This window comes from Microbacterium sp. 1S1 (assembly GCF_008271365.1).
In the GTDB taxonomy this organism is placed as follows: Bacteria; Actinomycetota; Actinomycetes; order Actinomycetales; family Microbacteriaceae; genus Microbacterium.
The window spans coordinates 3044801-3101546 of the sequence record NZ_CP043430.1; the positions used below are offsets into that span (position 1 = coordinate 3044801).

Annotated in this window: 52 protein-coding genes and 1 pseudogene (2 of these 53 cut by a window edge); 16 read left to right on the plus strand and 37 right to left on the minus strand. The window is 68.6% G+C overall.

Annotation, left to right across the window (positions count from 1 at the left end; genetic code table 11):
• The 5 genes from FY549_RS14735 to FY549_RS14755 all read right to left on the minus strand — a co-directional run.
• Positions 1 to 289, minus strand: the 5' portion of a protein-coding gene (locus tag FY549_RS14735; RefSeq protein WP_149085681.1) for a methyltransferase domain-containing protein. Its footprint begins 437 nt before the window's first position; the window shows 289 of its 726 coding nt (coding positions 1-289); its start codon is at positions 287 to 289; the stop codon falls past the left edge of the window.
• Positions 286 to 1443 (minus strand): type III polyketide synthase, encoded by a 1158-nt coding sequence (locus tag FY549_RS14740; protein ID WP_262380985.1) that lies wholly within the window; start codon positions 1441 to 1443, stop codon positions 286 to 288. The genes FY549_RS14735 and FY549_RS14740 overlap by 4 nt, the downstream gene beginning before the upstream one ends.
• Positions 1444 to 1505: 62 nt before the next feature.
• Complete coding sequence (locus tag FY549_RS14745; protein ID WP_149085682.1) at positions 1506 to 2120, minus strand: CYTH domain-containing protein; 615 nt, start codon at positions 2118 to 2120, stop codon at positions 1506 to 1508.
• Positions 2113 to 2325: a response regulator gene (locus FY549_RS14750; protein ID WP_149085683.1), complete on the minus strand. Its 213-nt coding sequence runs from the start codon at positions 2323 to 2325 to the stop codon at positions 2113 to 2115. Before FY549_RS14750 ends, FY549_RS14745 begins: the two co-directional genes overlap by 8 nt.
• A gap of 47 nt (positions 2326 to 2372) precedes the next feature.
• Positions 2373 to 2843, minus strand: coding sequence for a prepilin peptidase (locus FY549_RS14755; RefSeq protein ID WP_149085684.1), 471 nt, complete (start codon positions 2841 to 2843; stop codon positions 2373 to 2375).
• A 130-nt stretch (positions 2844 to 2973) separates the two neighbouring features.
• On the opposite strand from FY549_RS14755, the gene FY549_RS14760 reads away from it, so the two are divergent.
• The 4 genes and pseudogenes from FY549_RS14760 to FY549_RS14770 all read left to right on the plus strand — a co-directional run bounded on the left by FY549_RS14760 (position 2974) and on the right by FY549_RS14770 (position 8750).
• Positions 2974 to 3759: a hypothetical protein gene (locus tag FY549_RS14760; RefSeq protein ID WP_149085685.1), complete on the plus strand. Its 786-nt coding sequence runs from the start codon at positions 2974 to 2976 to the stop codon at positions 3757 to 3759.
• Positions 3756 to 4145 (plus strand): annotated as a pseudogene (locus tag FY549_RS16870) (DNA polymerase Y family protein); the annotation flags it as partial. The gene FY549_RS14760 and the pseudogene FY549_RS16870, both read left to right, overlap by 4 nt.
• Before the next feature lie 244 nt (positions 4146 to 4389).
• The gene (locus FY549_RS16875) at positions 4390 to 5295 is read left to right on the plus strand and encodes a hypothetical protein (protein ID WP_316247133.1); all 906 of its coding nucleotides are present in this window, start codon (positions 4390 to 4392) and stop codon (positions 5293 to 5295) included.
• Positions 5295 to 8750 (plus strand): error-prone DNA polymerase, encoded by a 3456-nt coding sequence (locus FY549_RS14770; protein ID WP_149085686.1) that lies wholly within the window; start codon positions 5295 to 5297, stop codon positions 8748 to 8750. Before FY549_RS16875 ends, FY549_RS14770 begins: the two co-directional genes overlap by 1 nt.
• A 9-nt stretch (positions 8751 to 8759) precedes the next feature.
• Here the strand turns inward: FY549_RS14770 and FY549_RS14775 are convergent, their stop codons facing one another.
• A complete protein-coding gene (locus FY549_RS14775; protein ID WP_149085687.1) occupies positions 8760 to 9140 on the minus strand; it encodes a hypothetical protein in 381 nt (126 codons plus the stop codon).
• A gap of 386 nt (positions 9141 to 9526) precedes the next feature.
• Positions 9527 to 9742 carry a hypothetical protein gene (locus tag FY549_RS14780; protein ID WP_149085688.1) on the minus strand — a complete coding sequence of 72 codons (216 nt, stop codon included), beginning with the start codon at positions 9740 to 9742 and terminating at the stop codon, positions 9527 to 9529.
• Between the two features lie 84 nt (positions 9743 to 9826).
• On the opposite strand from FY549_RS14780, the gene FY549_RS14785 reads away from it, so the two are divergent.
• Positions 9827 to 10690 (plus strand): DUF72 domain-containing protein, encoded by an 864-nt coding sequence (locus tag FY549_RS14785; RefSeq protein ID WP_149085689.1) that lies wholly within the window; start codon positions 9827 to 9829, stop codon positions 10688 to 10690.
• Between the two features lie 21 nt (positions 10691 to 10711).
• On the opposite strand, the gene FY549_RS14790 is transcribed toward FY549_RS14785, so the two are convergent.
• Positions 10712 to 11293, minus strand: coding sequence for an NADPH-dependent FMN reductase (locus tag FY549_RS14790; protein WP_187614882.1), 582 nt, complete (start codon positions 11291 to 11293; stop codon positions 10712 to 10714).
• 129 nt (positions 11294 to 11422) lie between these two features.
• Here FY549_RS14790 and helR point away from each other — a divergent pair, with 129 nt between their 5' ends.
• Positions 11423 to 13552, plus strand: coding sequence for an RNA polymerase recycling motor ATPase HelR (gene helR / locus FY549_RS14795; RefSeq protein WP_200838771.1), 2130 nt, complete (start codon positions 11423 to 11425; stop codon positions 13550 to 13552).
• 46 nt (positions 13553 to 13598) lie between these two features.
• Positions 13599 to 13751: a hypothetical protein gene (locus FY549_RS16580; RefSeq protein WP_187614883.1), complete on the plus strand. Its 153-nt coding sequence runs from the start codon at positions 13599 to 13601 to the stop codon at positions 13749 to 13751.
• Between the two features lie 3 nt (positions 13752 to 13754).
• Here the strand turns inward: FY549_RS16580 and FY549_RS14800 are convergent, their stop codons facing one another.
• The 13 genes from FY549_RS14800 to FY549_RS14860 form a co-directional block, all read right to left on the minus strand.
• On the minus strand, positions 13755 to 13967 hold the full coding sequence (locus FY549_RS14800) for a DUF2188 domain-containing protein (RefSeq protein ID WP_149085690.1): 213 nt from the start codon (positions 13965 to 13967) through the stop codon (positions 13755 to 13757).
• Positions 13967 to 14284: a sugar ABC transporter ATPase gene (locus FY549_RS14805; protein WP_149085691.1), complete on the minus strand. Its 318-nt coding sequence runs from the start codon at positions 14282 to 14284 to the stop codon at positions 13967 to 13969. Before FY549_RS14805 ends, FY549_RS14800 begins: the two co-directional genes overlap by 1 nt.
• Before the next feature lie 172 nt (positions 14285 to 14456).
• Complete coding sequence (locus tag FY549_RS14810; protein WP_149085692.1) at positions 14457 to 17513, minus strand: hypothetical protein; 3057 nt, start codon at positions 17511 to 17513, stop codon at positions 14457 to 14459.
• A 37-nt stretch (positions 17514 to 17550) separates the two neighbouring features.
• Complete coding sequence (locus tag FY549_RS14815; RefSeq protein WP_149085693.1) at positions 17551 to 17901, minus strand: hypothetical protein; 351 nt, start codon at positions 17899 to 17901, stop codon at positions 17551 to 17553.
• Between the two features lie 137 nt (positions 17902 to 18038).
• Entirely contained in the window at positions 18039 to 18824 is a 786-nt protein-coding gene (locus tag FY549_RS14820) for an SDR family NAD(P)-dependent oxidoreductase (protein WP_149085694.1), read from the minus strand.
• On the minus strand, positions 18821 to 19495 hold the full coding sequence (locus tag FY549_RS14825; RefSeq protein ID WP_149085695.1) for a GntR family transcriptional regulator: 675 nt from the start codon (positions 19493 to 19495) through the stop codon (positions 18821 to 18823). Before FY549_RS14825 ends, FY549_RS14820 begins: the two co-directional genes overlap by 4 nt.
• A 4-nt stretch (positions 19496 to 19499) precedes the next feature.
• On the minus strand, positions 19500 to 20387 hold the full coding sequence (locus FY549_RS14830; protein ID WP_149085696.1) for a hypothetical protein: 888 nt from the start codon (positions 20385 to 20387) through the stop codon (positions 19500 to 19502).
• Complete coding sequence (locus FY549_RS14835; RefSeq protein ID WP_149085697.1) at positions 20384 to 21898, minus strand: sugar porter family MFS transporter; 1515 nt, start codon at positions 21896 to 21898, stop codon at positions 20384 to 20386. Before FY549_RS14835 ends, FY549_RS14830 begins: the two co-directional genes overlap by 4 nt.
• Complete coding sequence (locus FY549_RS14840; protein ID WP_149085698.1) at positions 21888 to 23483, minus strand: N-acyl-D-amino-acid deacylase family protein; 1596 nt, start codon at positions 23481 to 23483, stop codon at positions 21888 to 21890. The genes FY549_RS14835 and FY549_RS14840 overlap by 11 nt, the downstream gene beginning before the upstream one ends.
• Before the next feature lie 4 nt (positions 23484 to 23487).
• Positions 23488 to 24216: an amino acid ABC transporter ATP-binding protein gene (locus FY549_RS14845; RefSeq protein ID WP_149085699.1), complete on the minus strand. Its 729-nt coding sequence runs from the start codon at positions 24214 to 24216 to the stop codon at positions 23488 to 23490.
• Entirely contained in the window at positions 24213 to 24920 is a 708-nt protein-coding gene (locus FY549_RS14850; RefSeq protein ID WP_149085700.1) for an amino acid ABC transporter permease, read from the minus strand. Before FY549_RS14850 ends, FY549_RS14845 begins: the two co-directional genes overlap by 4 nt.
• Complete coding sequence (locus FY549_RS14855; RefSeq protein ID WP_149085701.1) at positions 24920 to 25582, minus strand: amino acid ABC transporter permease; 663 nt, start codon at positions 25580 to 25582, stop codon at positions 24920 to 24922. The genes FY549_RS14850 and FY549_RS14855 overlap by 1 nt, the downstream gene beginning before the upstream one ends.
• Positions 25583 to 25634: 52 nt before the next feature.
• The gene (locus tag FY549_RS14860; protein WP_149085702.1) at positions 25635 to 26453 is read right to left on the minus strand and encodes a transporter substrate-binding domain-containing protein; all 819 of its coding nucleotides are present in this window, start codon (positions 26451 to 26453) and stop codon (positions 25635 to 25637) included.
• Positions 26454 to 26632: 179 nt separating this feature from the next.
• Between FY549_RS14860 and FY549_RS14865 the strand changes: the two genes are divergently transcribed.
• From FY549_RS14865 to FY549_RS14875, 3 genes are read left to right on the plus strand one after another with little or no spacing between them, the layout of a single operon-like run.
• Positions 26633 to 27772 (plus strand): mandelate racemase/muconate lactonizing enzyme family protein, encoded by a 1140-nt coding sequence (locus tag FY549_RS14865; RefSeq protein ID WP_149085703.1) that lies wholly within the window; start codon positions 26633 to 26635, stop codon positions 27770 to 27772.
• Positions 27773 to 27802: 30 nt separating this feature from the next.
• Positions 27803 to 28441: a bifunctional 4-hydroxy-2-oxoglutarate aldolase/2-dehydro-3-deoxy-phosphogluconate aldolase gene (locus FY549_RS14870; RefSeq protein ID WP_149085704.1), complete on the plus strand. Its 639-nt coding sequence runs from the start codon at positions 27803 to 27805 to the stop codon at positions 28439 to 28441.
• Positions 28356 to 29390, plus strand: a complete 1035-nt coding sequence (locus FY549_RS14875) for a sugar kinase (RefSeq protein WP_262380988.1) — start codon at positions 28356 to 28358, stop codon at positions 29388 to 29390. Before FY549_RS14870 ends, FY549_RS14875 begins: the two co-directional genes overlap by 86 nt.
• A gap of 122 nt (positions 29391 to 29512) precedes the next feature.
• On the opposite strand, the gene FY549_RS14880 is transcribed toward FY549_RS14875, so the two are convergent.
• The 5 genes from FY549_RS14880 to FY549_RS14900 all read right to left on the minus strand — a co-directional run bounded on the left by FY549_RS14880 (position 29513) and on the right by FY549_RS14900 (position 36572).
• Positions 29513 to 30976, minus strand: coding sequence for a purine-cytosine permease family protein (locus FY549_RS14880; protein ID WP_149085705.1), 1464 nt, complete (start codon positions 30974 to 30976; stop codon positions 29513 to 29515).
• A gap of 69 nt (positions 30977 to 31045) precedes the next feature.
• Positions 31046 to 32689, minus strand: a complete 1644-nt coding sequence (locus tag FY549_RS14885; RefSeq protein ID WP_149085706.1) for an amidohydrolase — start codon at positions 32687 to 32689, stop codon at positions 31046 to 31048.
• Positions 32690 to 32710: 21 nt separating this feature from the next.
• Entirely contained in the window at positions 32711 to 33814 is a 1104-nt protein-coding gene (locus tag FY549_RS14890; protein ID WP_149085707.1) for a C45 family autoproteolytic acyltransferase/hydolase, read from the minus strand.
• A complete protein-coding gene (locus tag FY549_RS14895) occupies positions 33811 to 35532 on the minus strand; it encodes an amidase (protein WP_149085708.1) in 1722 nt (573 codons plus the stop codon). Before FY549_RS14895 ends, FY549_RS14890 begins: the two co-directional genes overlap by 4 nt.
• Complete coding sequence (locus tag FY549_RS14900; protein ID WP_149085709.1) at positions 35529 to 36572, minus strand: agmatine/peptidylarginine deiminase; 1044 nt, start codon at positions 36570 to 36572, stop codon at positions 35529 to 35531. Before FY549_RS14900 ends, FY549_RS14895 begins: the two co-directional genes overlap by 4 nt.
• A gap of 72 nt (positions 36573 to 36644) precedes the next feature.
• Between FY549_RS14900 and FY549_RS14905 the strand changes: the two genes are divergently transcribed.
• A complete protein-coding gene (locus tag FY549_RS14905; RefSeq protein ID WP_149085710.1) occupies positions 36645 to 37283 on the plus strand; it encodes a TetR/AcrR family transcriptional regulator in 639 nt (212 codons plus the stop codon).
• Between the two features lie 271 nt (positions 37284 to 37554).
• Here FY549_RS14905 and FY549_RS14910 read toward each other — a convergent pair whose 3' ends face one another.
• The 5 genes from FY549_RS14910 to FY549_RS14930 form a co-directional block, all read right to left on the minus strand.
• Entirely contained in the window at positions 37555 to 38103 is a 549-nt protein-coding gene (locus tag FY549_RS14910) for a hypothetical protein (protein ID WP_149085711.1), read from the minus strand.
• Complete coding sequence (locus FY549_RS14915) at positions 38097 to 38678, minus strand: hypothetical protein (RefSeq protein ID WP_200838938.1); 582 nt, start codon at positions 38676 to 38678, stop codon at positions 38097 to 38099. The genes FY549_RS14910 and FY549_RS14915 overlap by 7 nt, the downstream gene beginning before the upstream one ends.
• An 817-nt stretch (positions 38679 to 39495) precedes the next feature.
• Positions 39496 to 40140, minus strand: coding sequence for a hypothetical protein (locus FY549_RS14920; protein ID WP_149085713.1), 645 nt, complete (start codon positions 40138 to 40140; stop codon positions 39496 to 39498).
• 2 nt (positions 40141 to 40142) lie between these two features.
• Positions 40143 to 41144 carry a CFI-box-CTERM domain-containing protein gene (locus FY549_RS14925; protein WP_126892908.1) on the minus strand — a complete coding sequence of 334 codons (1002 nt, stop codon included), beginning with the start codon at positions 41142 to 41144 and terminating at the stop codon, positions 40143 to 40145.
• A gap of 86 nt (positions 41145 to 41230) precedes the next feature.
• The gene (locus tag FY549_RS14930; protein ID WP_126892907.1) at positions 41231 to 46618 is read right to left on the minus strand and encodes a DUF3320 domain-containing protein; all 5388 of its coding nucleotides are present in this window, start codon (positions 46616 to 46618) and stop codon (positions 41231 to 41233) included.
• A gap of 281 nt (positions 46619 to 46899) precedes the next feature.
• On the opposite strand from FY549_RS14930, the gene FY549_RS14935 reads away from it, so the two are divergent.
• From FY549_RS14935 to FY549_RS14945, 3 genes are all read left to right on the plus strand, one after another.
• Positions 46900 to 47409: a hypothetical protein gene (locus FY549_RS14935; protein WP_105950077.1), complete on the plus strand. Its 510-nt coding sequence runs from the start codon at positions 46900 to 46902 to the stop codon at positions 47407 to 47409.
• A gap of 17 nt (positions 47410 to 47426) precedes the next feature.
• Positions 47427 to 47891 (plus strand): hypothetical protein, encoded by a 465-nt coding sequence (locus FY549_RS14940; RefSeq protein WP_149085714.1) that lies wholly within the window; start codon positions 47427 to 47429, stop codon positions 47889 to 47891.
• A 163-nt stretch (positions 47892 to 48054) separates the two neighbouring features.
• Complete coding sequence (locus tag FY549_RS14945) at positions 48055 to 48624, plus strand: hypothetical protein (RefSeq protein ID WP_105950079.1); 570 nt, start codon at positions 48055 to 48057, stop codon at positions 48622 to 48624.
• 267 nt (positions 48625 to 48891) lie between these two features.
• On the opposite strand, the gene FY549_RS14950 is transcribed toward FY549_RS14945, so the two are convergent.
• The gene (locus FY549_RS14950) at positions 48892 to 50070 is read right to left on the minus strand and encodes a protein kinase family protein (RefSeq protein ID WP_158698549.1); all 1179 of its coding nucleotides are present in this window, start codon (positions 50068 to 50070) and stop codon (positions 48892 to 48894) included.
• Positions 50071 to 50164: 94 nt separating this feature from the next.
• Between FY549_RS14950 and FY549_RS14955 the strand changes: the two genes are divergently transcribed.
• Complete coding sequence (locus FY549_RS14955) at positions 50165 to 50737, plus strand: hypothetical protein (protein WP_199787649.1); 573 nt, start codon at positions 50165 to 50167, stop codon at positions 50735 to 50737.
• A 79-nt stretch (positions 50738 to 50816) separates the two neighbouring features.
• On the plus strand, positions 50817 to 51965 hold the full coding sequence (locus FY549_RS14960) for a TRAFAC clade GTPase domain-containing protein (protein ID WP_126892906.1): 1149 nt from the start codon (positions 50817 to 50819) through the stop codon (positions 51963 to 51965).
• 354 nt (positions 51966 to 52319) lie between these two features.
• On the opposite strand, the gene FY549_RS16880 is transcribed toward FY549_RS14960, so the two are convergent.
• The 5 genes from FY549_RS16880 to FY549_RS14990 all read right to left on the minus strand — a co-directional run.
• The gene (locus FY549_RS16880) at positions 52320 to 52835 is read right to left on the minus strand and encodes a DUF2510 domain-containing protein (protein WP_316247132.1); all 516 of its coding nucleotides are present in this window, start codon (positions 52833 to 52835) and stop codon (positions 52320 to 52322) included.
• A gap of 392 nt (positions 52836 to 53227) precedes the next feature.
• Positions 53228 to 54124 carry a hypothetical protein gene (locus FY549_RS14970; RefSeq protein WP_105950083.1) on the minus strand — a complete coding sequence of 299 codons (897 nt, stop codon included), beginning with the start codon at positions 54122 to 54124 and terminating at the stop codon, positions 53228 to 53230.
• A gap of 565 nt (positions 54125 to 54689) precedes the next feature.
• The gene (locus tag FY549_RS14980) at positions 54690 to 55820 is read right to left on the minus strand and encodes an NAD(P)/FAD-dependent oxidoreductase (protein WP_174235357.1); all 1131 of its coding nucleotides are present in this window, start codon (positions 55818 to 55820) and stop codon (positions 54690 to 54692) included.
• 138 nt (positions 55821 to 55958) lie between these two features.
• A complete protein-coding gene (locus tag FY549_RS14985) occupies positions 55959 to 56261 on the minus strand; it encodes a putative quinol monooxygenase (RefSeq protein ID WP_105950085.1) in 303 nt (100 codons plus the stop codon).
• Positions 56258 to 56746, minus strand: the 3' portion of a protein-coding gene (locus tag FY549_RS14990; RefSeq protein WP_126892905.1) for a type 1 glutamine amidotransferase domain-containing protein. 81 nt of this gene lie beyond the right edge of the window; 489 of the gene's 570 nt are visible here — the last part of the coding sequence; the start codon falls outside the window, past its right edge — the gene reads right to left on this strand; the stop codon is at positions 56258 to 56260. The genes FY549_RS14985 and FY549_RS14990 overlap by 4 nt, the downstream gene beginning before the upstream one ends.

Here is a 56746-nt window from a genome sequence, read left to right on the forward strand (position 1 = left end):
CGTCGGCGTCGAGAGCCGTGATGTCCGCCTCGAGGCCGTCGCGACGCAACCGCCGCACCAGGTCGCGGCACAGATCTCCCCCGCCGGCGCCGATGTCCAGGACCCGCAGTCGGCCGCCCTCGGACGCGCGGGGACGGATGTCGTGACGGTAGAGGCGTCCCGGCCGGGAGACGACCGCGTTGACCATGCCGAAGCGCCGATACGTGCGGCCGAGCGCTTCTTCGTCCGCGGCCGGGTCGTCCATGAGCTCGACGACATCCAGCGCGCGCGCCGAGAGGTCGACGCTCACGAGGCGGCGGCGACCACGGTCAGCAGCGCGCTCTCGGCGGTGAGCCCCGGTCCGAAGGCCATCGCCGCCACGCGGTCGCCAGGGGCCGCGTTCTCCTGTTCCAGGATGCGCTTGAGCACGAACAGCACCGTCGCGCTGGACATGTTCCCGTTCTCCCGCAGCGTCTCCCGCGCGGGTCGCAGCTGGGCGTCACTCAGCGCCAGCCGCTCCTGCACGCGGTCGAGGATGCTCCGCCCGCCGGGGTGGATGGCCCAGTGGCGCACCCGGTCGCCCACCCGCCCCGCGGCGAAGGCCTCCGCCAGGCCGTCTTCCCGACCGTAGAGCGGCGCGAGGGCGCCGATGATCGACTCGCCGATGATCTGCGGCACGGCGGTCGAGAGGATCATCTCGAACCCGGAGTCGCCGATCGTCCACGCCATGTCGTCCACGCCCTCCGGAACGATCGCGGTGTGGAAGCCGTCGAGCCGGAGCGCGGGGACGGTCGTGGGAAGATCGCGCGCCGTGACGATCCCGGCGGCCGCTCCGTCCGCGAAGAGGGAGGACGCCACGATGGTGTCCGGGTCCTCCGACGAGCGCAGATGCAGGGTACACAGCTCCACGCTCACGACCAGGACGACCGCATTCTCATCGGCCGCACAGAACTGCCCGGCGGCGCGGAGCGCCGGCATGGAGGCGTAGCAGCCCATGAAGCCCAGGTGGTAGCGCTGCACGGCATCGGACAGCCCGAGCCCTCGCACGATCTCATATTCGGGGCCCGGGGCGTGGAAACCCGTGCAGGAGACGGTGATCACGTGCGTCACATCCGCCGGTGTCAGATCGGGATCGGCATCGAGGGCCCGCCGCGCCACTTCGACGAAGAGGCGGGAGGCCTCACGTGTGTAGATGTCGTTGCGCGCTTTGGTGCCGGGCGCGAGCAGCCGTCCGGAACCGCGGTCGAAGAAGACGGGGTCCGTCGTCTCCGAGTCGAGAGACAGCTCGCCGATCACGGTGTGCCGGGAGTCGATGCCAGACACGTTGAACGACGTCGCCACAATGCGTTGCGCGAGCCGTCCGAGTTCCGGCTGGGAAGCGAACACATCGCGCACCTGCTCCTGCACGAGGACGGTCTCGGGGACGATCGTCTGCAGCGATCGGAGCACGGGTGTTCGACTCATGTGGTCACTCAATCACCCCGGAAGAGCGTGCGGAAAGGGGTTGCGTCGGGACCTGTCGCCGCCTAGAAGCCGAGAGCCCTCGCGAGCTTCGAATCGGAACCGGCGTCGCGGCCGCCCGCCGCGCGCACCGCACGCTCGACCGCGGCGAAGAACACCGCGCGACCGGTCTCGTCCGACGGTGCCGCCGGTCCGAGTTCGATCTCCCACTCACGCCATGTGCGGCGCGTGCCGCCGCGCAGGTCGGTGGCACGCACTTGATCGTCGACGAACTCCGCCACGACGCCTCCCGGTCCGGTGAGCAGGTAGGCCGTCCGGTCGTTCTCGATGCGTGCGAGAGGCTCCAGGGGTGCGGTCGTCCACGCGGCGATGGCCTCGAGCACCGCGGCCGGAATCCGCTCGTCGGCGTCGAGGGGCCAGCCCAGTTCGAGGCGCCCGTCGCCCTGCCGAGGGCCCTTGACGTGCCAGCCCTCGTCGGGGCCGCCGGAGCGACGACGCAGCGCGACACCGGCACGGGCCAGCGTCCCGTCCGCAGTGTCCAGATAGCGGGCGTCGAGGGCTCGGTGCTCTCCGGGCGAGACGGTATCCACGCCAGGGACCGCCGTCCAGTCCGGCAGCGGGGTGCCGTCGTCGACGTCGTACTTGCGCTCGACCTCGACGGTGCGGGAGGGCTCAGTCATCCTCGAGCGTGAGGTCCTCGAGGGACTCCTCGAACCAGTAGTCGATCTCGGTGGGGCCGTCGCCCTCGCCGGTGTTCAGCGGCTCGCCGCGGCGGTTGTAGACCACCTGCGTCTCGCTGTAGGGGACGATCAGCTTGTCGTCCGCGTCGTCGAGGGGGATGATCTGCCCGTCCAGCGGGCCGCCGTGAAGTCGTGCGAGTGCCATGTGCTCAGGGTAGCGCCGGCCTCCCTCTTTCGTCGCGACCCGCGCGGTCAGCCGCCGAGGACGCCGAGGATCGCTCCGGCGATCATCCACGGGCCGAAGGCGATGCGGGTCTTCCGGTCGGCTCGTCCGCCGGCGAGGAGCACGAGCGCATAGAGCGCTCCGAGCACGAAGGCGGACGAGGCGCCGAGAACGAAGGCGTTCCAGCCGTGCCACCCCAGGAGCAGGCCGATCACGAGGGCGAGCTTCACGTCTCCTCCCCCCATGCCCGCGTGGCTGAGGGACCGCAGCACCGCATAGAAGCCGCCGAGTCCGAGGGAGCAGAGCAGGCCTCGACCGAAGGGGGCCGCATCCCCGGTGACGACCGCGTCCACCGCGGTGACGACGAGCAGCAGGGCCAGGGTGGGCAGCACGATGCGGTTCGGGAGCCGGTGGGTGCGGGCGTCGATCACGGTCAGCAGGACGCCGACCGCGAGGAGCCCGCCATGCACCAGCCCCAGGAGGGCGAGGCGGATGTCCATCACGGCAGGTTAGGGAGATTCCGGGGCGGCGATGAGGGGCCTGTGGACAACCGCCTCCCGATGTCCGATGTACGAACTAGCGTCAGTCTCGTCACTTGATTTATTCGTACATATCTTCGAGGATGGATGCATGGGGATCGGGCTCGATGCGATGACCGCGCTCTCTCCGACCAGCGACACCCGCGCCGGAGAGGTGCTGCGGCTGCGTCGCGAGATCAGCCGGATGCAGCGCCGGCGCAGCGAACACACGCTCCTCCCCCTCGACCCCGCCTTCGCCGCACTGCTACCGGAGGAGGGACTGCAGACGGGCACCTCGTACACCGTCACCCCTTCGCCCGCTCTCGTGCTCGCGCTGCTCAGCGCCGCCTCGGGTCGAGGACACTGGTGCGCGGTGATCGGCATGCCCACCCTCGGGGTGGAAGCCGCTGCCGCCTACGGCATCGATCTGAGCCGGCTGATCCTCGTCCCCGATCCCGGAGACCGCTGGCTCGCGGCCACCTCCGCCCTGGCGGAGGTGGTGCCCCTCATCGTCGTGCAGCCCACGACGAGAGCTCGTGACGCCGATGTCTCCCGACTGAGCGCCCGTCTGCGCGACCGCGGATCCACCCTGTTGGTGGCAGAGGAGCCGGGTGCTGGACGATGGGCGCAGAGCGAGGGGACCATCCGCCTCCATGATCCCGACTGGCACGGACTCGGTGAAGGGTGGGGACTCCTCTCGGACTGCACGGTGACGGTCACCGCGCGGACCAGGCACAGCCCTCGCGCGTCGAGCGTACGCGTGCGGCTGCCCGGCGGTCAGGGAGCAGTGGAGACCACGGCCGCAGAGCTGACCGCCCTGCCCTCCCTCGCCCCCTCGGTGACGGATTCCGCTACGACCGGACCGTCCGAGCTTCTCTACTGGGCGGAGGCGGGATGAACGCCCCTCTCCGCGTCCTCGTCCTCTGGTTCCCCGACTGGCCGCTGCGCGCGGTGCTGGGCGGCGAGCAGCCACACCCGCCGACGGCTCTGGTGCAGGCGAACACGGTCGTCGCCTGCAGCGCCTCGGCCCGCGCGCACGGCGTCCGCATCGGTCAGCGCCGCCGAGTCGCCCAGGGCCTCCTCTCGTCCTTGCAGGTCCTCCCGCACGACGCCGAGAGGGACGAGCGTGCCTTCGGCCCCGTGCTGCAGCTCATCGAGAAGCACGCACCGGGGGTCACGCTGCTGCGCCCCGGTCTCGCGATCCTCCGCGCCCGCGGCATCGCCCGCTATCACGGCGGAGAGGCCCAGGCGGCGGCGGCGCTGGCCTCCGTCCTCGCCGCGGCCGGCTTCCCCGAAGTGCGGGTGGGCGTCGCCGACGGCCCCTTCACCGCCGAGATCGCGGCCCGCGGCACGGCGTCCTGCACCGTCGTCCCACCCGGCGCATCCCGAGAGTTCCTGGCCCCCTATCCCGTGCAGGTGCTCCGCGACGAGCGGATCAGCGATCTCCTCCTCCGGCTCGGCGTGCGGACTCTCGGCGAGTTCACCGCGCTGGCCCCTCTCGACGTCCGCGATCGCTTCGGCGAGCACGGTGCCCGCCTGCAAGCCCTCGCGGCCGGCGCCGACTCCCGCCCTCTGGCTCCCCCGCCCGCCGGATCCCGAGCTGGCCAGGACCATCGAATTCGAATCCCCTCTCGGCGGCGCCGACCAGGTGGCCTTCGCCGTGCGGCAGACGGCCGATGCCGTGATGCTCGCTCTGGCGGACGCCTCCCTGGTGTGCACGGAAGTGCGGATCGACCTGACCGACGACGACGGCGTTGTCCACTCCCGCACCTGGCTGCACCCGACGAGCTTCGACGCCGCCGACCTCGTGGACCGCGTGCGCTGGCAATTGGAGGCCTTGGCCGCCGTGACCGCCCGAGAGCCCGTTGACGAGGCGAGGGCGTTCGGGGGCATCGTGGCCGCACGCCTTCTCCCCGTCGCCGTGGATGACGCAGCCCACCACCAACCGGGGCTCTTCGGCTCGGGCACCGATGAGCGCCTGCATCACGCGGTCTCGCGGGTGCAGACCATGCTGGGGCATCAGGGCGTCGTCACCGCCGCCCTCTCCGGCGGACGCTGGCTCGCCGATCGTCAGGTGCTCACGCCGTGGGGCGAGCGCGCGGTGCCACCTCGTGATCCGCGCTCCCCCTGGCCGGGGAGCCTCCCCGACCCTCTGCCCTCCGAGGTGTTCCGACCACCGCGCCCCATCGGCGTGGTCGCTGCGGACGGCAGCCCGATCGACATCGACGATCGGGGCACTCTCACACACGACCCCGCCCGCATCGACGGCGCCGGCGTGCAAGCCTGGGCCGGCCCGTGGCCCGTGCACGAGCGGCGCTGGAGCGCGGGCGGCGGCAAACGAGGACACCGGCTCCAGATCGTCGACGACCGGGATCGCGCCTGGCTGGTCTTCCTGGCCGGAGAACGTTGGTGGGCCGAAGGGAGGTACCGCTGATGGGCTGGCACAACCCGCCGTTGACCTGGGATCAGCTCGAACGCACCCTCAGCGGAGAGCCCGCTCCGGGATCCGCACCCGCGCCGCCCGGGCTTCGACCTGACCCCGGTCCGGTGAGCCGGCCACGGAAGCGCGTCCCCCCTGTCCTCCCCGAGCGTCCTGAGGAGGCGGTGCCCTATGCCGAGCTGCACGCACATTCCTCCTACTCGTTCCTCGACGGGGCGTCCTCCCCCGAAGACCTCCTCGCGGAGGCCGAGCGTCTCGGTCTGAGCGCTCTCGCCCTCACCGACCACGACGGGTTCTACGGCGCCGCCCGCTTCGCGGAGCTGGCGGAGCTCATGGAACTGCGGCTGCAGACCGTGTACGGCGCCGAGCTCTCGCTCGACCTCCCCTCCTCCCCGCAGGGGGCTGCCGATCCCGCGGGCTCGCATCTGCTCGTGCTCGCTCGGGGCCTCGAGGGATACCACCGGCTGTCGGGCGCGATCACGGCGGCCCAGCTGCGCGGCGGGGAGAAGGGACGCCCGGTCTACGACCTCGACGACCTCGCCGCGACCGCCGACGGGCACTGGACCATCCTGACCGGCTGTCGCAAAGGCGCGGTACGGCGAGGGCTCGAGGCCGGAGACGCCGCCGCACCGCTGCGCCGTCTCGTCGACCTCTTCGGGAACGACAACGTCGCCGTCGAGCTCTTCGACCACGGCGATCCGCTGGACACGCGGCGCAATGACGCCCTCGCGGACCTCGCCGACCGGATGCGACTCCCCGTCGTGGCGACCAACAACGTGCACTACGCCCGGCCGGACCAGGCGCCGCTCGCCGAGGCGGTGGCCGCGGTCCGAGCGGTCCGGAGTATGGACGAGCTCGACGGCTGGCTGCCGGCCCACGGCGGAGCGCACCTGCGCAGCGGAGCGGAGATGACGGCACGCTTCCGGCGATATCCCGGCGCGATCTCCCACGGACTGGAGCTGGCGGCGGCTTCCGCTTTCCCGTTGCGGATGGCGCGCCCCGCTCTCCCCCGACAGGACGTACCGGCGGGGCACACACCGATGAGCTGGCTGCGGAAGCTGGTCTGGGATGCGGTCCCCACGAAGTATCCGCGACTGGATGAGGATGGTCATCGGCGCATCGAGCGCGAGCTCGACGTGATCGAGGAGAAGGACTTCCCCGGATACTTCCTCATCGTGCACGGCATCGTGGCGGAGGCCCGGCGCCGCGGCATCCTCTGCCAGGGGCGAGGATCCGCGGCCGCAAGCGCGGTCTGCTACCTGCTGGGCATCACCGCGGTCGACCCGATCCTCTACCGTCTCCCCTTCGAGCGCTTCCTCGCCACCACCCGTACGGAGGAACCGGACATCGACGTGGACTTCGACTCGCGGCGACGGGAGGAGATCATCCAGTGGGTCTATCGGGAGTACGGCAGGGAGCGAGCGGCTCAGGTGGCGAACGTCATCCAGTACCGGCCGAAGAACGCGGTCCGCGACATGGCCAGGGCGCTCGGGCATTCGCCGGGACAACAGGACTCCTGGTCGCGGCAGGTGGACGGCTGGGGCTCGGGGCTCGAACCCGTCGAGGGGCACGACATCCCCGACACCGTGCTCGACTATGCGGGCGAGCTGCTGAAGGCGCCGCGGCACCTGGGGATCCACTCGGGCGGCATGGTGCTCACGGCCCGCCCGGTCGGCGAGGTGGTTCCGGTGGAGCACGCGCGCATGGAGGACCGCACCGTGATCCAGTGGGACAAGGACGACGCCGCCTTCATGGGATTGGTGAAGTTCGATCTGCTGGGTCTGGGCATGCTGGCGGCACTGCAGCACTGCTTCGATCTGGTCAGGGAAGCGACGGGCGAAGAGTGGACGCTGGAGACCCTGCCGAAGGAGGAGGCGGGTGTCTACGACATGCTCTGCCGGGCCGACTCGATCGGCGTCTTCCAAGTGGAGTCCCGCGCACAGATCGGGCTGCTCCCCCGGCTGCAGCCGCGGCGCTTCTACGACCTCGCGATCCAGATCGCCCTCATCCGCCCCGGGCCCATCCAGGGGGGAGCCGTCCACCCGTTCGTCCGGCGGAAGATGGCGAAGGACAAGGTGGACGAGGCGAACAGGGTGCGGGAGGCCAAGGGCGAGCCCCTCGAGGAGTTCCCCATCCCGTACCCGCACCACGACCTCGAGGACATCCTCGCGCGGACCCTGGGCATCCCCATCTTCCAGGAGCAGCTCATCCAGATGGCCACGGCTGTCGGCGACTGCACGGCCGATGAGGCGGACCTGCTGCGCAGGGCGATGGGATCGAAGCGGGGTCTGGAGAAGATCGAGAAGGTCAGGGACAAGCTGTACGCGGGGATGGCCCGTCGCGGTCTCGTCGACGAGGCCGCGGACCGCATCTACGCACAGATCCAGGCGTTCTCGAACTTCGGCTTCGCTGAGTCGCATTCGTTGTCCTTCGCCCTGCTCGTCTACGCGAGCTCGTGGCTCAAGCTGCACTACCCGGCCGCCTTCCTGGCGGGTCTGCTGCGGTCGCAGCCGATGGGCTTCTATTCCCCAGCGACCCTCACGGCGGATGCCCGTCGGCACGGCGTGGAGGTCCGCCGCCCCGATCTCCACCGCTCCGCTGCCACCGAGACTCTCGAGCCGCTCACCCCGGACGCCGCCGGAGCCACCGGGCGGCCCGACTGCCTGGTCGATCCTCAGCCACCCGTCCACCGTTTCGATCGGAGCGCACCGGATGAATCCGCCGCGCACCGCCGGGACGGACGATTCGCGGTGCGCCTGGGGCTCAGCGGCATCCGTGGGATCGGGGTGCCGCTGGCGGAGCGCATCGTCGCCGAGCGCGAGGCGAACGGCCCCTACCGCGACCTGCACGATCTCGTTCGCCGGACCGACGCCACGGCTGCTCAACTGGAGGCCCTCGCCACCGCCGGGGCCTTCGCCTGCCTCGGGTTAGAGCGCCGGGAGGCGATCTGGCTCGCCGGCGCGGCGGCGGAGGATCGCTCCCGGTTCCTCCCGGGAACCACGGTGGCGGTGCAGCCGCCGCTGTTCGCCGATCAGACCAGCTACGAGCGGCTCTCGGCGGATCTCTGGGCCACGGGCATCTCCACCGACGACCACCCGATGACGCACTTCCGCGCGGAGCTGAGGGCGCGGGGCGTCCTGACGGCTGCGGATCTGCAGCGGCACGAATCCGGTAGACGCGTGGAGGTGGCAGGTCTCGTCACCCACCGGCAACGACCCGCTACCGCCGCCGGGGTCACCTTCATCAACCTCGAGGACGAGAGCGGCCTCGTGAACGTGATCTGCTCCACCGGAGTGTGGGGCCGCTTCGGCCGCATCGCGCGGGAGTCTCCGGCACTCATCATCCGCGGAATCCTCGAGCGTTCTCCGGAGGGCGTGGTCAACGTGCTCGCCGACGCCTTCGAGGATCTCCGCACCGGGGTCACGCACCGCTCACGGGACTTCCGATGATGCCGGAGGTCACCAGAAACGTTCGGGCGCCTCCGGCACTGGGCGATCGGTGCCACCCCAGCGGTCGGCCTCGGCCTTCGCCGCGTTGACAGCTGCATCGGCTCCACGCAGAGCGATCCCGGCACCGCTGTTCGACGGCCCGATCGGGTCGATGAGCAGTGACGTCCGCGGCGCACCCCCCACCGCCACCGTGCACTCCAGAACGCGACCGATCCAGTGCGTCACCTCGGCGGCCTGGTGCTCGCCGCGACGGTAACGGATGCCCGTGTCGAGATCGACGAGGGACAGGACGACGGGCTCCTCCGTCCGCGGATCGAGGTGCTCGGACACCTCGACGCGGTGCCCGACGGGAAGAGCGACCTGACCGGCGAAGACGAGCAACCTGTCCATTCCTCCACCCTACGGAACACCCACCGCCGAGAACAGAGACCCGGTTGGCGAGAATTTTCGAAGAAATCTTTGTCCCCCAAATGGCGGACACGAGGATTAAGGGATATCCTGCTCTCGTAGCGGGGGCTACCGGCCGACGACTGGGGATTCGGCCGCTGAGACAGCGAGACTTTCGCCGCCTCCCCAACCGTCCGGGAAGGACGGTGAGCCCTCTCGGCAGCACCGGGTTGGGGCGGTCCCGTCGAGAGGGCATACCCCGCGGCTAGCCGCCGCTCCGACGAGCGTCAACCCCCGGGGCAGACACCATCCGCGGGACTACGGTCCTTGCCCATGACGCCCCTTCGCTGTCTCCGACGCCCCTCCGGCGAGCGCGTCGCCGGAAGCGGTCAGTCCTCGGACTCTACGTCGAGGTCGTCGTCGTCGAGCGGCACTTCGATGCGCTGCTCCGCCGCATCCGCAGGGTCCGCCTCGATCGGATACGGTTCCGGCGACGAAGGAGCCGGGACCTCCGGGTCCTCGGGCGTCTCCTCCGCGAGCCGCTCCTGCTCCTGCAGGTCCGCCTCGGGCTTCACATCGTCGATCGGATGGTCAGTGAAGGACATGGCTTCTCCTCCTTCGGTGTGGGTGTCTCCAGCCTGCCGACGTCGAGACGCAGCGGCAAGGGGCTTGACCCCACGGGAGCGTCCATGACGCGGAGAGGTGGTCGAGGTCGGGTTCGCATCGGTGTCTCGGGGTGGCGCTACGCCCGGTGGCGCGGCGACTTCTACCCCCGCGGGCTGCCGCAGCGACGAGAGCTCGAGCACATCGGCTCGCTGTTCCCCACCGTGGAGCTCAACGGATCGTTCTACTCGCTGCAGCGGCCCGACAGCTACCGCCGGTGGGCGGACAGCGTCCCCGAGGACTTCGTGTTCGCGGTCAAGGGCTCGCGCTACGTCAGTCACATGCTGCGGCTGCGGAACGTCGAGCAGGCCCTGGCGAACTTCTTCGCCTCCGGGGTCCTCGCGCTCGGCCCCCGCCTGGGTCCGATCCTCTGGCAGCTCCCCGAGCGTCAGCGCTTCGATGCCGAGCTCCTGGGGACCTTCCTCGACACGCTCCCTCGGACGACCGCAGAGGCCCTCGAGCTCGCACGCCGTCACGACGAGAGGCTCCAGGACAGGGCGTGGCTCGAGATCGACGCCGACCGTCCCCTCCGGTACGCCCTCGAACCGCGTTCCGACTCCTTCGCCGAAGAGCCGAGTCTGCGTCTCCTGCACGACCATGGCACCTCACTCGTGATCGCCGACACCGCCGGGAAGTGGCCCCGGTTCGACGCGCTCACCTCCGGCATCGTCTACATTCGGCTCCACGGCGCGCAGATGCTCTACCACAGCGCATACACCGAGGCTGAGCTGCGGGACTGGGCGACCCTCATCCGCGGCTGGGCCGACGGGACCGGGGCCGGCGATGGGAAGCCGCGAGATGTCTACGTCTACTTCGACAACGACGCGCGGGGACACGCGCCCCACGACGCGTTGGCTCTGGTCAGGCTCGTCGCGGAGGCCTCCCTGTGACGCGGCCTCCGCGAGCGCGGGCTACCGGTCGCCGACGTGGCCCGGAGCGGTGAGCGACAGCACTCGTTCGACGAAGGCCGCGTACTCCTCCATGTAATGCGCGAGGAACTTCTCCGTGTCGGCGTCATGCACCTGGCCGTCCGCGCCGAACACCTCGGGTCGGAACGTGATGTAGGCCTCGGGTGCGTTGAGTTGCGGCGCGTTGAGGAAGCTCAGCACGCTCCGCATCGAGGACTGCATGACCGCCGTGCCGATCGCGCCGGTGGAGGCCCCGATGATCCCGGTGGGTTTGCGGGCGAAGGAGTTGTGCCCCCACGGGCGCGAGCCCCAGTCGATGGCGTTCTTCAGCGCACCGGGGATGGACCGGTTGTACTCCGGTGAGACGAGGAGCAGACCGTCCGAGCCCTCGACCGCGCGTTTGAACGCGGTGACGGCGGACACGGGTTCGAGTTCGTCGTCGCGGTTGTACAGCGGGAGGTCTCGGATGGGGATCTCCACGAGCTCGAGCTCCGGCGGCGCCAGCCGTACGAGGGCCGTGGCGAGGACGCGGTTGATCGAGTCCGATGCGAGGCTGCCGATGAGATAGCCGATCCGGTGGGTCATGATGAGGTCCCCTCGTCTCCCTGCATTTCCAGGATATCGCCGGGATGGGGGCTTGCCACAAGGCCCCCATCGCCGGGCAGAATCGACGGCTCGCGTGCCATCGTGCGCGTTTCCGCGAAGGAGATTCCGGTGCTCGACCCCTTTCACCTTTCCGATCGACATGCCGCGAAGTCGGCGGACCGCCTCATCGCCGCCGACCGCGCTCACCTCCGGCGGCTCGATGCTGCGTTGTCGCGCGAACGGGACGCGCTATCCGCCCGCCTCGCGCTCCTGCGACGGCAGACCGCCGAAGCCGGCGTCACGGCGGTGGAGCGCGACCTCGAGATCCGGCGACTCAGCGCGACGCTGCGGCTCAGGGACCGGTTCGGGATCGACATGTGCCTCGGCCGCATGACGCCGGCCGACGGGCCACCCGTCTACATCGGTCGCAGCGGCGTCTCCGACGCGGACGGCACGCGGCTGCTCGTCGACTGGCGGGCCCCGGCCGCGGAGCCGTACTTCGCCGCCACTTGGGAGGACCCGAAGGGCCTCGTCGCGCGGCGCCGGTATCGCTGGACGGACGGGCGGATCACGGACTACTGGGACGAGGCCCTGTGCCCGGCGGGGCTCACGGACACGGTATCCCTCGACGACCAATCCGCCTTCCTCGCCAGTCTGGACACCGACCGCACGGGGCGGATGCGCGACGTGCTGGCGACGATCCAGGCGGATCAGGACGCGATCGTCCGGGCACCCTCGCCGGGCACCCTCGTCGTGGACGGGGGGCCGGGCACCGGGAAGACCGTCGTCGCGCTGCACCGTGCGGCGCAGCTCCTGTACGCGGAGCCCCGACTCACGAACGGCGCGGGCGGCATGCTCTTCGTGGGGCCGAATGCCCAATACCTCGGGTACGTCGAGGACGTGCTGCCGAGCCTCGGAGAGGACACGGTGCGGCTGTGCACCCTGCGGGACCTCACTCCGGAAGGTGCGACCGCCATCGCCGAGACGGACCCTCGCGTCGCGGCGGCGAAGGAGCGACTGGATCCGGACCGGGTGATCGCGGCGGCGGTCGCGGCCCTGACGAGTCCTCCCCCGCATGCGCTCCGCATCGAGTCGCCGTGGGCCGACCTCTGGGTGGGCAGGGACGACTGGGCCGACCTCTTCGCGACAGCGGATCCGGCAACGCCGCGCAACGAGGCGCGGGATGAGGTCTGGGAGGAGCTCCTGGAGATGCTCGTCGATCAGCTCCCCGACGAGGAGGTCCCCGAGTCCGCGGTTCGCCGATGGCTGCGGCAGGACGACGAGCTCACCGGGACGTTCGTCCGGGCCTGGCCACTCCTCTCGCCTGCGGCTGTGGTCGCGACGCTCTGGGCTTCGCCGGGGCTTCTCGCGCGATGCGCCCCCGGTCTCTCGCCGGAGGATCTGGAAGCCCTGCGTCGCAGCGACGGCGGACCGTGGACGGACGCGGATCTCCCCCTGCTCGACGCGGCGCACCGACGGATCGGGAGTCCCGAGGCCGTGCGAGAGCAGCATCGACGCCAGGCGGCGTCCGCGGCGGTGCAGGACCAGATGTCCGCGGTGGTCCAGCACCTGGTGGCGAGCGACGACAGCGAGATGAAGGTGATGTCCATCCTGCGCGGCCAGGACGCCAGGAACGTGCTCGCCGGAGTGGATGCCCCGGCCCCGCTGCCGCCGGATGAGCTGGCGGGTCCCTTCGGGCACATCGTCGTGGACGAAGCGCAGGAACTGACCGACGCGCAATGGCGCACGCTTCTCGCGCGCTGTCCATCCCGGAGCTTCACGGTCGTGGGCGACCGGGCGCAGGCGCGACGGGAGTTCACGGAGTCCTGGGGCGAGCGCCTGGAGCGCCTCGGGCTGCGGGACGTGCGCGTCGCCTCGCTGCGGGTGAACTACCGCACGCCCGCCGAGGTGATGGCGGTGGCCGGCCCCGCGATCCGCGAAGCCCTGCCGGATGCGAACGTCCCCTCGTCGGTGCGAGAGAGCGGTATCCCGATCCGCCACGGTGGGCTCGGCGAGGTGGACGACGTGCTGGATGCCTGGCTGGCCTCGCACCCGGACGGGGTGGCCGCGGTCATCGGCGACTCGGCGTTCGCACCGCGGCCTCGCGTCCGCGCATTGACGCCGGAAAGTGCCAAGGGGCTGGAGTTCGATCTCGTGGTACTCGTACGGCCGGAAGCGTTCGGCGACGGGCGCATCGGCGCGGTCGACCGCTACGTCGCGATGACCAGGACGACCAGGGAACTCGTCGTGCTGCGGTGACGGTGGGCCTCTGGTCTCGGCCCGCCCGCCGCTCTACCCTGAGGCGATGACGAACCGCGAGGGGGCGGCACCCCACTGCCCGGAAGACGACGTCGTGATGCTCGCCGTCGCGGGCGGCTGGAGGTGCCCGGAGTGCGGACACCTCCAGCAGCCGCAGGATGCCGAGGACCCGGAAGCCTTCCGGAATCCGGGCTGGTGATCATCAGGCGTCGTCCGGGTCACCCCCGTCGGTGATGACGCCGGTCGGCTCGCTGTGCTCGATCTCGTGGCGGACGCCGTGCTCGGACGCGAGTGCCTCCCCCTCTTCGATCGCCTCGTCGCGGCTGGTGTAGCTGCGGGAGAGTTCGGGGGCACCGTCCACCTCGTTCACCCACTGGCCGTTCTTGGATCGGGTCACGATCGATGCGATGGCCATCAGACGTCTCCGGGGCCCAGGTCGCCCTGCCCGTCGTCGCCGAGGTCGGCGAGCACCGGGTCATCCCCCTGGCTCTCGGGCTGCGGAGCGGAACCAGGCAGGTCCGTCGCCGGCACCTGGTCGTCGGGGTCGGGGATCTCGTCGGGATCACGGCCCGTCGCGGTGGTCGCGTCCAGCTCCTCCGGCGTCGCGCCGTCGTCGAGGGCTTCCGTGCGCTCCCATTCCGCCTGCGCGGGATCGTTGCTGGGGTCGGCCTCGGTTGTCGCGTCGCCGTCACGCAGCGGCTGACCGCCGACGTCGTCGGGTGTCGATTCCATGTCTCCTCCTTCGATCGGACTGTCCCCAGTCTCCCCGCCGCAACCGGAGTCGCCGAGGGGCTTGAGGAGTCCTCGCTGAGCAGCTAGGTTCCGGCGCCACCGCGCCTCTCCGTCCCGTAGCTCTCCGACGTCATCTCCTTCCTGCGAACAGCACGACCGTCGGAAGCCCTCATCACAGGGGACGCACCGCCGTGTCGAGAGGTTCCTCCTCGCAGAGCTCGCGGATCGCAGCCGCGAGGGCATCGCGAGAACGCCCGTGCGGGAAGGGACCGGCTGCGACGTCGGCCAGACTCCGTCCGTCGGGTAGAGCCGGAGTCGCCGGATTGACACCCCCGTGCACGAGAAGCGTGCGAGCGAGCGGCGCCACCTCCGTCTCCGCGAGGTCTCGATGCAGGAGCTGCACGAACGGATGGCCGTCCGGGAGCGTGGCGGCGGGCGTCGGCGCGGCGGTCGCGCCGGCTTCGAGCAGCCGCCGCAGCACCGGTTCGTCCCCGGCGTCGAGCGTCGGGTTCGCGAACAGCACGTTGACGGGGCTGAGGAACGAGAGAAGGGGCGAGGCGTCGAGCCGCTGCGCCAGGAGCCAGAGCGCGATCTCGCGCCGACGGGCGGAGTCCGGGTTGCTGAGTGCCGCGTCGAGGAGGAAACGATACGCCGGCGCGTCGACGACGACGTCGAGCAGGTCGTTCAGCGTGCCGGTGAGCGCGAGATCGGGGAACACGCCCAGTCCGGCGTAAACCTGCTCGATCTCCTCGCGCTCGGGCACGCGGTCGAACACGAAGCTCGCGTACGGCGCATCGAGGAGGGTCGGTGGCCCCATCCGCTCGCCCACACGCAGCGCCCACTGAAGCTGCGGCACGCCGATGGCTTCGGCGTAGATCGTCTCGAGCGGGTTCGTCGTGTCCACCTCCTCCCCCGGGAGCGTGGCGCGGACCCGCTGCAGCATGCCGTCGGACGCCCGCCAGTCGACGTCGTCTCGCCAGAACACCGCGTGAACGGCCGGCAGAGTCGTCGCGCCGCCGAGGAGCCCGCCGGCCGTCTCGGTCTGCTCGTTCACACCGCGCCGGACGACGGGGAAGAAGCCTCCAGGATCACGATCGACCACCAGCGACAGCAGGTCGTCGGGCACCCCGGCGAGAAGCGCCACCTGGTCCTCGAAGGAGGGTAGAGGCCGAGCTGCGGCGTCCGGACCGGTCGGGTGGGACAGGAGAAGCCCGCGACCGTCGTGGGTGAAGTGCCACGTCCAGAAGTGGTCTCCCGTGCGGAAGCCGCCGCGCATCGCGTCGGGGACGATCGACGTGCCCTCGAGTGGCGGACCGTCCCACGCCAGGGGTCCGGACGCCGGGGAGTCGCCGACCAGAGCCGACACGTCGGAGAGGATACGGGCCCGGATTCGGAGTTCCCAGGGGCTGCTCCCCCGCGCCAGGTCGAGCACGGCGTCCGGCCTCGCGATGACGATGATGACCTCGGGATCGTCGCCGTACGAATGATCGGGCGTGCCGGCGACCACGGCGACGGCGTGGCCGTTGACCCACCAGAGCGGCGCGGTGAGGAGTCCCGTGGCCCGCATGACGCGAGTCAGTGGACTGCGGCGGTCCGTCCCCGTCTTCTCGTTCCGGGCGTGGATCTCTCCGGCCGCTCCCCATCGCTCGCTCATGACGCGGATGAGGTCCTCCGCCCAGGCCTGCAGGGCGTCGACGGTCCATCGCTCCCCCGACGCGAGCACGACGCGGAGCGCTCGACCGTGGTCGTCGCGAAGGCCGCGTCCGCCGATCTCGAACGTGCGGTCGGCCCAGTCGACGTCCTCCGGCGAGCGCTCCCACCAGGCTGCCGTCACCCGCTCGATGTCGGCCACGAGGTCGCGGTGATCGCCACTCGTGGGCACCGCGTAGCCGAGGCGTTCGGAGTCGGACGGGCGGTCCTGTTCCGGATACGGGCACGCGGCGAAGACCTGCTCGAACCAGGCGCGCCGTTCGTCACCCTCCCGGGACATCTCGTCGACGGTGAGGGCACCGCCCAGGCGGTAGGGCTGGCGCACCGCCGCACCGAAGCCGAAGTCGTCCATGCCGAAGTCGTTGCGACGGCCGATCTCCATGAGCGACGGCGAGACGCACCAGTGTGCTCCGTCGAACCACACCGCCCCGGTGATGACGGGTACAGGTTCGTCCCCGAGCATGCGGAATTCCAGGTCGTGCTCCGCCACCGCGCCCCGGGCGTCCTCGCCACGGGCGGGGATGAGGGCGCGGAGGTCGTCCGGCACTCTGTCCAGCATCCGCGCGGCGAGGATCAGCCAGGCTTCCGCGAGGTCCGCCTCGCGCTCGGACCGGTCCGGGGCATCCGGATCGCCGCCACCATGCTGCTGCTGCACCTCGGCGAGGAACTGCGCCGGTGCCTCTTCCGCGAACGTCGACGTCGGGTCCTGGATGAGTACGAGGATGCGGCCGTCGTCCGTGAACGTCCAGACCGTCGTCACCCCGCTGCGCGACTGCAGGCTGAAGCGGGATGCCGGGACGTCGACGTCGCGCAGCCGCACCTCGCCCGCGCCGAACAGAGTGCTCAGCAGCCAGGCGCGGCGTCGCAGCTCGATCGGATGCTCGCCGTTCATGAGAAGGTCGTTGTGCATGTCCTCTTCCGGCAGGAGCGCGCTGAGGCTGCCGACGGCGTACTCGCGAGGCAGCACGACCATCGCCTGGCGCAGCATGCTCTGCCGGGGTTCGGCGTCCCAGTTCGTGACGAGCACGCAGTACAGGTCACCGCGGTCCCACATCTCCGCCTCGGGAATACCCACCGAGACGAGGACCACGTCGAGGATGCCCTCCGGATCCTGGTTCTCCCCGACGAGCGACGGCGTGCGCACCATCGGCTCACCCCACGCTTCGCGCAGCGACCGGCGCACCGTCTCCGTCCACTCCTCCGCGTAGGCGGCGAACCCGCCGGCGGGAACCTCCAGCTCTGCGGGTGGATTCGGCTTCAGCGACTCGTCCGCGTCGGGGTCGTAGCCTCCGAGCGGGAGCAGCCACACCCCCTGGGACTCCTCCACCTCGACCCCCTCGAACGTGAAGGCGTCGCGCGTCTCCCCGGCGAGCAGGTGCGCGACGAGGCGGTCGAGGAAGCCGGGAACCTCGTCCTCGCCGAACGGCGGCTTGTAGTACGGGAGATCCTCCTCCGTCTCGTCGTTCGCGTCCGCGTCGTCCCTGCCGGTGTCCTCGACCATGCCCCACCCCGTCGTCATCGAAACAGCCTTGGGACGAGCATACGGACGGGCGGCGTCACTCCGCAGAGTCGATGAGCTCGAGGAGCTTCCGCAGCTCGTCCCGGATCTCCTCGTGGTCGTACTGTCCGGCGCGACTCTCCCCCGAGATCACGCCGGAGCGACGCACTTTTCGGAAATCACCGAAGGGAAAGCTGTACGCCTTCTTCGTCTCGGCGTTCTCGCTCTTGTCGATGCCGAGGTGCCAGTGGGAGAACTCCGTCCACCCATGCTCCTCGATGAAGCGGTTCTCGTCTTCTGCGGTGGGCGCCGCCTCGGACCAGTCGTCACGTTCGTCCCGCACGACCTTGCCGTCGCGGACGAGGGAACGCGCGAGCTTCAGCGCCGGTCGGTTCAGTTCGATAGCCATGGCGGAAACGCTAGGACGCGGGACGGCGGAGCCGTAGCCCCTTGACGGGGCATGCAGAAGACCCGGAGACTCTCGCGAGCGTCCTGGCCGGTCTCGTTCGGGCCCTCCGCCGCGGCGCCAGAGATCATCCCCCGCACCTAGAAGGTGTTGGCACTCTTCGCGAGGAGCCCGCCGTCGCACACGAGGTGACTGCCGGTGACGTACGCGCTCTCCGGGCCGAGAAGCCACAGGACGGCGTCGGCGATCTCCTCTGGACGCGCCATTCGCCCCAGCGGGATCTGCTGGCGCGCCGCCTCCCCCAGCTCGGTGCGGCGGGCGGCCAACGCCTCTCCCTCCAAGCCGAAATAGAGGATGTCGGTGTCGGTGGCGCCAGGGACGACGGCGTTGACCCGCACCCCGTCCGGGGCGGCGTCCAATGCGGCGGCCCGCACGAACGCGGAGACGCCACCCTTCGATGCCCCGTAGGCCGTGTTCGCTCCCCCGGCGAAGCCCACGAAGGCCGACGGCGACGAGACGCACACCAGGGAACCGCCCGTGCCCTCGGCTCGCCAGCGGTGGAGGGCCGCGCGTGCCGTCAGGAAGGTCCCGCGGAGGTTGACCGCCATCACGCGGTCCCACGACTCGACGCTCGCCGACGCGAGCGGCTCGCTCACCTCGATGCCCGCGTTCGCGACGACCCCGGTGATCGTTGGCAGACGCTCGGCGGCGGTCGCGAAGGCCGCGTCGACCTCGCTCTCGACGCTCACGTCGCAGCGGAGCGCGAGGGCAGAGGCAGCCCCCGCTGCGAGCGCCGCCGCCGCGGTGTCCGCCAGCGCGCGCTCATCGATGTCGAGGAGGGCGATGTGCTGGCCCCGCGCGGCGGCGCGGAGCACGATACCGCGGCCGATCCCGGCGGCCGCACCGGTGACGACGACCGTGCTCACCGGTCGGCCTCCGCAGCGGTGGCCGCGGAGAAGTGGGTGCGGATGTGCTCCGTGATGGCGGCGAGGCCGTGATCGCGGTCGCCGCTCTGCAACGCGCCGATCAGCTCGCGATGCTGGTCCGCGACGGCATGCGAGTCGCCGTAGTAGTTCGCGTCGCGACGGAAGTAGGCGCGGACCCGCGGCTGGATGGTGCGCCAGATCTGCAGGCAGTGCTGCTGCCCCGACAGGAGCACGATGGCCTCGTGGAAGCGGATGTCGTCGTCCGCGAGCCGGGCGAGGTCGCCCGCGGACGCCGCCTCGTCCATGCTGTCGATGATCGCGGTCAGGGCGGCGACGTCCTCATCGGTGACGACGGCCATCGCCTTCTCGAACGCGAAGCGCTCGAGCGCGATGCGGATGGGCACGAGCACGTTCTCGATCTCCTCCTGCGAGACGCCGAGCACCTCGGTGCCGCGGTAGGGGTACGAGACGACGAGGCCTTCCTGCTCGAGCTGGCGCAGGGCTTCACGCACCGGCGCCCGGCTGGTCCCCAGCTGGGCGGCCAGTTCGAGCTCGGTCAGCTTCTGACCGGGCTCCAGGTCGCCGGTGGTGATGGCCTCGCGGAGGATCTCGGCGACGCGCTCGCGGCGCGACGCCGCAGGGACCGCGGGGAGGGAGGAGAGAGCGCTCATCATGTCATCGTACCGATGCGTGGGAGATTGTCGACAAAGTCCATTCACAACGCACGACGGCGTGGAACGCGTCGCCCGCGGCCAGGCGCTCCACCGACCCGGCCGCGAGCGCATCGCCCACCCCCAGTCCCGCCGCCGTGGACGGCTCCCACGCGATCGTGTCCGCGCGGGGAAGGTCGACGGCGGCGTGGTTGAACCACAGCAACCAGTGCGGCAGCGTCCCGGCGACGTCTCTCAGCGTGATTGAGCCGGCGGGCCCGAGGAGCGCGGCGGCGGCATGCGCCCCGTGACGCGTGACATGGCCCGTCGCGCCGTCCGGGTGCGCCGGCACGGCCGCGACCGGCTCTCCGGCGAACAGCACTTGCCCCGGAGCGAAGAACGCGCGCGAGAAGCAGGGGTGCTCGCCCCACGTGAACGACCGGACCCCCGAACCCGAGTTCCGCACCACGGTCGAGACCGTGAGGGCGCCGTCCTCGAGAACGATCGTGCGCGTCAGCTCCGCCGCCCCGCCGTCGAGGAACGGCCCGTCGGCGACGCACACCACCCGGTCGGCGGCGTGCGCGACGGTCGTCCACGGTACCCGGGGCGCCCACCCGTGCTGCGCCGTGGACGCGGTCGGCAGTCCCGCGCCGGGGAACATGGGGAACCAGCCGCCGACCAGCACCTCCTCGTCGAACTCCTGCGCCGACTCCTCCCCCGTCAGCCCCGAGGGCACGAGCACGCGCGGGGGACGACCATCGGACCACAGCACGTCTCCGCCGCCCGGATCGAGCTCATGGATCAGGCAGCCGTGCGCGGGCACGACCGTGGCCCGTGCACGGCCCGCCCACAGGACGTGGACGGTCGCCCGGTCCGACGCGGGCTCCCCGCCACCCGGGCGCGACGTCGTCATCGTGACGGGCCCTCCGTCCCGCCGCGCCCCACGCTCGCCTCCATCTCCTCGAGCGAGCGGCCGTTGGTCTCCCGGACCCCGAAGTACACGAGCAGGAACGACAGCGCCGCCATCATCGCGTACAGGGCGTAGCTACCGGGCAGCGACACATCCCGCAGGCTGGGGAACGAGAAGTTGAGCGCCACGCCCGCGAGCCAGTTCGCCGCGGCGCACACGGACAGGGCGACGCCGCGGATCCGGTTGGGGAACATCTCCCCCAGCAGCACCCAGACGACCGGCCCCCAGGACACCGCGAACGCGACCACGAAGAGGTTCGCGCCGATCAGCGTCACCGGGCCCCACACGCCGTCGAGCTGGGGCGCCCCGTCCACGAGGCGCGCCGTGGAGAAGCCGATGCTCACGATCACGAGGCTGACGAACATGCCCGCCGAGCCGGTCAGCAGGAGCCGGCGGCGCCCGACCCTGTCGATGAGGACGATCGCGACGACGGTGGCCGCCACGTTGATGAAGGAGCTCAGCACCGACAGCCCGAACGCGGCGGACTCCTCGAAGCCGACCGACTCCCACAACGAGGTGGAGTAGTAGAAGATGACGTCGATGCCGACGAGCGCCTGCAGCGCGGCCACCCCGATGCCCACCCACACCACGGGGAGGAGCCCCCGACGCCGGTCCAGGAGGTCGCGGAAGCGCCCCGCGTCCTTGTGCTGCAGCGACTCCTCGATGCGGTCCGTGAGCAGTCGCGCCTCGGCCGGCGCGACGCGCTGCAGCCGCATCAGCACCCGACGCGCCGCCTCCACCCGGCCACGAGCCACGAGGAATCGCGGGGACTCCGGGACGACGAGCGCGAGCACCAGGTAGATCAGCGCCGGCACCACCCCCGCGATGAACATCCAGCGCCAGGCCGGCAGCCCGAGGAACAGCTCCGCATCCGCGCCGCCGAGCACCCACGCAATCCCGCTGTCCGAGAGCAAGGCGACGAAGATCCCCAGCACGATCGCCATCTGCTGCATCGAGGCGAGGCGTCCGCGGACGTGGGCCGGCGCGATCTCCGAGATGTAGAGGGGGCCGAGCACGGTCGCGAACCCGACCGCGATTCCGGTGACCAGCCGCCACACGGCGAGGTCGACCACCCCCTGCGCGAGACCGCACCCGATCGCGGCGACGAAGAAGACGACGCCGGCGGTGAGCATGGTGCGGGGCCGACCGATGCGATCCGCGATCCACCCGGCGCCGAGCGCCCCCACCGCTGCCCCGAGGAGCGTGACGGCGACCACGACGCCCAGACCGACGGCGTCCAGTCCGAGGTTGTTCTCGATGGCGGTGACCGCGCCGTTGATGACGGCCGTGTCGAAGCCGAAGAGGAAGCCGCCGACAGCGGCCGCGGCGGCGAACCCGGTCACGGCCGGGGTGAGGCGTCCGCTCTCCCCCGGCGGGGGCGTCGTGGCGGCGCTCCGGCGACGGCGGGGTTCCGGCGCGGTGCCGGCGACGGCGGATGAGGATTCAGAGGACATCGGCTCTCTCCAGTCGGATTCCGGGTCGGTGCACGGTGCGCGCTCCCGACGAGACCACCGGGGTGCCGTTCACCCAGACGTGGCGGGCGGCGGTGGCGTAGGTCTCGGGCAGGACGAAGGTGTCCGTCGCCCGCAGCAGTTCGGGGTCCCACAGGACCAGGTCGGCGAAGGCCCCCTCGGCGACGACGCCCCGGTCGCGGAGGCGGAAGTGCCGCGCGACCGCGCCGGTCATCTTGTGCACGGCCTCCTCCAGCGTGAGGGTGCCCGCGCGCAGTGCGTGATGGCTCAGGAAGTGCTGGGAGCCGTGGAAGAACAGGGGGTGCGGGGTCCGGGCACCGAGGACGCCGTCCCGGCGGGACGTGAAGCCGTCCACGCCGAGGAGGAAGCGCTCATGGCGCACCGCCTCGGCGACGTGGTCGGGATGGAACAGCGCTCCCATGAACTGCACGGCTCCGAGGTCGCCACCCGACGCCGCCATGATGTCGAAGTAGGCGTCCCATTCGTCCGTCCCGTTCGCCGCCGCGATCTCCGGGAGGATCAGCCCCTCCCAGTCGGGGGTGGCCGGGCTCACCGCCAGCCGGACGCGCTCCCACTGGCCCCGGTGCACGAAGCGCCAGTACCGGTCGGCGTCCGCACGCACCCGCGCACGCACCGCCGGATCGCGGAGGGCGGCGGCCGCGGCCTCCTCCCCGGCCGAGAGCAGCCAGTCGGGCAGCAGTCCCGCGGCGAGCCCGATGCCGTCGGGATAGGGGGTCATGTCCGCGAGGACGTCGACCCCGGACCGGCGCTCGCTCTCCAGCCGGGCCACCGCCTCCTCCCACGCCCCCTCGTGGGCGCCGGTGTCGTGCCGCACGTTCAGATGCGACAGCTGCGCGCGCAGCTCCCCGGCGTGGACGACGCGGAAGAACTCCGCCACGGCCTCCGCGAGCGCCATATCCCGGTTGCGGATGTGGCTGGCGTACATGGCGTCGTGGCGTCCCGCCACGCGGGCCAGCGCCTCCAGCTCCGGCGTCGAGGCGTTGCGCCCCGCGCCGTACTCCAGGCCGGAGCTGAAACCCAGCGCGCCGGCGTCGAGCGCCTCGTGGAGGTGCCGCTCCATGGTGCGCACCAGGTCGCCCTCCGTCCGCGCGGCGGCGCGACGCAGACCCGTGTGCCCGACGAACCAGGCGAGGTTCTGCGCCGTGCCGCCGTCGTGCACGACGGCGAGGAGGTCGGCGAACGACCGCCAGCGCACCTCACCGTCGTAACCGAAGGCCGCGAGTGCCCGGCGGGCGGTCTCCTCGTCGCCGTCGGCGATCGGCGCGTACGTGACGCCGCAGTTGCCCACGACCTCGGTCGTCACCCCCTGGTGCACCGTGCTCAGTGCATCGCGGTTTCCGAGGACCGACCAGTCGCTGTGGCTGTGCGGGTCGATGAGCCCCGGGGTGAGGAGCAGGCCGCCCGCGTCGAGCTCCGCGGCGGCGGCGATGCCGGCCTCAGGCGCGACGACCGCGATGCGATCGCCGACGATCCCGACGTCGGCCGGGAACGGCTCCGCCCCGGTGCCGTCGATGACGGTCGCCCCGCGGATGAGGAGGTCGACCACGACGTCAGAGCACCTTCCCGAGGAACGCCCGCGCCCGCTCGGTCTGCGCGTGGGACAGCAGCTGCTGCGGGGTGCCGCTCTCGACGATGCGCCCGTCGTCCATGTAGATGACACGGTCGGCGACCTCGCGGGCGAAGCCGATCTCGTGCGTGACGACGACCATCGTCATGCCCTCCTGCGCGAGCCCCTTCATCACGGAGAGGACCTCGCCGACGATCTCGGGGTCCAGCGCCGAGGTCGGCTCGTCGAAGAGCATCACGCGCGGCTGCATCGCGAGGGCGCGGGCGATCGCGACGCGCTGGGCCTGCCCGCCGGACAGGTTGCCCGGGTGGGCGTCGGCCTTGGCGGACAGCCCGACCTTCGCCAGCAGGGCGTCGGCCCGCGCGGCGGCCTCCGACGCCCCGATGCCGAGCACCTTGCGCGGGGCGAGCGTGACGTTCTCCCGCGCCGTGAGGTGGGGGAAGAGGTTGAACTGCTGGAACACCATGCCGACATCGCGGCGGACGGCGGCGAGGTCGGCCCGGCGCTCCTTCGCGGTGAGCAGGTGCCCGTTCACCTCGATGCTGCCGTGGCTGGGCGTCTCCAGCCCGTTCATGCAGCGCAGCAGGGTGCTCTTGCCGGAGCCGGACGCTCCGATGATGCAGACGACCTCGCCTTCGGCGACGTCGCACGTGATCCCGTGCAGCACCTCGGTGGCGCCGAAGCTGAGCCGCAGGTCGGTGACAGTGATCATTTCGAGTCTCCTCGGGAAAGGGTGAGCGCGTCCTCCACCCGGGGCGGGCGCGCATGGATGGTGAGTCGGCGTTCGTAGCGGCGGCCGGCGACGGAGAGGGCGAAGCAGATGACGAAGTAGACCGCCCCCACCACGAGGTAGGCGAGGATCGGCTGGCCTGTCTGCGAGGCGACGATGTTGCCCGCCCGGGTGAGCTCGATCAGGCCGATGACGGCCACCAGCGAGCTGTCCTTGATGAGCACGACGAGGAAGCCGATGCCCGGCGGCACCATGATGCGCGCCGCCTGCGGCATCACCACGAAGCGGAGCTGCTGCGGCCAGGAGAGCCCCAGCGCCTGCGCCGCCTCGAACTGTCCGCGCGGGAGGGCCTGGATGCTGCCGCGGACGATCTCACTGATGTACGCCGAGGCGAAGATCGTGAGGGCGATCACGGCCGCCCAGTAGTCCGGCACGTTGCTGCCCGGCGACATCAGGGGCAGGGCGAAGTAGACGAAGAAGATGATGAGCAGCACGGGGACCCCGCGGATCGCCCCCACCCAGATCGCGCTGATCCAGCGCAGCGGGGCGAACGGGCTGGCCGCGAGGATGCCGGAGAGGACGCCGACCACCCCGCCGAGGAGCACCGCCAGGAGGCAGATCTGCAGCGTCACGAACGCGCCCTGCAGGATGAGGAGGAGATCGGGCAGATCGAACGACGTGAACATCAGGCCACCTTCCAGCGGATCCCGCGCGTCTCCAGGAGACGGGACGCCCCCGCGATGAGGAACGCGACGAGGAAATAGAGCAGGCCGCCGACGACGAACGTCTCGATCGTGCGGAAGGTGCTCGTCGTGATGCCCATCATCACGTGCATGAGCTCGGGCACCGCGACGATGGAGGCGATGGAGGACGCGAGGAACAGCAGGATCACCTGGTTCGTCAGCGACGGCAGGACGTTGCGCAGGGCGGGCACGAGACGCACGTGGAAGAACGTCGTGCGTCGCGAGAGGCCCAGGGCGTCCGCCGCCTCGATCTGCCCCCGCGGGATCGCCTCGAAGCCGGCGCGGTAGATCTCCGCGAGGTACGCGGAGTTGTTGACGCTGAGGGCGAGGATGCCCGCGGTGATCGGGTCGAAGTTGACGCCGACGGACGGCAGGGCGAAGTAGATCAGGTACAGCTGCAGCAGCAGCGGCGTGTTCCGGATCACCTCGACGTACGCGGCGCCGATCGCGCGGAGCACGGGGAGACGGGAGGCGCGCAGCAGGTACACGCCGACGCCCAGCGGCGACCCGATGAGCACGGCCGCGAGGGTGATGAGGATGCTGATGCCGAGGCCGGCGAGCAGCTCGGGCGCATGGGGGATGAGGTCCCCGAAGAACAGTTGCATGAGTTGTCCGTTCCGGCTGCCCCGCCCGGGGCGGGGGCAGCCGAGGAGGTCGCTACTTGATGAGCTCGGGGACGTCGGTGCCGAGCCACTCGTTGTACGAGTCGTTCGCGGCGTCGCTGATGTTGTAGTTCCGGATGAAGTTGTCGACGTAGTTCAGCCATAGCTGGTCGCCCTGCTTCAGCCCCATCGAGACCACGGACGGGCTCAGCTGCGGCGCGTCGACGACGACGAACTCGTCGCCGGAGTCGGCGAGGATCCCCTGGACGACGGAGTTGCTCTCCATCAGGGCGTCGACCTTGCCACTGCGCAGGGCCTGGATGGAGTCGGCGACCGCCTCGAACAGGCTCGCATCGGCCTCCGGGAAGCGCTTCTCGAGGATGGTGGCGGGCACGCTGCCGCGGGTGGCGGCGACGCTGCGGCCGTCGAGGTCGTCGTACGAGGAGATGTCGCTCCCCGTCGGGACCAGGACGACCTGGCCCTCCGCCGCGTAGGGACGGGACATGGCCACCTTCTGCGCACGCTCGTCGAGATTGGTGAGGGCGGCGATGACGATGTCGACCTTGCCGGTCTCCAGCAGCGGGATGCGGTTCGCGTTCGTGGTGGACACGTACTCGATCTCCGCCCCCAGGGAGGCGGCGAGCGCCTGCGCGGCGTCGATGTCGAAGCCCTCGTACTCCCCCGAGCTCTTCATGACTCCGTAGGGCGGGGCGTCCGCGAACACGCCGACGACGAGCGTCTTCTTCTCGAGGACTTTCGTGAGGGTGCTCTCCTGGCCGCCTGCTCCCGCGCTGCCGCTCGAGGTGCACGCGGTGAGGGCGAGGGCGGTCGTCGCGGCCACGGCGAGGCCGGTGAGGATGCGCGTCAACTTCATTGTGATGCCTTTCGGGTTCGGGCCTTCGCGCTGCCGTCGTGCACAACGCTGTGGTCTCTCGTCGCACCGCTGACGGGTGCAGGAACAGACATTACCCACAGATTGCCCAGTTGTCGACAATCGACTATCTTCGGTTTCGGAAGGGGATCCCTTTCCCTCATCACGGTTGGAAGGTCTTCATGCGCATCACCCGAATCGACACGTGCGGACTGCGAGGTGCGACGCCCGAGGGCGGATGGTCGCACGAGCTGCAGCCCGACGACATCGTGCACACCCTCGTGGCGGTCCACACCGACGAGGGCATCGTCGGCGTCGGCAGCGCCTTCACCTCGGAGGCCCTGGTGCGCGGCGCCGTCGACCTGCTCTCCCCGCACCTCATCGGCGAGAACCCGCAGGAGGTCGAGCGCCTGACCGAGACGCTGCACCAGACCGCCTTCTGGATGGGACGCGGCGGATCCCTCACCCACGCGACGAGCGCGATCGACATCGCCCTGTGGGACATCGCCGGCCAGGCGGCCTCCCAGCCCGTCGGACGACTCCTCGGCGGGCGCCACCGCGACCGCGTCCGTCCGTACGCGTCGGTGCTCATGGACGAGGCCGGCCCGATGACCGAGAACCTCGGGGCGCTGGTCGCGGCCGGCTTCTCGGCCTTCAAGATCGGCTGGTGGAAGTTCGGCCGCGTGGACGCGGCGACCGACGAGGCCACCGTCGCCGCCGCGCGGGCCGCGGTCGGCGATCGGCTGCTCGCCGTCGACGCCGGCGGATCCGAGGCCTTCTTCCCGGGCGACAGGGCCTGGGCGAAGCGGACCGCCCGGATGCTCGCCGACTACGACGTCGCCTGGTTCGAAGAGGCCCTCGCCCCGGACGACATCGACGGCTTCGCGGAGCTCCGCGCGACGTCCCCCGTCCGCATCTCGGGCGGAGAGGTGCTCACCCGCCGCCAGAGCTTCCAGCCCTACCTCGACCGGCACGCCTTCGACATCGTGCAGCCCGACACGACGAAGGGCGGAGGACTGAGCGAGTCCCGCCGGATCGGGTGGGCGGCGCAGGACCGCGGCATCCGGCTCATCCCGCACGGCTGGAACACCGGCATCGGGCTCGCCGCCGACCTGCAGCTGGCCTCCGCCCTCTCGGCCACCGACCTCGTCGAGTACAAGACGGGCTCGGCGTACGTCGACGACCTCATCCACGGCGGCTGGACGCTGGACGCCGAGGGCTTCCTCGACATCCCCGCGACGCCCGGGCTCGGAGTGACCCTCGACGAGGACACCCTCGGCCGCTACGGCACCCGCCCCGGGTTCGCCACCGCGACGCCCTGACCGCCCCGCGACCGACCGCAGGAGACCCCCATGCGCCCCACCCCGTCCGACACCCTCACCCGCACCGGCGTGCTGGCCGTGCTCCGCGCGCCCGACGCGAGCCTGTACGAGCCCGTCGTGCGGACCCTCGCCGAGAGCGGCATCCGCTGCATCGAGCTGACCCTGACGACCCCGGGCACGATCGCCGCCCTGCCCCGGCTCATCGCGGCGGCGGGCGAGGCGGAGATCGGGGTGGGGACGGTCCGGGAGGAGCACGAGGCGCGCGCCGCGATCGACGCCGGCGCCCGCTTCCTCGTCTCGCCGGGGATCATGCCCGGGGTGGCGGAGGCGGCCGCCGCCGGGGAGGTGCCGGTCTACCCGGGCGCGATGACGCCGACCGAGGTGGACGCCGCGTGGCGGCTCGGCGCGGCGGCGGTGAAGATCTTCCCCGCCGCGACCGTGGGCCCCGACTACATCGGGCAGCTGCGCGGACCCTTCCCGGACGTGCGCACGCTGCCCTCAGGCGGCATCGCACTGGACGAGATCCCCGCGTGGATCGCCGCCGGCTGCATCGCGGTGAGCCTGGGCGGCCCGCTCCTGGGGGATGCGTTCGCCGGTGGCAGTCTCGTCGCCCTCCGCGATCGCGCTGAGCAGGCGCTCGCGGCCGTCGCCCGCGGACGCGGCGCGTGACCCTCCCGCCGCTCCATGTCGTCACGGTCGGCGAGGCGATGGGCGTGGTCACGAACGACCGGCCCGGCCCCCTCGACTCCTCGCGGGCGCACACGCTGAGCTTCGGGGGCGCGGAGAGCAACGTCGCGATCGGGCTGGCGCGCCTGGGGGGCGCGCGAGCTGGGTCAGCCTGCTGGGCGACGATCCGCTCGGCGATCTCATCGCGCGGGAGCTGCGGGCGGAGGGGGTGGCGGTCCACGCTCCCCTTCGCAGCGGTCGGCCGACGGGGATCATGCACAAGCACCGACGGACTACGGGGATGACCACGGTCAGCTTCTGGCGCGCGGGGAGCGCCGCCTCCCGGCTGACGCCGGCGGACGTCCCCGACGCGCTCCTGGCCACCGCGGACGTCGTCCATCTCACCGGGATCCTCGCCGGGCTCGGCCCCGACTCCCTCGCCTGCGCGCAGGACACGGCGCGCCGGGCCCGGGCGGTCGGGGCCCGCGTGTCGTTCGACGTCAACCATCGCACCGCGCTCTGGCGCGGCCGGGACGCGGGCGCCGCCTACCGTGACCTCGCCGCGGCCGCCGACGTGCTGTTCGCGGGCGAGGAGGAAGCCGCCATCCTGGTCGGCGCGGGGACGCCGGGCGAGCTGGCGGAGAGGCTGCGCGCCCTCGGCCCGCGGGAGGTCGTCATCAAGCGCGGCGCGGCCGGGGCCTTCGCGGACGACGGCTGCGACCGCCTCGACCTGCCGGCCGTGGCCGTCGACGCCGTGGACACGGTGGGCGCCGGGGACGCCTTCGTGGCGGGGTACCTGAGCCTGCGGCCGGAGGAAGCGCCTCTGGCGGAGCGGTTACGGCGCGCGGTGGCGGCGGGAGCCTTCGCTTGTCTGTCGTCCGGCGACTGGGAGGGCGCGCCGACGGCGGCGGAGCTCGCACGGCTCGGCGAAGAGGAGGGGGTGCTCCGATGACACGTGCGGTGCCGCAGATCGATCGTGGCCGTTCGAGGTCCCGCACTCGACGCTGAATCGCGACGGCTGGAGCGCTGGATCATCCCGCTTGCGCCCTCTCGACACAACGGAGGCCGACCGGCTCAACCGCCGATCTGCGTGCGCACCGTCCGTCCCGCGAGCAACGCGTATAGGCCCATCGACACCAGGAGCCCGACCGGCACCGAGAGGTCGAGCCCGCCCAGGGCCGCCCCGAGCGGGCCGGTCCACACCGTCGTCGACAGGAACATCGCGGTGGCGAAGCCCCCGGCGACCACGGAGACGAGACCCGGGATGCCGAAGCCGCCGGTGTACCAGAACCTGCCGCCTGGCCGTTCGTCGAACAGGTCTGTCCCGGAGTACCGGTTGCGGCGCAGGACGATGTCGGCGACGTAGACGCCCATCGTGGGCACGGAGATGATCAGCAGGAACTGCAGCATCAGGTTGACGGCGCTGATCAGATCGGATGCGACGACGAGCACGATCGTGAACGCGCAGCCGAGCGCACCGATGAGGATCGCGGAGGGGATGCGGCGGATCGGCACGCCGATCGACTGCAGGGCCATGCTCGCCGTGTAGGTCGTCATGCCGTTGAGCGAGATGCAGTTCACCAGGACGCCGAGCACGAACAGCGGGGCGAGCCAGGCCGGCAGCTTCTCGAGCAGGGAGTACTCGATGCCGTTCGCGAGACTGTCCGGCCCGATGGAACCGCCCAGCACGACGCCGAAGGCGGTGATGAGCACCGCGGGGAAGAGCTGTCCCAGCGCAGTCGCGCCGATGATGCCGGACGCTTTGGTGTCGCGTGGCAGGTATCGGGCCATGTCGGCGCTGTTGCTGAACGACAGCGGCGACGATGCCATCAGCGCGAACGCGATCGTGACGCTCACCCACAGCGGCAGCCCGCTGAGCGGCTCGGGCTGCGCGAACCCCCAATCCAGCGCGGGCGCGATGAAGCCGATGACGAGTGCGAAGATCACGAACAGCCCGATGGAGATCGCGAGGTAGGCCTTCAGAATGAGGGCGTGGCCGTACACGGCGACGATCACGGTGATCGTCGAGACCACGACCGCCACCAGGATCGATGCCGAGATCGGATCGGGGAAGCCCCACCGCACGAGCAGTTCGCCGCCGATGAACGACGCCGCCACCCAGTTCAGCGCGAGGAAGACCCCCGAGATGAACCAGCCGTAGAACGCGATGACGATCTTGTTGCCGTGGATGCCGTAGATCGCTCGCTGGACCACGGAGCCGGAGGTGCCGGCCGCCGGTCCGGAGATGGCGACGATACCCGGCAGCACAGCGAGTGCGCTCGATGCCAGGATCACGAGCAGCGCCTGCCAGATCTCCAGACCGAGCACGAGCGTCATCGAGGCGCCGACCGTGATGTTCAGCACGCTGACTCCCGGTGCGCTCCACACGAAGAACAGATCGCGCGCTCTTCCGTGCCGTTGGGCGTCGTCGATGAGTTCGATGCCCCGGGTCTCCGGGGTGTTCGCGGAGTCGACGAACTCGGACTCGGATCCGGGCGCGACGGCACCAGAAGCGGGGATGGCGGATGTGTCGGACATGACGGTCCTTCCAGGACAGGCACCCTCCTGCGTCGGTGCAGGGGGCGTTCAGGGATCAGGAGCGGGAGCTCATGGCCGCCGGTAGGCGACCTCGCCGTGCACGAGGGTGAGCAGCACGGCACCGGTGAGCAGGTCGTCGGTCGGCGCGGACAGCGGGTCGATGTCCAGCACGGCGACGTTCGCGAAGAAACCGGGCGCGATCCGGCCGTAGGCGTCGTCGATCGCGCCGACGTGGGCCGCGCCAGACGTCGCCGCAGCGAGCGCCTGCGCGGCGGTGAACGCGCGCTCGGGGTGGTACGGCGGCAGCGCGCGGTCGATCGAGGATCGCCCGGACATCGCGATGAACAGGTTGTGCAGCGCCTCGTGGGGTGCGGTGGGGGCGTCGGTGCCCAGCGCGACGGGGACGTCGACGTCGCGGAACCAGTTCCACGGGAAGCCGTCCTCGGCGCGCTGATCTCCGAGCATCGCCATCCAGTTGTCCAGGATGGCGGGGTCGCAGTGCACCGGCTGCATGGATGCCGCGATGCCGTGCGCGCGCATCCGTGCGACCGTCTCGGGCGCGACCGACTCCAGGTGCTCGATGCGCGGACGGCGGCCGGTGCCGGTGCCGTTCGCCTGCTCACAGGCCTCGACGAGGTCGACGGCGAGTGCGCTCGCCGCGTCTCCGATCGCGTGCATCGCAAGCTGCAGGCCGGCACGGTCGGCGGCGATCGCGACCGGCGTCGCGGCCTCGCGGCTCCAGATCGGGTCGGCGTTCGAGCCGTCGGCGTACGGGCGCACCATCGCGGCAGTGCACGCATCGATCACGCCGTCGAGAATGAACTTCACCCCGACGACCTTCAGCCAGGGCGTGCCCGTGGCAGCGAGCTCGTCGCGCAGCTGCACCGCACGCTCGACCTGGGCGAGATCGGCCGCCGGGTCGCCGGTCGAGCTCAGCCACCAGTGCGCGGTGACCGGGAAGGGCAGCCGACCGTCGCGTTCGAGCCGACGCCGCAGCGCCGCGATCGACTGCTCTGTCATCCCCATGTCGGCGGCACCGGTCACGCCGGCCGCCAGGTACGCGCCGAAGGCGAGGTCGAGGTGGCCGTCCACCTCCTCCTCGGTCCGGATACCGTCGAGATAGTCCGCCAGCAAGTCCATGGCCGCGGTCTCCAGCAGGAACCCGGTCGCCTCTCCGTCCTCGCCCCGCACGACCTGGCCGCCGATCGGGTCGGCGGTGTCGCGGTCGATGCCGGCTGCGCGCAGCGCGGCTGTGTTCACCCAGGTGCTGTGCAGGTCGTTCGCGTCGAGGAAGACCGGGATGTCGTCGATCACCTCGTCGATCATCGCCGCGGTCGGCTGGGTGACGCCGTCAGGCAGAGCGTCGAACAGCCAGCTGACACCCTCGATGATCGTCGCGTCCGGGTTCATCGCCCGCGCCTCGAGCAGCCGCTGCTGGATCTGTGCCACCGAGGTGCAGTCGCGGAGTTGCACCTTGCCCTGCGCGTGGCCGAACATCGCCAGGTGCGCGTGCGCCTCGATGACACCGGGCATCGCGAACGCCCCGCCGAGGTCCACGACGGCGGCACCCTCACCTGCCGCGGAGTGGACCTCCGCCTCCGTGCCGACAGCGAGGATGCGATCGCCGCGCACGGCGAACGCGGACTGCACCGGAGCATCCGCGAGCCCGTCGAAGACGATGGCGTTGCGATAGACGGTGGCGGTGTCGGTCATGGTGTGGTCCCTTCGATCGGGTCAGAGCGCGAGCGCCAGATGCGGACGGGTGGCGTTCTCGGCCGGAGTGCCGTCGAGCACGTCGGCGCGACGACCGACGGGGTCGAGCACGACGGTGGCCAGGCTGGCCCACCGCTGTCCCATCGGAAGCGCGAGGTCGGGTACGCAGGTCACCGGAGGCTCGCCGTCGCCGGTCACGAGCATCGCACGCAGCTGCTCGGCATCCGTCGGCGCGCCGGCCGACAGCAGTCGGTCTCGCAGGAACTCCCACCGCTGACCGGAGTCGGGCTGGTACAGCCAGGTCTTCTCGTGCGCCGCTGGTGCTTCGGTGAGGAAGTGATTCGTGCGCAGCCAGGTGCCCTCGGCGATGGCCGGCGCGGAGAACACGCCTTCGGGGCTGATGTCGAGCAGCACGGCGTCGCCCGCGGCGTCGAAGAGCGCGAACGAGCCGGAGCTCGTGACCGGCGCCTCGCGCACCAGGTCGACGGCGTGCGCGACACTGGAGGCCTCCTCGAGCACGAGAGCGGCGAGAACGTGCATCGGGATGCCCTCGGGCCGGTCCGCCCGGTGCCCCAGGATGTTGAAGTGCAGCGCGACGCCGGCGCTGTTCACGCCGATCTTGCCGAGGATGCCGCATTCCGTGAGCCCGGCGTAGTCGTGGGCGCCGCCGCGTGAGACGATCGTGTGCCAGGACGGCGCGAGTTCCATGTGCCAGTCCCACGTCTGCACGCCGAGGGTGTGCGCGCGGCCGTCCGCATCGCGGATGGAGCGCACGATGGTCGAGCACTCTCCCGGCGGTACGGCGACGCTGCGGGACAGGATCTCCGTGCGGCCGTTCAATGCTGCGACGCGCCAGATCTCGGCGTCCGCACCGGCAGCGATGCCCTCGATCTGCGCGCGCAGCGCCGGCCGGTGGGCGTCGATCGCGTCGAGCAGCCGCTCGGCGTCGTCGCGCACGGTCTTCTCGTCAACGGCGCCGAGGCGGAAGAGCCGGTCATACGCGTCGATCGTGCCGGGCAGAGTCTCGCGCAGCTGCCTGCCGCGCTCGGTGCCGCGCCGGAGCGGATCCGCGGCATCGGCCGTGATCTGCAGGCGCCGCTCCGGGCGCGGGAAGGGCGACGTCATGAGAGTTCCTCCCCGGGGAGAGCCGGAGTGCGCGGCGGCGCGGTACGGCGCTCGCCGGTCGCCTCGAACGCGGCGGCGAGGCGCAGCAGGGCGGTGTCGTCCCAGCCGCGGCCCGCGATGGTCAGACCCACCGGCATCCCGATGTCTGCCATCGTGCCCATCGGCACCGTGACGGTCGGGATGCCGAGATGACGGATCGCGAGATTTCCGTTGGCGACCCACACGCCGTTGCGCCAACCGGCATCGGCGGATGTCGGGTTCACGTCCATGTCGGCGGCGCCGACGTCGGCGACGGCGGGGAAGATCACGGCGTCGAGGCCGAGCGCGTCCATCCACTCCTCGAGGTCGACGCGGCGGGTCTCCTCGAGCCCGCGCACACCCTCCTCGAGATGCGGGATATCGGTGAACGACGCGTACGGGCGCTCACGGACGAGGGACGGATACTGGGCGATCTCGTCATCGAAGCCGGTGTAGCGATCGGGGAGGGCACCCTCCGGATGCGGGAAGATGCGCGCCCCATCGACGAGTTCGAGCCGGTCGAGCGCGGGGTCGCCGTTCGCGCGCAGGAAGTCGTCCCAGGCCCAGGCGGAGAGATCCTCGATCTCGGAGCGCAGGAACCGCTCGGACACCAGTCCCCTGGTGTGCACCGTCGGCGCCCCGGCGCGGTCGCCCTCGTAGTTGGTGACGACGGGGAAGTCGACGTCGACCACGTGGGCGCCGGCGTCTTCGAGGTCTCGGCGCGCCTGCTCCCAGAGATCGATGACAGATGCCCGGGTGACGATGCGCTGGCCGGTCGCACCTCCGATGGTGGTTCCGGTGCCGGCATCCGGATCGGCATTGATGTACATGCGCGGCACACCGAGGCGGCGGCCGGCGAGAGCGGAACGAGGGGCGGCCGGGGCGAGGTCCCGGTATGACGACGGACGCACCTCGGATGCCGCAGGAACACGCACCCACGGCTGGGCGCGCCAGAAGTCGCCGCGGACGTCGGAATCGTCGGCGACGATCACGTCGAGCACCTCGAAGAGGTCGGCCATCGTCCGGGTATGCGGCACCACGACGTCCATCGTGGGCACCAGCGGCCAGTTTCCGCGCACCGAGATCACGCCGCGGCTGGGCGTGTACGCGCACAGGGCGTTGTTCGATGCCGGCGCCCGACCGCTCGACCAGGTCTCCTCGCCGAGCCCGAAGGCAGCGAAGCTCGCGGCGGTCGCCGTGCCCGATCCGTTGGAGGAGCCGGAGCCGAACGCACTGGTCAGCCAGTCGGCGCTGTACGGGCTCTCCGCCCGTCCGTACACACCGCGCTGCATCCCGCCGTTCGCCATCGGCGGCATGTTGGTCAGACCCAGGCAGATCGCCCCGCCCGCCCTGAGCCGTTCGATCGTGAACGCGTCCCGCTGCGCGACCAGATCCGCGAACGCCGGGGATCCGGATGCCGCGGTGAGCCCCGCGACGAGGTAGCTGTCCTTGGCCGTGTAGGGGATGCCGTCCAGCGGGCCGAGCGACTGCCGGGCCGCCCTGCGGGCATCGGACGCCGCGGCTTCGGCGAGGGCGTCGGGGTTGCGGACGACGACCGCGTTGAGCGCGGTCTCGGTGCCCGGCGCGTCGTACGCGTCGATGCGGGCGAGATACGCCCGCACCAGCGCGACGCTCGTCGCCGCACCGGTCTCGAGCGCTCGGCGCAGGTCCGCGATGGATGCTTCGACCACGTCGATCATGCGAGCACCTCGCTCGTGGCCGGCTGTTGCTGGGTGATGCAGTGGATGCCGCCGCCGCGCGCGAAGATCGGGCGCGCGTCGACGGTCACGATGCGCCTCCCGGGGTACGCGGCTCCGAGGATGTCCCGCGCGCGGGCATCGGCGGCGTCCTCGCCGAACCCGCACCCGATCACGGCGTCGTTCACGACGAGGTGGTTGATGTAGCTCCAATCCACGAAGCCCTCGTCGTCGCGGAGGGTCGCCGGGGCCGGGACGTCGATGATCTCGAGCGGGCGGCCCGCGGCATCCGTCTGGTCCTGCAGGAAAGCCTTCAGCTCCCGCGTGACGACGTGGTCGGGGTGTCCGGCGTCGTCCTGGCGGTGCAGCAGCACCCGGCCCGGACCGGCGAACGCGGCGACGATGTCGACGTGCCCGTTGGTGCCGAACTCGTCGTAGTCGCGCGTGAGGCCTCGGGGCAGCCAGATGGCCTTCGTCGTGCCGATCGTGCGTGCGAGTTCGGCCTCCACGCGACTCTTGTCGGCGTAGGGATTGCGGTTCGGGTCGAGCTGCACGGTCTCGGTGAGCAGCACCGTGCCCTCGCCGTCGACGTGGATGCCGCCGCCCTCGTTCACGAGCACCGAACTGATGTGCTCGGCTCCGACGTGTGCGGAGACGACGGGTGCGACGCCGGCCGACACCTGCCACTCGGCCCATGCGGGCGCACCCCAGCCGTTGAAGATCCAGTCGACCGCGCCGAGGGCGCCCGGCCGATCGGCGTCGAGGACGAAGGTAGGACCGAAATCGCGCATCCAGAACTCGTCCAGCGGCGACTCGACGATCTCGACGGCCGAGCCGAGCATGTTCCGCGCGCGCGCCATCTCGGTCGGGTCCACGACCATCGTGACCGGTTCGAACTCGGCGATCGCCAGAGCGACGTCGGTCCACGCGCGGTATGCCGTGTCGCGCCAGGCAGCACCGTCGCCGAGGGTGACACCCGCGCGCGGGAAGGCCATCCAGGTCCGTTCGTGCGGTTCGCCCTCGTGCGGCATGCGCCAGCCCATGTCATCTCCTTCGCCGACAGCGGCTTGTTGGTCATGTGACCAATACAGGAATGTTCCTACACTGGATGCACCATGTCAACACCCGATACGCGTCCACGAACCAGGAAGACGCCGGAGCAGCGCGCCGGCGAGATCAACGACGCCGCGATCGAGATTGCGAGGGAGAAGGGACTGTCCGCGCTGACGCTGCGAGCGGTCGCCAGCAGGGCGGGGGTCGTGCCGGGGCTCGTCTCGCACTACGCATCCAGCATGGACGAGTTGGTCGCGCGCACCTTCCGCGACCTGACAGCATCCGAACTGGACGACGTCCGCGCCCAGGCTGAGACCGAGAGCGAGCCGGCAGCCCGGATGGCGCGGATGATCTCCACGGTGCTCAGCAGCGATCACGACGACATCACGCTCGTGTGGGTGGATGCCTGGTCCCTCGGCCGCGGCAGCGCGGCGCTGTCGATCGCGATCGACGAACAGATGGGCGCCTGGCAGTCGTTCATCGCACAGCTCATCGAGGACGGCCGGCGCTCCGGGGTGTTCCGCACCGACGACACGGACGCCGTGGCGTGGCAGATCCTCGCCATGATCGACGGCATCGCAGCGCATGCGCTGACCCGCCGTACCGACGCCGCGCTGTTCGCCGCTCGGTTGGCACAGGCCTGCGAGACACTGGTCGGCGCGCCCCAGGGGACGATCGCGGAGCTCCTTCCCTCGCGCTGACGGTCGCGGAGGGCGTGCCCTCTTCGTGCCCTCGGCGATCCCAGGAATGCAGAAGGGCCGGAAACTCTTGCGAGAATCCGGCCCTCGATGGTCGGGCTTGTGTACCTCTGTTCCAAAATTCAGAAGCAGGAGTCACGACGGCCGCGAGGCGCCGAATCTTGCGCGCTTCCGGCGATGCTCGAACCCCTGGCGAGGCCACAGCTACGCGCCGGAAGTGGACACGCGAAGAACCGCAACTCCGCAACGTCGCGCAGAGCAACGAGCGTAGTGCCTAGCGTCCGTCCAGGTGGGAATACGCCTCACGGAAGCCCGCGACGAACTGATCGCGCACGTTCCCAAGCGGAAAGCTCAGCGGGGTGGCGTGAAGCAGGGGCAGTCCGGCCTTACGCAGCGGCAGCGCGAGCGCATCGAAGACATCACCGCTGCAAAGAATGATGCCGCCCGGGTCGAGGGTGGCGGCGCGCTCGATGCACCCAGGGACGTTGTCGCGAAGTATCGCCTTGCGCTGCTTCTTACTTCGTACGTCGTTCACTGGGTACGGAACCAGATCGATCAGGAAGACGCCGTCAGCCTGGAGTCGGCGCAACCAAGGGCGCTTGTCGTGCGAGCGCTTCTTCAGCCCACGAAGGTCGTACAGCGCCTCGACGACGCCGCGGTAGAGGTTGTCGTAGCCGAGGTGGTCGGCGTAGAAGAACTTCCGCGGGTGAGTCCCGCCGTGGTCGATCGGCGCGCTCTCGCCGACCAAGAGCACGCGCACATGCTCGGGCTGATACCGGACGCGCAGCTCGGCGTACCAAGCGTCCTCGATCTCGTTCACCACTCCGGAAGCCCCTCGTGCCACTCGTGGTCTGGCGGTAAGCCGACGCGGTCCGAGAGCGCAAGGTCGCGGAAGCCCGAGGGCAGCAAGACCGGGGCGGCGCCTTGGTCAACTTCGAGCAGGTCCCAGCGGTCTTCGTAGTTCGCGAAGGTCCGAAGGAGCACCCGGGAGCGTTCGACCGGCGCGTTCCGCTTTCCGGGGAGAGCGTCGGGATGGGTGAGCCAGTTCATGTGCTCAATCCACGCCGCTGCAGCGACGTGGACGCGCGGCACCACAAAACTGCGGGGATGGTCGCGCAGATCGTGAGGGATTGCGACCATGACGAAGTACTCCCGCTCGTGCAGGCTCGGCGCCTGCGACTTCGAGCCGAGCGGCCAGCTGATCAAGTCCATCTTCGCGCCGCGCGCTGCCTTCACCTGGACTTCGACGAGGCGACGCTCAGCACCTTCTGCGAGCACCGCGAGGATGTCGGTGCGTTCGAGTCCGTCGCGGGTGAGGGCCGGTGCCCAGCCGCGTCGAGCCAGCTCGGCGGCGACATGGTGTTCGCCGATCGTCTTCGTCTGCTTCGTATCGACCACGATCTGAGGCTATCGATGCGGCCGGACTCCGATCGGCGCCGCTCCCTGCAGATATACGAAGAGGGCGCCCGCGAACCTGGGACCCCCTCTGCATAAGGCCTAGAAGCGGATCCTGTCGGGCTTGAGCGTGATCTTTGTGCCGTCGCTGATCAGCTGCGCCCACTCGGTCCCGTCGAGAAGCTGCGCCAACGCCTCGAGTACGTGACGCCCAGAAGGGCGCCATCACCGAGAAGCTCACACCGACGGTCGAACGCATCCGTCACGGCGTGGACAAGGCCTTCGCGTTCGTCGATCTCCTCGAGGATCCCGCCGCGCCCTACAAGCAGCTGCCCGACAACGTCCGCCGTGAGGTACTCACAGCGTCCTTCACAGCGACTCGACGTGCGGGTGACCGACCGTGAGGTGAGCATGGACGTCGAATGCACCGAACTCAACACCGGCCCGCACGACTGGCGCGCCCTGCACCGCCTCAGCGCCGCAGCCCACACACCGACCAAAGAAAAGAGAGCCTCCCGCGCTTCTGCGGAAGACCCTCTTTCGGACCTATACCCGCTTACTCAGTCCGAAGATTTGAATAAGCCTGTATTGGTGGGCTGTTGGCACAACCCGCTGTGGCAAGGCTACGTACGTCGAACGTGAGGCCACTTTCCCATGAACCCCTCACCATTTTCCTGTGGTGCCGCCAGCCTCCGCAGCATCGTCCGGGCACGGGGACCAGTCCCGCTCCTGGGCAGTCAGACTACGGCCTGGTCACAGCTCCCGCGCCGGTTGACCATAGGTCTGCCTACGCGGTCACGCAGACGACGGATGCCGCTGGCTAGGAATGCTTCGAGATCTCGTCCACACTGATGGGAGCCTCATAGCTTCGACGCTCCCAGCGCAGTCCTACGGAGTCAGTGAACCGGACAACACCTTTACTCTCGGCGGGAGCGAAGAAGTCGACGAAGGGAACCGTCGCCGCTAGCGAGAAAGTCTGGGACACGCTTCCGAGGTCCTGCATGCTCTTCACCTCTGTGACACGCTCACCGTTCTTGACAGCCCACACCTCGAGCTGGGAGATGAGCAGCCCGCTGGTGTTCTGAACTTCCACCGTCGCTCCGTGGGTCAAGCCACCGCTGAACTCACCCCGCCACGACACGACTACCGCGAGAGCCTGCCTCATGACATCTCGCTGGTGGGCTAGTTCGAAGGTCGCTCGCTCATACTCCGCGGTCTTCTGTGCTGCGTCGGCAGCGTTGGCCGCATGCTCGGCCGATTTCTCGCCGACCCGCGCTGCGTCTCGAGCGGCGGTAGCGGCACGCCACGCGGCGACAGCGGCGAAGAGGCCGACGACGGCGGCAATTACAGACACTGCCAGCCCCAGTATTGCGAGGAACTCGTCGCCCACCACCTCCACTTGAACGGGCGGCGCCGCCATCGCGAACGGAGCGCTAGTAGGAGAAGGAAAAGGGCCGAAGATCACGGTCACAGTCTGCCAACACCATTCTTCGCGAACGTCCGTTCGACGCCTGAGCGAATGCATGTTCTCCTCGGTGCTGCGAGTCCATCGGTAGCGCGGGTGACCTCATCATCCCTGCCTCCGTCATTGGAACGAAGACGGTCCACCACAAAGTCGAGCATTCCTCGAATCCGAGCACTCAGTCTCTTGTGCCTTGGCAGTCGTCTAGCTAGCGAGGGGCTAAGCGCGTAGTACGTTGCGATGAAAGTTCGGCCAAGCGCCGTGCGCCGAAGGCGTTCGTCTCGGAACTCACGAAGCACCATCACCTCAGGCGCGTCGTAGCTTCCGTAGACGGCCGTAGCGATGTAGCACCCGCCTGTCGACTTCGGGGTCGCTGCAGACGTATCAACTGTTTCTCGCACGTTGGTTGCGCGAAGGTCGGCAACGATTTGCCGATATGGCCTAGGAAGCACGTAGTTGGGGTTCCCTGAAAAGTCGCGAAGCCGCGATGCGCACGACTCCTCTGTCTGCAAAGCGCCGAGAACGTCTGCCAGATCGTCTTGCGGCGGGTATGGCAACTGCTCGTACAGCCTCGCTGCGTCGTAACGCTCGTAGACAGAAACGGCGGCCCTAATGAGGGCGACCGCCCCTCGGGCATCACCGCCGCAGAGAGTTGTTTTCCACAAGTTCCTGAGGTTGCCGAGGTCAAAGTGGCCTTCTAGCCGAAAGGACTCGATGAGCTTCTCTGCGGACGCGAGGTACTCACCTCTGCGCTTCATAGCTGTGGCTTCGAGCCGGAGAGCCGCAGGATCGGAGTAAGTGAAGAGCATGCTCGGCTCAGCGCCAGACGAAGCCGCAAGTCCCCACCCGAGCTTTCCCGATGCTCTGTCAGCATCGGACATCTGTGTGAGCGTGACCGTCTCAGTCAAGCCTTCGTTGATGTAGGGCATTGCGGCTGTATCCAGCTCAGTTGCGAATGCACTCACGAGGGCCTTGAGCTTCTCGACCTGTGTGCTGTCGTACACCATCGCCTATTCCTTTCCTACTCGCGCGAGAACTTTGCCTCGAGCTGCTGCCATCATCATCGAAGTCCGTAGGCCGATGGCCGACTGCGTCACTTAGCTGGTGGTGCCGACAAGGTATCGCCGGATTCGGCGAGAACCCCGCGGGCAACGGCGCGGTCGACAGCTGCATTCACGCGCTGGTCTACGATGGCGCCCGTCCGCGTCCAGCCGAACTGGCGCGCGATGGCGTTCACCACCTCTGAACGTGACGCTCCACCGACGTCTCGTACGAGCATCTCGGCGGCGAGCGCGAACTCGTCGAGGTGGACCTGGTCTGGCTTGCGGTTGTGGTCGCGTGACCGCACCTTGGTTACCGCGCGGTCTTTCACATCGACGAAATCGCCTTCTCGGGCGAGGCCCGCTTTGGTGATGGCTAGGTCGATGTTTTCCTTGAGTCGAGCGGTGACTCGCCCGACGGACCACCATTCTCGGATCCGCTCGCTGACGGTGTCGAGGTGCACAGGGCCTTCAACCAGGACGAGCGCCCTGAGGGGTTCAACCAGGTGGAGATGGTTGCCGGGCTCTGCTGGCTGAACCCAGTAGGGCAACGCGACCGGTTCCGCCTCGATGTAGTCGACAGCCCAGGTGAAGGGCACTTCGACTTCCGCCGCGGTCGTCTCAACCGTCGCGCGCGGAATTGTGAAGTTCCGCTTACGGGTCGCAGTTCCCGTGACCGCGGCTTCGATGGCCGCCCGGAGGCGTTCTTCTTCCTGATGACGGTCTCGGTACCATCCGGTGCCCCAGATCCGGTGGAGGGTCCACCCGAGGCCTGAGAGCACTTGGTCCCTGAGCCGATCCCGGTCACGTGCGGCGGGTGCCGAGTGGTACTGGTAGCCGTCGCACTCGACGCCGAGGGCGAAGGAGCCGGGCTTGGCGGGGTGTCGCACACCGATGTCGATGCGGAAGCCTGCGGCCCCCACTTGGGGCTCCACGACATAGCCCCAGGACTGTATCGCCCGGATTACGGATTCTTCGAACGGGGAGTCCGGCATGAGCCCCGTCACTGAGGCTTGCGTGCCGAGTACAGAGATGCCTCTGCGTGCGAAGTCTAGATACGAGCGCAGGGCTTCAACGTTCTCATTCGTGGATTGTGGGATATCGCCTGCGTCTATGGATGCGACGACCTCGATGCGTTGCCTTGCGCGTGTGACTCCCACGTTGAGGCGACGCCATCCCCTGTCTTTATTGAGGACACCGAAGTTGGTGGAGATCTTGCCCGCTTCGTCTGGGCCGTACCCGATGGAGAAGACGATGACGTCGCGTTCGTCACCTTGAACCGACTCGAGCGACCTGACGAAGAATCCATTGAGTCGGTCGCTCTTGTCGAAATGAGGATCGAGATCTCTGTGCTGCCCACGAAGCTCGTCGACCGCGGCCACGACGGCGTCGGCCTGCGCGACGGAGAAGGTGACGACGCCGAGGGAGAGCCCGGGTCTTGTCCGGTAGTGCTGAATGACTCTTTCGGCGACGGCTTTGGCTTCCTTCGGGTTGTCTGCTCCCCCGCCTCGGCGATACATCCCGTCTACGTGGAAGAACTCGACTCCGACGTCTGGTCCTTCGTCCTGCGCGGACGGGTAGGTGACGAGGTGCCCCTCGTAGAACCGGTAGTTCGAGAAGGCGATGAGGGCTTCGTGACGTGACCTGTAGTGCCATCTGAGGCCCAGGTTTCGGAAGGCACCGGAGGACTTGGCGAGTTCGAGGATCGAGGTGAAGTCTTTGACGTCCGAGTCCTCTTCGTCGGAGTCGTCGGATTCCACCGCCCGTTCGAAGAATTGCGACGGTGGAAGCTGCTTGTCGTCGCCGGCGAGGATGAAGGATCTGCCGCGGTAGATGCAGTTGATGGAGTCGCCCGGGGTGACCTGGGATGCCTCGTCGAAGATGACGACGTCGAACTTCAGGTCGTGCGGAAGGTACTGCGAGACCGCCAGTGGAGACATCATGAAAACGGGCTTGATGGCTTGAATCGCGGTGCGCGCCTGGGTGATGAGGTTGCGAACCGCCATGTGGCGTTTCTGCTTCATGCCCTCCCGCCGGATGAGGGCGGGCTCTCCCAGCGAGGTGTTCGCGGGCCGCCGCGTGTTCGCGGACTGGATGATGTCGCTGGTGGCTGCTGCGACGATCTCTCGGTCGAGCTTCTGGAACTCGGCGACGAGGGCTTCTCGGTCTGCGGCGAGTAGTGGATGCAAGCGGGTGTCAGTTCGAATGTGCTCGTCCGCCCACGCGCGCAGCAATGCACGCTCGATGACTTTCGGAACGTCCGCAGCCTGCAAGCGCTGCTCGATACAGAAGTTGACGGTCTCATCGAGGTCGAGTTCGCGAAGCTCGGCGCGGATTGCCTGATAGTCGAACCACTCCTGTTGACCGATGGTGTCGGACTGGAAGTCGCTCAGAAGCTCGAAGGCAGTCACGAAGTCGCCGAAGTCCTCCCTCAGCTCGTCCGTCCGCGACGAGTCGAACGCGTTGAGGATCTCGTCGCGCGCGCTCTCCCACTTGCGGAGGACAGACTCAAGGCTGCCTACGGGAGAGGACTGGACCAGAGCAGAAACTTGGTGGGGCGATAGCGCAGCGCCCGCAAGCTCGCGAACTCTCCCCGCCCATCCCAGGGCCACGTCCACGACGGTGAGGTCGGTGCGGGCGCCTTGGTAAAGGTCTCCGAACTGGGCGCTCAGGTCGGTCGTCGCCAAGTCCAGCTCTCGCGTACAAGCGCGCACATCCTGGACTGCAGCGATGACCGCGTCAGCATCTTCAAGAGTGTGCTCTCTGCCGGTGTGGGCTGACACCGACTCGATCCGCTCAGCGGCGCTCCTCATGGGGGCGACGTGCGTGGACAGCCACGCGACCGAAGTCGCCGGTTGCTCGACGAGCAGTTCCGGTCGCCCGGCCAGAGCAGGAGGCGATGCAACAGTTGCTCGCCAGTTGACGAGCTCGAGACGCACGGACTCCGCAACTGCCGCCTCAGCGGGGTCAACCGTCGCGGAAGCCAGGTAGGCGACCGTCGAGCGAGAGACCATGTCACCGCTGAGAGTTATGGCTTCCTCGGCCGCTCCGAGGTATCGGTCGACCGCTTCCCAGTCGGTGGACCGTCCCTGCCACCATCGCCCGAGCAGATGCCCGGAGGCGACGCCGGCGGCCTCGAACTTTCCGACGGCATCGGACCAGGCGATGGCATCCGAAAGGTGGGCGATGCCTGACTTCACCTCCTTCGCGTCGGCGAGGAGCGCTCCGAGCGCCTTCTTGTCGGTACGGTACGCGCCGGACAGTTTTCGGAGTCCGGTGTGGAGGTTGGCGAAGCGCTCCTGGAGATCCCGCAGCGGTGCCGTGAGAGCGCTCGGGGTGAAAAGTCCGCTCGCTTGTGATTCGCTTCGCTCGAGCGCGAGAGCTTCGAGACGAAGAGTGTTTGCGGCTTCGCGGGCTGCGTGGAGACCGGAGGCTGTGAGCCAAGCGGCTTCGATGCCGGGGAACTCGCGATGTATTTCAGTGATGCGCACGACACGGTCTGCGTCAGCGAAGGAAAGAGGGGTGCCCACCCCGACGAGGTGCGCGAGGTTGCCGACGGCGTTGATCGCGGCTGTGAGCGATACCGCCCTGGCTGCGAAGGAGTCTGCGGTGCCTCTCAGCGTCTGCGCGGTGAGCCCGGCGAGGTCAACTGCCCCGCGAACGGCGATGGCCTCCGAGTGCGCGGGGAAGTCGATGGGCAGCTGCTCGTGGCCGACACCCGCCAGTTCGAGAACGAGGTCAGCAGCGCGCTGGTACGTGGTGACCAGATCGCCTAGGCGTTGACGATCTGCGTGGATGGAAGTCTGGTCGACTGCGGTCAGCCATGCATCGTTGACGAAGCCGGGACGGTGAACGTGTTGGAGATCCAGCAACTCCATCAACGTCGTCGTTTGGCGAGGCGTGCGCAGTCCGAACGAATCGACGACATCGTCATTGAGGCGAATCGTGCCTTGGAGCTCTTCCAGGGCGCTGACTGCGGAATAGAGGCGAGATTCGAGCGAGGAGGGATCCGTGACAGCGCGCCAAAGGAAAGTCGAGCCTTGCGCAGCGGGGCGCCATGTTCGTTCAAGGCGACTGAGAGTGTCGCCGAGTGCTGCGCGCCCCTCTTCTGACAGTTGGAGAGGTGGGCGACCCGGAGCGGGAGCAACGGGCACGTGGACGAGCTCGGCGAGTTCACCAAGGACATCGTGAAGCGATGCCTGCAGTGGTGAGCGAAGCTCGTTCATCGCCAGCGCGTAGGAGTTGAGTCGGCGGCGACGGTCTTCAAGGGCTGAGCGAGATGGGGCGCTCATCGCGTGGGGCGGTTGGGCGACGTTGTCGAGGGTGCGAAGGAGTTCGGATGCGACGTCTTTGCGGTTTGTCTTGTGAGAGTGCAGCTCGAGCAGGTAACTCTCGAGACCGCTGTCTTTGAGGCGGTTCTTCACCACATCGAGTGCGGCGATTTTCTCCGAGACGAAGAGCACCGACTTGCCGGCGTGCATGAGCGCGCCGATCATGTTGGCGATGGTTTGAGACTTCCCCGTTCCTGGCGGTCCGTCCATCACGAAGCTGCGTCCGGCCAAGGCGGCTGCGACAGCGGCACGTTGAGAGGAGTCCGCGTCGAGCACGAGCGGTGTGCGCTCCGGCGGGGCGACCTCGTCGATGTCGGCGGGATCAACAGGGTCGAACTGGAACTCATCGCTCTGACTCGTGGGACCGCCGTTCGCCAGTGCACGGACCACCGGGTGTTCGAGGATGGTCGCTTCGTTGTCGAGGAGGTCCTTATACATGGCCTCCTTGGCGAAGGAGAATGTGGCGAGATGAACTTCCGGCTCCAAGCTCCAGTCCTTGAAATCCTTCGCCTTGCCGAGTTCTGCGGTGAAGCGGGACAGGATCTCCGAGACGGTCAGCCCCTCGACCTCTTCGTACGTCGGAAGAGTGATCCCGAACTCGTTGAGGCGCAGCGGAAGGGCAGGGTTGAGGACGGCGTCGTCCTCACCGCCCTTGATCCTCGGGGTAGCTCGAGGCCCTTCCGGGACCAACTCAACGGGGAGCAGGTAGAGCGGACTGGTCATGTCCGTCTTGTCTACGTCTTGCCACTTCAGCATGCCGAAAGCGACGTAGAGCACGGAGAGGCCGCGGTCGAGGAACTCTTCGTTCGCGCGGCGCATCAGAGTGCGGACCACAGGACCGATCTCCGCGTCTGCGCGAGGAACGTGAAGAAGCGGCCCGGAGCGTGCCGGGCGCGCTTCGCCGCTGTTCGCGTCGATGATGTCGCCGACGAAGCTCTGCAGCTTTCCGGAACGGAGCAGTTCGAGGATGGCGTCCGCGGAGGGAGCATCGAAGCTCAGCGAGGATGTCCTGGGAGCCTTGAACCGAAGGAGACGGCTTCGTCGATCCAGTCCGATGAGCCCCTCGCGCCATGTCTTCAACGCAGCACGAGTCTCGGTGGTAGTGCCCATGTCGCCCCTCCAGTGTGCCGTCGGCCGACGGTGAACCCTCACCCGACGCGATGCTTCCCCACATCGTATCGACGCGGCCGCCTCACCCGGAGAAGAAGCTTCTCCGCTCACCCCGTCGCCCGGCAGACGCACACTGTGTGATGCCAGATTCCACCTCCAGGCGCTGAGCTCACCCACGCACAACGCGCAACAAGCGTCGAAGCAGCGACCCCACGAAGGTTTCACACCGTATGGCGCACTGTATGTTGGTGGAGTACAGCACTTGAAGTAGGATCTGCAACATGAGCAACCTCATCACCATCGACGTACCGTCGGAAATCGCCGACGAAGTGCGAAGGTTCGCGGCTTTTCTCATCACCGACCAGCCGAACCGCCTCCCACGAACAGCCGTTCCGGACGACGGGATTCCCGACTATCCGCTATGGCCTGACGAACAAGTCGAGCGGTTCGCATCAGCCCCCACGACGACAGCGCGTGTTTACGTCAAGATCATGGATGCCGTCGTAGAGCACGGCGCGGCGGGCCAGTGGCTCAGCATCGCTGAACTGGCGGAGTGGACCGGACAGACGCCATCGGTGATCTCGACTTTCCGCACACACCTCTACCGCTACATCAACGCGCACCTGCCAGAGGGAACACTCGCGCCGTTCACGAGGGCAACCGGCCAAGACCTCCGCCCGGCCCGAGGACGCGAGGTCTACTACCGCATCAGCCCCGCATGCGCCGAGCAGTGGACGCGATTGCGCGGCGAAATCGAGAGAACGAGCCTCTTCGCTGGTAAGGAGTCCTAATGGTCCTCTTCAAAGACATGCTCATCGACACGCCCTACCCGATCCTCGACATCGAAGACCGCGGCGATGACAAGGATCCACTGACAAGCGAATGCACCTACTGTCGCCGCGAAGAGTGGGGACGGAACCACAGCACGCAGGACATCGTCGTGGTCCGTCGCTGGCGTGAACGCAGCGTCTGGGCCCCCGACCTCGACGGGCTCGCCAATGGCGGCTGGTTCGAATGGCGTTGCTCAAAGCACCCGTACAGATGGGAGAGTTCGCCGTACGCCGCGAATGCCCCCGACCGTCTCCGTCCAGCACCAAGTGCGCGGTGTGAGCACGTCAGCCTCGGGGACCGGTGTCGGACGCGGACGGGCGAGAACTTCGATGGCCAGTGGCTTTGCAGCGAGCACTCCACATCGGTCGTCGCGCGACTCCGGATCGAGGAGCGCATGCGCGAGATCGGCGAAGCAATCGCCGAGTCGGACCAGCACATGTGAAGCAGATGGTGGTGCCGCGTACGGCCCCACAGCACGCATGCATGCCCCCGGCAAATAGCGCAGCGCCGCGCTCGTCGTCGTCGTCGAACGTGGCCGTCACCTCACTGACGAGGGCGCTCCGACCCCAGTCCCGATGGAGCTCTACGACGGATAGGCTCACGGCATGACGATGGTCGAGCCGCCTCCTCTGGATCCGCTGACCGGAGACGAGAAGTTACTCGGACTTGACGCGTCGGTGTCTGACTTCTGGCGGTTCGCGTTGCCCGACGTGACGACGAACAATGTCCGTGGGTGGCTGGCCGAGTACCTTGTGTGGCGTGCCACCGGGGTCGAGCGGCCGGTGCGCGTCGAGTGGGACGCGTTCGACGTCCTGTGGGGCGACATCCGCATCGAGGTGAAGTCCAGCGCATTCGTGCAGCGGTGGGCGCAGCGCCAACCGTCCACGCTCGCATTCTCAGGTCTTCGTGGAAAGCTCCTCGACCCTGTGACGAACACATACGCCGCCGAGTCGACCTACAACGCCGACGTGTACGTTCTCGCCGCGAATCTCGCCGGGCGAGAGCAGTTCGATCAACTCGACATCGGGAATTGGCGATTCGCCGTGGTCTCGCGCGTTGCGCTAGAGGCAACTGGGCAGTCAACTCTCACCTGGGTGCGAGCGCAACAGCTCGCTACCGCGGTCGTCGGTTACGACGGCCTCGCGGCGGCGATCCAAGAGGCCGCCACGGGTTAGTGTTCGGGCCGGAGGCGTCGACGGGCGAGCTCCAACTCGTCACACCCGCTGATACCTCCAGGTTCGGGAGATCATCAAGGTTGTTCCGGGTGGCGGGCTTTCAGTCTGTTCGCCTGCCTGACGCGCGCCCTGAGCAACGCGTACTTACGTGCGCTTCTCCCGCCACTGCGCGAAGTCGAAGCGAACCCGAGATGCGATGTCACCGTTTTTCGCCGACCGGCAGAGATCATCCCTTCCGAAAGCCCACTGCACTGCGGACGGGCGATGCTAGACGCTGGCTTCGGCGGACGCAGAGAGAGGCGCCTCCAGAGCCTCAACGGCTGAGATCATGTCGGCGATGGAGCCAAACCGCGCGGACTCGTCGAGACTGGTCGCGCGGTTCACAATGTCACCGACCGGGCCGCTGGCGACACCCAGTCGGGTCTTGCCAGTGAAGATGAACGAGATGATTACCCCTGCGGCGTAGATGTCGTTTGTGGGCTTGAAGTCTCTGAAGGATTCCAGGAGCGGGTCGATGATCGATCCCTTCATCTCCGTCTCCGTCCGCGTGAACTCAGAGTCCCGATGCTTGTGCAGTCCGAAGTCTGACAGCTTCACGAGCACGGCGCCCATGTCGTACTTCTTGATGAGGATGTTGTTGCGGCTGATGTCCCGATGGAGCGTGCCGCGGAGGTGGAGGTAGTTGAGCCCGTACAGGAACTGGAGGGTCACACGCTTGCGTGTTGGCCAGGTGATAGTGGAATTCCCCTTACGTATGTACTCGCCCAAGGTCTCATCGCAGTACTCCATGGTGAATGAGTTGCGGTTCGGATCGTAGTCATAGGCCTCGACGATGTAGGGGAAACGGATTGACCGCAGCAGTTCGAATTCTGCTCGGAAGCGAGCGAGGTCTCGCTCGGAGATGTTGGCCTTGGCTCGCTTCACCGCGAACGTTTCGTTGTACAGTGCGTCGTCGTACTTGTGTACCAGCGCGAAGGAACCTTCCCCGACGAGTGTGAGGACCGGCGGGGCATCGCTCCTGCGTTGTGGAGCTGGCGCTGAGGTGAACATCACGGCCTCGTAGCGCTCGATCTCTATTCGTTCGACTGAGTCCGGGATCGGACTTCCTCCCGAGTAGACCAGGAACGATTTGCACTCTTCGATGAGCTTTCTGTAGTCCTCGCGCACCTCGAAGGTCACACCGGCACGCTTGAGCGATTTCCTCATGTCGCTGATCTGCTGGATCAGGTCCATGAGGTCACGACTGTCGCCCGCGTTGAAGTGACGCCCAATGGTCATCTTCGTGTTCATGAACCGGAAGTGGCCGTTGAGCCTCTCGTGTAGGACCGCGAAGATGCCATCGAGCGGTGGGGCCTCCGCTGAATACAACGCCAGGTATTCCGGCTCGGCATCATCGGGGTCGATATCTGTCGCCAGCCCGCGCGCGACATCGTCCAGCGTGACCATATGCTCATCCTGGCAGAACGGGAGCGGGCGCCTCGGTACCGCAGCGTTCGCTGAAGCAGCGTCAGCGCTGCCGCCGGTACGAGAGACTGGGCGGATGACCACCCTGCCTGACATCACTCTCCTGCCGGTTCGGCACCTGCTACAGCTAGAGGCGAGGGTCGTGCATGAACTTCGGCGGCGCGACCTGGTACGGACGAACAACAAGCCGTTGGGCGATATCGCAGAGCACGTTGTCTGGCTGGCCCGTGGCGGAGTACTGGAACCCAACTCGACCAAGTCGCACGACATCACCACCGCCGCTGGCTGGCGCATCCAGGTGAAGGCGATGGCCAACCGCGCAGCCGGGCCCGGCGCGCGCTTTAGCCCGTTCCGGAGCGCGGACTACGACACCGCAGTGTTCCTCGTTTTCGGTGCCGAGTTCGACATCGTTGAGGCCATTGAAGTCGAAGCGGCCCTGATCGAGGAGCGCGTGCGGTTCGTCGCGCACGTCGCGGGCCGCCAGCCCAGCCTCACCCAGGTGCGCGCGCTCGGCAACGACGTGACCGCAGAGATGCAGTCGGCGTATGAGCAAATCGATGATCAGCCGCTTGCGGGGCGCGACAGCGTCCGCTCTGGCCAGGCGGGCGACGGCGCCGGCCCTGGCGAAGTTCGTCGGCAGAGGCCTTAGGCGTCCGAGAGACAACGGATTCCCGCGCCGTTGCGGCACTGTCGGCCGGTTGTCATAGACGTGCTCTACGTTGGGACCCATGCAAGAGAAGAAATCTGCGCTTGAACAGCACATCGCCGTGTTCGGGGAAAGCGGAAGCGGCAAGACCGTGCTGGTGTCGTCCTTCTATGGCGCGGCGCAGGAAGCATCGTTCTTGAAGCAAAGCCTCTATCGCGTCGTGGCCGAGGACATCGGTCAAGGCGCCCGACTGAACCGCAACTATCTCGGTATGCGAGACGAAGCCAGAGCCCCCGACCTCACCCGCTTTGCGGCGACGTCATACGCCTTCTCGATCAAGTTGAAGGATCCGCCAAACCAGAAGGCGTCCAAGGCGCAACCGTTCCACGCGTTGCGACTTGTCTGGCACGACTACCCCGGTGATTGGTTCGAGCAGGGTGCGAGTGGCGAAGAGGCACGGCGCCGCGTCGACACGTTTCGCTCACTCCTCGGGTCAGACGTTGCGTTGCTGCTCGTCGATGGTCAGCGCCTACTGGATCATGCAGGCGACGAAGAACGCTACTTGAAGTCACTCTTCAGCAACTACGCCAACGGACTCCTCGCGCTCAAGGACGATCTGCTCGAGGAGGGGACGCCACTTGCGCAGTTCCCGCGCATCTGGATCGTGGCGCTGTCGAAGGCGGACCTGCTTCCTCACATGGACGTTTTCAAGTTCCGAGACCTGCTCGACCTGAACGCCGCCGACGACCTCGACGAGCTGCGTAAGGTGCTCGCTGGCTTCGTTCAGAATCCAAGCGCGATGTCAGTCGCCGAAGACTTCCTCTTGTTGTCATCAGCGAAGTTCGAGCCGAACAAGATCGAAGTCGACAAGCGCGTCGGGATCGACCTCGTTCTGCCCGTGGCCGCATTGCTTCCGCTTGAGCGCCATGCGAAGTGGGCGAGGCTCGGGCAGCTTCCGACCAAGGTCGCTCAGAGCATCATCAGCGGCGGGTCAAAGCTTCTAGCCGCCGCGCTCCTCGGCAAGCAGAATAAGGGCAAGCTCGGTGCCGTCCTCGCGATGCTAAGCCCAGACGTCATTGATGAAGCAGCTCAGATGGCCGGCGACAAGCTCCGTGAGCTGAACGCGCAGGCGCTTGCCAAGCACAATTTCGTCACTGCGACGCTGACGCAGTTCCAGATGGACTTGGATAAGGGGGAGGAAGATGATGTTCTCCTTCGGAGCCTGACGTGATGCTTCAGCCGGGTTCATACATCTGGGCGACGCGAGGTCGAGAGTGGGGCTTCCGTTTCCTCCGCGATGGCGGGTACGACGATCCCCTCCCGGTCTACGAAGACGCGTTCGATGGGGTGGCTGAGCAACGCACGGTCATGAGACGAGTTGGTGATGTGCTGGCGATTCGCTTCTTGGATCCGGAAGGAAGGGAAGACCACGCGCGTCGGCCCATTTCTCACGACTTCGTTGTCCGCGCGACAGGCTCCTCCCGTCTGCCGGACATGACCATTGCAGCGCGAGTCGCCTGGGAGTCCGTGGCCGAGGAGTACGCCGGTATGTGGAATGCGGAGGCGCCGTAGCACTGGGCACCGCTCAGGGCATAGGTGCGACGTGACCCGTCCAGCCCGTTCCGTCCCACCACCGGATGGAACCGACCCTGTCGTCGTACCACCCTGCAGGAATCGTAGGCGCCGACTGACGGTGCTCCGTCCATGCGGCGCCGTTCCACCAACGTAGCCCGACACTTGCGCCGTCGGTGTACCAGCCTGCTGAGGGCATCATCGGCGTTGCGTCAACGACTGTCCCAGGGCTGTCTGCGTCGGCATTTTGGGAAGATTGATCCGCGGCTTCACCTTTGCCTTCGCGCCGCTTCTGGAATAGTCGTACAGTGCCGTACGCGAGGCCTCCAATGGCGGCGATAGCTGCCAGGTCTCTCAGCCTGAGGTCCGCTTCGCCCGCTCCGGACGAGTCATCGACGGCGCCTTCGACGCTCTCGCAGTCGCACTCATACTGTAGGCATTCCCACTCGTGCGAGTGCCAGCACCAATGCTCACATTCACCTTCGCACTCCCACGACCACTCGTGCGTGCAGAAGTCCGCCACCGTCATCGACACAGCGGTCTACTAGGACGAGCGCGTTCCTGAGGCACGGCCTGATCTTATCGGTCTGAGGATGTGCCGTTGGTATGTGAGCTCCTAACCCGCGAGCCTCAGCTAGCAGGGCCGACTCAGGCCTGCAGGACGTGCTCAGCGTCTTGCAGACCGGGGCGAACGACCCTTGGACCTGGGCGCAGTGGTAGAACGTGGCGCTGCCCGAAGCGGCTTCATCCCGCAACATCACGCAGCTCTGCGAAGGGCGTCTCGAGGAGTCGCTACTGGCTGCCCGACACGACGCCTGGTCGTGGAGCAGCTGAGCCCGTGGCGGACGTCACGCCTCCGCTGTCCCGAACGGTCAGCATGCATGCGCACTAACGTTGGAGCGGCAGAGAGGGCCCTCGCTGTCAGCGGAGCGTGCGGTTGCGGAACTCGTCGCCCACTTCGGTCAGCAGCAACAGACCTTCCTTGAACGGGAGGTTGAGGTTACGGATGACGCTCTCGATCTTCTTCTTCTCGACCGAAAGCTCACTCTTGTAGGTGGCGCGGTGCGCGGCGTTCAGAGCCTCTCGGATCTTCCGAGCCTTCCGGTCTTCCCCCGTAGGTGGAGCCTTCACGTACTCGAGTTCGGCGACGCCTTCGAACCAGAGTCGGGTAGCGATGCCGTCGGTGCGCTTCGGCAAGTCGCGACGCGCGACCTTCTCCTCCGGCGACATCCCGACACCTCGCCTTACTGCTTCTACGTCCTCGGCTCGGCGGTCACCCTCAAGGTCCACCGGAGCGCGAGCTGGTGCGGGAGCCGTCACGGCCTCGGGCTCCACCTCGGTCGTGGCGAGCCCGAGCTCAGATCGGAGCTTGGCTACTTCGGCGCGGAGCTTGACGACTTCAGTATCCACTCCGGCCGGGGCGGGAGTGGGAACTGGCGAAGCTAGCGTCGTGGGGGCCGCGGTGTGCCCCTTGAACGACGCGTTCAGCGCGCTCCTGTACTCGCGTGGAGACCCTGAGAAGTGCGCGATGTTCCCGTCGCGGAAGTTGATGCGGAACTGTACCGTGTCGTCTTTGAAGGCCTTGGGCACCAGTCCGCCAACCAGGGCTCCGACGGGCCCGGCGATGATGCTGCCAGCGACGATCCCGGCGCCTCCTGCGGCGTAGTTGTATTCCTTGCCGGTTCCGACGATGTCAACGGAGGAGACGGTGTTGGCGTTCAAGTCCCAGCTCCCCGAGGGGAGGCGGGTGAGCGAGCCGAACCCGATGGCGTAGACACCGATCTTCGGCAGCGTGCCACCAATGTACTTGAGGGTCATGGCATGAGCTTACTGACGATGACCCCGTCAATCAGGGCAGGGCGCATACACGTTCTCCACTGCCTTTCCCCACACCCAGCACCAGAACACCTGCTCCTCGGCCCCGAACTCGACGCCCGCGGCGAGCGGCGTGGACCTGGGTACCAACGAGGACGGCTACGCAATGGTGTTCGATGTCTTCAAGGCCGAGGATGGCTCCGAGCGAGCCTGTCTAGGCTCCGGCCTGGTGCACGAAGCGGTCTGCAGTGCCGGGGCGCGCGGCCGATAACGTCGCAAGATTCGACCTCGACTCGCTCTGACTCGCCTGCCGGGGGTCCTGACCCCTGATGAGTGGTGCCGACGCTGCGGCGCCGAGGGCGCTGCTCGGGACACGGTCATCCGTCGACTCGCGCACGAGCCGCTGGGGTGGCGACCCACCGTCCTTGAGGTCGCGGTGCGTCGTCGCGGACAAAGGTGTCGGTGCTTCCGCGGGCTACCTCACCGCCGCACTGCACGCAGCCACCAACGTGACCCCATCGCGACGAGTCCAGAGTTGCGGGCCACCCCCGCGATTGGGAGACATGCCCTAGCTCTGGGCCTCGCCGAGGCGCGCTTCGTGCGTGAGCTCGGCGCGGAGACCGCCGCCGGTCGCAGCCCGGGCAAGAGCGCGACCCAGCGCAGGTGCCTGCTTGAACAAATTGTGACCGGCCACAAAAAGGACAGAGCCTGCCTCCCACACGGCCACGCCGTCCTCACTCCACGGGAGATCGGTCACCCAGCAGTGAAGGAAGTCGCGCGGCTCCGGGTGGAGACCGGGCAGCGCCCGTGTCACGTACTCGCGTGCGCGTTCGTCCAGCGATCGAATCGCCGCCGGGTCGATGAAAGTTCCGTCGTCGCGGACGCGGACGGTGTCGCTGAGTCCGACCGAATAGCTGCTGTTGCCCGGTAGCGGCGTCGCGTAGACGCCGACTTCGCCGAAGACGCCGCTGCTGTCCTGCAGGCACGCGACTCGTTCCGGGGCGGCGGCTTTCACGTCGAAGGTCAGCCTGACGTGAGCGGCAAGGCGAACCGGCAGCGACAGGCCGACGCTGCGTGCCAGGCGGGCGGTTTCGCGGCCGGCGCACACGATCACCTTGGAGTAAACAGCCCGGTCGGTGACGCTGCGCACCTCGACCGTCCCGTCGGCGCGGGGATCGATGGAGATGACCTCACCGGTGGTGACCGCATCTGCGAGGGCACCCGTTAGTGCCGTGATCGCGGCGCGGGTGCGGATCGCGCCGCCCGACTCGTCGAGCACCGCTGGCCCCGAGTACCCAGCAAGCAGCGGCATCCGCTGGGCGACCTCGGCCGCATCGATCTCGTGCGCTACCACGCCGCCGACCTGGTCGAGCACCCGCAGCCGCGCCAGGGCGCTGTCTCCGATCGCCAGGACACCGTCTGATGAGACCAGCTCGACGTCGAAGTGTTCGGACCACTCATCCCATACGCCGCGGCTTTCGCGCGCGAAAGCGACGAGTCGCGGGTCGTCGTGGGCATGCCGGAAGATCCGCGACTCGCCTGCGGACTGACCCGTCCCGGGCACACCAGCCTCGTACAAGCGCACCGGCACGCCCTGCTCCCGCAGCGCGTACGCCGTCGAGAGACCGACGATCCCGCCCCCGATCACTGCTACCTCGGGTGAACGCGTCGTGGCAACGCCGTCGTCAGTTCCTGTCATCGCGGTTTCCCGATCTGTTGGTGATCAGCGGTAGGCCGAAAGGGAAGGGGCCGCTGCCACGATGTCAGCGGGCTGTGTAAGCCCGAAGTCACCGCGCGCCGCGACTCTTTCTGGGTCAGTACTCCCCGGTCTGTGGTTTCAGGCGGGGAGTTTGGAGCCCAGGACGTCGAGCTTCTCGATCGTCGGCTCGCTGAACAGTTTGCCCGTCTGCTCGCCGAGAGCGGTCGCAACTGCGCCGGACAGGTGCGCGTCGCGGCCGGCGTCATCGGGGAACACGTCGAAGATCCCGAATGAGGACGGGCCGAGACGGATCGCGAACCACGCGGTGGTGGCCGGTTCCTCCTCGACGAGCCCTCGCCCGATGCCGAGAAACTCCTGGACCTCGTCTTCCTTGCCGGGCAGGGCCTCCAGCCTGACAAGCAGTCCCTTCGTGACGCTCATGACGTCACCTCTTCCTGGGTCGAACTGCTCGCAAATTTCGCCACGATCGTATCGCAGAACGCAGGCAGGTCGTCGGGTGAGCGGCTGGTGATCAGGTTCCCGTCGACCACGACATCCTGGTCAACGACCTCCGCTCCGGCGTTGCGCAGATCCGTGCGGATGCTCGGGAAGGACGTCAAGGTGCGACCTCCGACCACGCCAGCCTCGATCAACGTCCAAGGCCCGTGACAGATCGCGGCAATGGGCTTGCCAGTTTCGACGAAGTCGCGGACGAAGGAGACGGCGTCCTTGTCGACCCGGAGCTGGTCGGGGTTCACCGTGCCGCCGGGAAGCAGCAGGGCGTCGTAGTCGCCCACCGAGGCGTCGGCGACCAACCCGTCGACGGTGAACGTGCCCGCTTCATCCAGGTCGTTCTTACGGGCCTTGATCTCGCCGTCGTGGATCGAAAGGACCTCGGTCTGAGCGCCGGCCCGTTCCAGTGCTTC

Coding starts and splice junctions, on each gene's coding strand:
- FY549_RS14815 (WP_149085693.1), bottom strand. CDS start 17,901: ATGGCTATCGAACTGAACCGACCGGCGCTGAAGCTCGCGCGTTCCCTC.
- FY549_RS14925 (WP_126892908.1), bottom strand. CDS start 41,144: ATGGTGTACGACAGCACACAGGTCGAGAAGCTCAAGGCCCTCGTGAGT.
- FY549_RS14985 (WP_105950085.1), bottom strand. CDS start 56,261: ATGAGCGTCACGAAGGGACTGCTTGTCAGGCTGGAGGCCCTGCCCGGC.
- FY549_RS14745 (WP_149085682.1), bottom strand. CDS start 2,120: ATGACTGAGCCCTCCCGCACCGTCGAGGTCGAGCGCAAGTACGACGTC.
- FY549_RS14850 (WP_149085700.1), bottom strand. CDS start 24,920: ATGTTCACGTCGTTCGATCTGCCCGATCTCCTCCTCATCCTGCAGGGC.
- FY549_RS16580 (WP_187614883.1), top strand. CDS start 13,599: ATGACGAACCGCGAGGGGGCGGCACCCCACTGCCCGGAAGACGACGTC.
- FY549_RS14885 (WP_149085706.1), bottom strand. CDS start 32,689: ATGACCGACACCGCCACCGTCTATCGCAACGCCATCGTCTTCGACGGG.
- FY549_RS14950 (WP_158698549.1), bottom strand. CDS start 50,070: ATGGTCACGCTGGACGATGTCGCGCGCGGGCTGGCGACAGATATCGAC.
- FY549_RS14890 (WP_149085707.1), bottom strand. CDS start 33,814: ATGACGTCGCCCTTCCCGCGCCCGGAGCGGCGCCTGCAGATCACGGCC.
- FY549_RS14805 (WP_149085691.1), bottom strand. CDS start 14,284: ATGGAATCGACACCCGACGACGTCGGCGGTCAGCCGCTGCGTGACGGC.
- FY549_RS14825 (WP_149085695.1), bottom strand. CDS start 19,495: ATGAGCGCTCTCTCCTCCCTCCCCGCGGTCCCTGCGGCGTCGCGCCGC.
- FY549_RS14750 (WP_149085683.1), bottom strand. CDS start 2,325: ATGGCACTCGCACGACTTCACGGCGGCCCGCTGGACGGGCAGATCATC.
- FY549_RS14830 (WP_149085696.1), bottom strand. CDS start 20,387: ATGACGACGTCGCGCCCGGGTGGCGGGGAGCCCGCGTCGGACCGGGCG.
- FY549_RS14785 (WP_149085689.1), top strand. CDS start 9,827: ATGACGCGGAGAGGTGGTCGAGGTCGGGTTCGCATCGGTGTCTCGGGG.
- FY549_RS16880 (WP_316247132.1), bottom strand. CDS start 52,835: ATGACGGTGGCGGACTTCTGCACGCACGAGTGGTCGTGGGAGTGCGAA.
- FY549_RS14800 (WP_149085690.1), bottom strand. CDS start 13,967: ATGGCCATCGCATCGATCGTGACCCGATCCAAGAACGGCCAGTGGGTG.
- FY549_RS14895 (WP_149085708.1), bottom strand. CDS start 35,532: ATGATCGACGTGGTCGAAGCATCCATCGCGGACCTGCGCCGAGCGCTC.
- FY549_RS14955 (WP_199787649.1), top strand. CDS start 50,165: ATGACCACCCTGCCTGACATCACTCTCCTGCCGGTTCGGCACCTGCTA.
- FY549_RS14900 (WP_149085709.1), bottom strand. CDS start 36,572: ATGGGCTGGCGCATGCCGCACGAGGGCGAACCGCACGAACGGACCTGG.
- FY549_RS14770 (WP_149085686.1), top strand. CDS start 5,295: ATGGGCTGGCACAACCCGCCGTTGACCTGGGATCAGCTCGAACGCACC.
- FY549_RS14775 (WP_149085687.1), bottom strand. CDS start 9,140: ATGGACAGGTTGCTCGTCTTCGCCGGTCAGGTCGCTCTTCCCGTCGGG.
- FY549_RS14790 (WP_187614882.1), bottom strand. CDS start 11,293: ATGACCCACCGGATCGGCTATCTCATCGGCAGCCTCGCATCGGACTCG.
- FY549_RS14740 (WP_262380985.1), bottom strand. CDS start 1,443: ATGAGTCGAACACCCGTGCTCCGATCGCTGCAGACGATCGTCCCCGAG.
- FY549_RS14845 (WP_149085699.1), bottom strand. CDS start 24,216: ATGATCACTGTCACCGACCTGCGGCTCAGCTTCGGCGCCACCGAGGTG.
- FY549_RS14930 (WP_126892907.1), bottom strand. CDS start 46,618: ATGGGCACTACCACCGAGACTCGTGCTGCGTTGAAGACATGGCGCGAG.
- FY549_RS14935 (WP_105950077.1), top strand. CDS start 46,900: ATGAGCAACCTCATCACCATCGACGTACCGTCGGAAATCGCCGACGAA.
- FY549_RS14870 (WP_149085704.1), top strand. CDS start 27,803: ATGCGCCCCACCCCGTCCGACACCCTCACCCGCACCGGCGTGCTGGCC.
- FY549_RS14855 (WP_149085701.1), bottom strand. CDS start 25,582: ATGCAACTGTTCTTCGGGGACCTCATCCCCCATGCGCCCGAGCTGCTC.
- FY549_RS14755 (WP_149085684.1), bottom strand. CDS start 2,843: ATGGACATCCGCCTCGCCCTCCTGGGGCTGGTGCATGGCGGGCTCCTC.
- FY549_RS14940 (WP_149085714.1), top strand. CDS start 47,427: ATGCTCATCGACACGCCCTACCCGATCCTCGACATCGAAGACCGCGGC.
- FY549_RS14875 (WP_262380988.1), top strand. CDS start 28,356: ATGCGTTCGCCGGTGGCAGTCTCGTCGCCCTCCGCGATCGCGCTGAGC.
- FY549_RS14905 (WP_149085710.1), top strand. CDS start 36,645: ATGTCAACACCCGATACGCGTCCACGAACCAGGAAGACGCCGGAGCAG.
- FY549_RS14810 (WP_149085692.1), bottom strand. CDS start 17,513: ATGACGACGGGGTGGGGCATGGTCGAGGACACCGGCAGGGACGACGCG.
- FY549_RS14860 (WP_149085702.1), bottom strand. CDS start 26,453: ATGAAGTTGACGCGCATCCTCACCGGCCTCGCCGTGGCCGCGACGACC.
- FY549_RS14760 (WP_149085685.1), top strand. CDS start 2,974: ATGGGGATCGGGCTCGATGCGATGACCGCGCTCTCTCCGACCAGCGAC.
- FY549_RS14880 (WP_149085705.1), bottom strand. CDS start 30,976: ATGTCCGACACATCCGCCATCCCCGCTTCTGGTGCCGTCGCGCCCGGA.
- FY549_RS14780 (WP_149085688.1), bottom strand. CDS start 9,742: ATGTCCTTCACTGACCATCCGATCGACGATGTGAAGCCCGAGGCGGAC.
- FY549_RS14980 (WP_174235357.1), bottom strand. CDS start 55,820: ATGACAGGAACTGACGACGGCGTTGCCACGACGCGTTCACCCGAGGTA.
- FY549_RS14865 (WP_149085703.1), top strand. CDS start 26,633: ATGCGCATCACCCGAATCGACACGTGCGGACTGCGAGGTGCGACGCCC.
- FY549_RS14970 (WP_105950083.1), bottom strand. CDS start 54,124: ATGACCCTCAAGTACATTGGTGGCACGCTGCCGAAGATCGGTGTCTAC.
- FY549_RS14835 (WP_149085697.1), bottom strand. CDS start 21,898: ATGTCCTCTGAATCCTCATCCGCCGTCGCCGGCACCGCGCCGGAACCC.
- FY549_RS14960 (WP_126892906.1), top strand. CDS start 50,817: ATGCAAGAGAAGAAATCTGCGCTTGAACAGCACATCGCCGTGTTCGGG.
- FY549_RS14945 (WP_105950079.1), top strand. CDS start 48,055: ATGACGATGGTCGAGCCGCCTCCTCTGGATCCGCTGACCGGAGACGAG.